This window comes from Variovorax sp. V35 (genome assembly GCF_041154465.1).
Classification (GTDB): domain Bacteria; phylum Pseudomonadota; class Gammaproteobacteria; order Burkholderiales; family Burkholderiaceae_C; genus Variovorax; species Variovorax boronicumulans.
On record NZ_AP028666.1, the window covers coordinates 5,407,712 to 5,462,586 of the forward strand.

General features: G+C 69.4%; 53 protein-coding genes (2 of these 53 running past the window's edge). 12 read left to right on the forward strand and 41 right to left on the reverse strand.

Going from position 1 to position 54,875, the window contains the following annotated elements; translation table 11 throughout:
- The 20 genes from ACAM42_RS24870 to ACAM42_RS24965 form a co-directional block, all read right to left on the reverse strand.
- Positions 1 to 1,434 carry the 5' portion of an ATP-dependent acyl-CoA ligase gene (locus ACAM42_RS24870; protein WP_369629748.1) on the reverse strand. Its footprint begins 156 nt before the window's first position, so the window shows 1,434 of its 1,590 coding nt (coding positions 1–1,434); it begins with the start codon at positions 1,432 to 1,434; the stop codon falls past the left edge of the window.
- A complete protein-coding gene (locus tag ACAM42_RS24875) occupies positions 1,424 to 2,155 on the reverse strand; it encodes an ABC transporter ATP-binding protein (RefSeq protein ID WP_062474979.1) in 732 nt (243 codons plus the stop codon). Before ACAM42_RS24875 ends, ACAM42_RS24870 begins: the two co-directional genes overlap by 11 nt.
- On the reverse strand, positions 2,152 to 3,939 hold the full coding sequence (locus ACAM42_RS24880) for an ATP-binding cassette domain-containing protein (RefSeq protein WP_062474982.1): 1,788 nt from the start codon (positions 3,937 to 3,939) through the stop codon (positions 2,152 to 2,154). The genes ACAM42_RS24875 and ACAM42_RS24880 overlap by 4 nt, the downstream gene beginning before the upstream one ends.
- A complete protein-coding gene (locus ACAM42_RS24885) occupies positions 3,936 to 4,991 on the reverse strand; it encodes a branched-chain amino acid ABC transporter permease (RefSeq protein ID WP_070062349.1) in 1,056 nt (351 codons plus the stop codon). Before ACAM42_RS24885 ends, ACAM42_RS24880 begins: the two co-directional genes overlap by 4 nt.
- A gap of 55 nt (positions 4,992 to 5,046) precedes the next feature.
- Complete coding sequence (locus ACAM42_RS24890; protein ID WP_070062348.1) at positions 5,047 to 6,210, reverse strand: ABC transporter substrate-binding protein; 1,164 nt, start codon at positions 6,208 to 6,210, stop codon at positions 5,047 to 5,049.
- Between the two features lie 39 nt (positions 6,211 to 6,249).
- Positions 6,250 to 6,714, reverse strand: a complete 465-nt coding sequence (locus ACAM42_RS24895) for an aromatic-ring-hydroxylating dioxygenase subunit beta (RefSeq protein ID WP_369629749.1) — start codon at positions 6,712 to 6,714, stop codon at positions 6,250 to 6,252.
- The gene (locus ACAM42_RS24900) at positions 6,711 to 8,030 is read right to left on the reverse strand and encodes an aromatic ring-hydroxylating dioxygenase subunit alpha (protein WP_369629750.1); all 1,320 of its coding nucleotides are present in this window, start codon (positions 8,028 to 8,030) and stop codon (positions 6,711 to 6,713) included. Before ACAM42_RS24900 ends, ACAM42_RS24895 begins: the two co-directional genes overlap by 4 nt.
- A gap of 26 nt (positions 8,031 to 8,056) precedes the next feature.
- Positions 8,057 to 9,199, reverse strand: coding sequence for an ABC transporter substrate-binding protein (locus tag ACAM42_RS24905; protein WP_062474995.1), 1,143 nt, complete (start codon positions 9,197 to 9,199; stop codon positions 8,057 to 8,059).
- Between the two features lie 42 nt (positions 9,200 to 9,241).
- Positions 9,242 to 11,698 (reverse strand): penicillin acylase family protein, encoded by a 2,457-nt coding sequence (locus ACAM42_RS24910; RefSeq protein ID WP_369629751.1) that lies wholly within the window; start codon positions 11,696 to 11,698, stop codon positions 9,242 to 9,244.
- A gap of 37 nt (positions 11,699 to 11,735) precedes the next feature.
- Positions 11,736 to 12,902 (reverse strand): ABC transporter substrate-binding protein, encoded by a 1,167-nt coding sequence (locus ACAM42_RS24915; protein WP_159273267.1) that lies wholly within the window; start codon positions 12,900 to 12,902, stop codon positions 11,736 to 11,738.
- Positions 12,903 to 12,963: 61 nt separating this feature from the next.
- Positions 12,964 to 13,698 (reverse strand): SDR family oxidoreductase, encoded by a 735-nt coding sequence (locus ACAM42_RS24920; RefSeq protein WP_369629752.1) that lies wholly within the window; start codon positions 13,696 to 13,698, stop codon positions 12,964 to 12,966.
- Positions 13,695 to 14,507 (reverse strand): cyclase family protein, encoded by an 813-nt coding sequence (locus tag ACAM42_RS24925; RefSeq protein WP_369629753.1) that lies wholly within the window; start codon positions 14,505 to 14,507, stop codon positions 13,695 to 13,697. The genes ACAM42_RS24920 and ACAM42_RS24925 overlap by 4 nt, the downstream gene beginning before the upstream one ends.
- A 17-nt stretch (positions 14,508 to 14,524) precedes the next feature.
- Positions 14,525 to 15,778, reverse strand: coding sequence for an SDR family NAD(P)-dependent oxidoreductase (locus tag ACAM42_RS24930; protein WP_070062341.1), 1,254 nt, complete (start codon positions 15,776 to 15,778; stop codon positions 14,525 to 14,527).
- A gap of 85 nt (positions 15,779 to 15,863) precedes the next feature.
- Complete coding sequence (locus tag ACAM42_RS24935) at positions 15,864 to 17,036, reverse strand: thiolase family protein (RefSeq protein ID WP_369629754.1); 1,173 nt, start codon at positions 17,034 to 17,036, stop codon at positions 15,864 to 15,866.
- Positions 17,033 to 18,667: an AMP-binding protein gene (locus ACAM42_RS24940; protein WP_369629755.1), complete on the reverse strand. Its 1,635-nt coding sequence runs from the start codon at positions 18,665 to 18,667 to the stop codon at positions 17,033 to 17,035. Before ACAM42_RS24940 ends, ACAM42_RS24935 begins: the two co-directional genes overlap by 4 nt.
- 10 nt (positions 18,668 to 18,677) lie before the next feature.
- Positions 18,678 to 19,166 (reverse strand): aromatic-ring-hydroxylating dioxygenase subunit beta, encoded by a 489-nt coding sequence (locus tag ACAM42_RS24945; protein WP_369629756.1) that lies wholly within the window; start codon positions 19,164 to 19,166, stop codon positions 18,678 to 18,680.
- On the reverse strand, positions 19,166 to 20,479 hold the full coding sequence (locus ACAM42_RS24950) for an aromatic ring-hydroxylating dioxygenase subunit alpha (RefSeq protein ID WP_095746383.1): 1,314 nt from the start codon (positions 20,477 to 20,479) through the stop codon (positions 19,166 to 19,168). Before ACAM42_RS24950 ends, ACAM42_RS24945 begins: the two co-directional genes overlap by 1 nt.
- Before the next feature lie 32 nt (positions 20,480 to 20,511).
- On the reverse strand, positions 20,512 to 21,498 hold the full coding sequence (locus ACAM42_RS24955; RefSeq protein ID WP_307637399.1) for a PDR/VanB family oxidoreductase: 987 nt from the start codon (positions 21,496 to 21,498) through the stop codon (positions 20,512 to 20,514).
- A gap of 13 nt (positions 21,499 to 21,511) precedes the next feature.
- Entirely contained in the window at positions 21,512 to 23,017 is a 1,506-nt protein-coding gene (locus ACAM42_RS24960; RefSeq protein WP_369629757.1) for an indolepyruvate oxidoreductase subunit beta family protein, read from the reverse strand.
- A gap of 4 nt (positions 23,018 to 23,021) precedes the next feature.
- Entirely contained in the window at positions 23,022 to 25,214 is a 2,193-nt protein-coding gene (locus ACAM42_RS24965; RefSeq protein ID WP_369629758.1) for a thiamine pyrophosphate-dependent enzyme, read from the reverse strand.
- A 144-nt stretch (positions 25,215 to 25,358) separates the two neighbouring features.
- On the opposite strand from ACAM42_RS24965, the gene ACAM42_RS24970 reads away from it, so the two are divergent.
- Positions 25,359 to 25,835: a MarR family winged helix-turn-helix transcriptional regulator gene (locus ACAM42_RS24970; protein ID WP_062475035.1), complete on the forward strand. Its 477-nt coding sequence runs from the start codon at positions 25,359 to 25,361 to the stop codon at positions 25,833 to 25,835.
- 14 nt (positions 25,836 to 25,849) lie between these two features.
- On the opposite strand, the gene ACAM42_RS24975 is transcribed toward ACAM42_RS24970, so the two are convergent.
- From ACAM42_RS24975 to orn, 6 genes are all read right to left on the reverse strand, one after another.
- Positions 25,850 to 26,728 (reverse strand): zinc-binding alcohol dehydrogenase family protein, encoded by an 879-nt coding sequence (locus ACAM42_RS24975; protein ID WP_369629759.1) that lies wholly within the window; start codon positions 26,726 to 26,728, stop codon positions 25,850 to 25,852.
- A complete protein-coding gene (locus tag ACAM42_RS24980) occupies positions 26,725 to 27,528 on the reverse strand; it encodes an alpha/beta fold hydrolase (RefSeq protein ID WP_369629760.1) in 804 nt (267 codons plus the stop codon). Before ACAM42_RS24980 ends, ACAM42_RS24975 begins: the two co-directional genes overlap by 4 nt.
- Positions 27,525 to 28,529 (reverse strand): 3-hydroxybutyryl-CoA dehydrogenase, encoded by a 1,005-nt coding sequence (locus tag ACAM42_RS24985; RefSeq protein WP_369629761.1) that lies wholly within the window; start codon positions 28,527 to 28,529, stop codon positions 27,525 to 27,527. The genes ACAM42_RS24980 and ACAM42_RS24985 overlap by 4 nt, the downstream gene beginning before the upstream one ends.
- A complete protein-coding gene (locus ACAM42_RS24990; RefSeq protein WP_369629762.1) occupies positions 28,519 to 29,592 on the reverse strand; it encodes an NAD/NADP octopine/nopaline dehydrogenase family protein in 1,074 nt (357 codons plus the stop codon). Before ACAM42_RS24990 ends, ACAM42_RS24985 begins: the two co-directional genes overlap by 11 nt.
- A 216-nt stretch (positions 29,593 to 29,808) precedes the next feature.
- Positions 29,809 to 31,716, reverse strand: coding sequence for a DEAD/DEAH box helicase (locus ACAM42_RS24995; RefSeq protein ID WP_070062330.1), 1,908 nt, complete (start codon positions 31,714 to 31,716; stop codon positions 29,809 to 29,811).
- Positions 31,717 to 31,964: 248 nt separating this feature from the next.
- Positions 31,965 to 32,561 carry an oligoribonuclease gene (orn, locus tag ACAM42_RS25000; RefSeq protein ID WP_307637407.1) on the reverse strand — a complete coding sequence of 199 codons (597 nt, stop codon included), beginning with the start codon at positions 32,559 to 32,561 and terminating at the stop codon, positions 31,965 to 31,967.
- 62 nt (positions 32,562 to 32,623) lie between these two features.
- On the opposite strand from orn, the gene ACAM42_RS25005 reads away from it, so the two are divergent.
- Genes ACAM42_RS25005 through rsgA form a run of 3 tightly spaced genes read left to right on the forward strand, consistent with a single transcriptional unit; the run spans position 32,624 to position 35,243 of the window.
- Positions 32,624 to 33,889, forward strand: coding sequence for a M48 family metallopeptidase (locus ACAM42_RS25005; protein ID WP_062475108.1), 1,266 nt, complete (start codon positions 32,624 to 32,626; stop codon positions 33,887 to 33,889).
- 31 nt (positions 33,890 to 33,920) lie between these two features.
- Positions 33,921 to 34,271, forward strand: a complete 351-nt coding sequence (locus ACAM42_RS25010) for a 4a-hydroxytetrahydrobiopterin dehydratase (RefSeq protein ID WP_369629763.1) — start codon at positions 33,921 to 33,923, stop codon at positions 34,269 to 34,271.
- Positions 34,272 to 34,283: 12 nt separating this feature from the next.
- Complete coding sequence (gene rsgA / locus ACAM42_RS25015) at positions 34,284 to 35,243, forward strand: ribosome small subunit-dependent GTPase A (RefSeq protein WP_083259283.1); 960 nt, start codon at positions 34,284 to 34,286, stop codon at positions 35,241 to 35,243.
- A gap of 25 nt (positions 35,244 to 35,268) precedes the next feature.
- On the opposite strand, the gene ACAM42_RS25020 is transcribed toward rsgA, so the two are convergent.
- The 8 genes from ACAM42_RS25020 to rpsP form a co-directional block, all read right to left on the reverse strand.
- Positions 35,269 to 36,294 carry a hypothetical protein gene (locus ACAM42_RS25020; RefSeq protein WP_369629764.1) on the reverse strand — a complete coding sequence of 342 codons (1,026 nt, stop codon included), beginning with the start codon at positions 36,292 to 36,294 and terminating at the stop codon, positions 35,269 to 35,271.
- 17 nt (positions 36,295 to 36,311) lie between these two features.
- Positions 36,312 to 37,397, reverse strand: a complete 1,086-nt coding sequence (gene hisC, locus ACAM42_RS25025; RefSeq protein WP_369629765.1) for a histidinol-phosphate transaminase — start codon at positions 37,395 to 37,397, stop codon at positions 36,312 to 36,314.
- Between the two features lie 4 nt (positions 37,398 to 37,401).
- Positions 37,402 to 38,403 (reverse strand): CobD/CbiB family protein, encoded by a 1,002-nt coding sequence (locus ACAM42_RS25030; protein ID WP_062475069.1) that lies wholly within the window; start codon positions 38,401 to 38,403, stop codon positions 37,402 to 37,404.
- Between the two features lie 58 nt (positions 38,404 to 38,461).
- Positions 38,462 to 39,205: a CoA pyrophosphatase gene (locus ACAM42_RS25035; protein WP_369629766.1), complete on the reverse strand. Its 744-nt coding sequence runs from the start codon at positions 39,203 to 39,205 to the stop codon at positions 38,462 to 38,464.
- Between the two features lie 127 nt (positions 39,206 to 39,332).
- Complete coding sequence (gene rplS / locus ACAM42_RS25040; protein WP_369629767.1) at positions 39,333 to 39,716, reverse strand: 50S ribosomal protein L19; 384 nt, start codon at positions 39,714 to 39,716, stop codon at positions 39,333 to 39,335.
- 110 nt (positions 39,717 to 39,826) lie between these two features.
- Positions 39,827 to 40,573, reverse strand: coding sequence for a tRNA (guanosine(37)-N1)-methyltransferase TrmD (gene trmD, locus ACAM42_RS25045; RefSeq protein WP_139701983.1), 747 nt, complete (start codon positions 40,571 to 40,573; stop codon positions 39,827 to 39,829).
- 16 nt (positions 40,574 to 40,589) lie between these two features.
- Positions 40,590 to 41,144: a ribosome maturation factor RimM gene (rimM, locus tag ACAM42_RS25050; RefSeq protein ID WP_369629768.1), complete on the reverse strand. Its 555-nt coding sequence runs from the start codon at positions 41,142 to 41,144 to the stop codon at positions 40,590 to 40,592.
- A 15-nt stretch (positions 41,145 to 41,159) separates the two neighbouring features.
- Entirely contained in the window at positions 41,160 to 41,423 is a 264-nt protein-coding gene (gene rpsP, locus ACAM42_RS25055) for a 30S ribosomal protein S16 (RefSeq protein WP_007831311.1), read from the reverse strand.
- A gap of 179 nt (positions 41,424 to 41,602) precedes the next feature.
- Between rpsP and ACAM42_RS25060 the strand changes: the two genes are divergently transcribed.
- Together ACAM42_RS25060 and ACAM42_RS25065 are read left to right on the forward strand one after the other, a co-directional pair.
- Positions 41,603 to 42,127, forward strand: coding sequence for a GNAT family N-acetyltransferase (locus ACAM42_RS25060; protein WP_139701981.1), 525 nt, complete (start codon positions 41,603 to 41,605; stop codon positions 42,125 to 42,127).
- A gap of 8 nt (positions 42,128 to 42,135) precedes the next feature.
- Positions 42,136 to 42,582 carry a TM2 domain-containing protein gene (locus tag ACAM42_RS25065; protein ID WP_095950592.1) on the forward strand — a complete coding sequence of 149 codons (447 nt, stop codon included), beginning with the start codon at positions 42,136 to 42,138 and terminating at the stop codon, positions 42,580 to 42,582.
- A 53-nt stretch (positions 42,583 to 42,635) separates the two neighbouring features.
- Here the strand turns inward: ACAM42_RS25065 and ACAM42_RS25070 are convergent, their stop codons facing one another.
- The 5 genes from ACAM42_RS25070 to hda all read right to left on the reverse strand — a co-directional run bounded on the left by ACAM42_RS25070 (position 42,636) and on the right by hda (position 47,529).
- Positions 42,636 to 43,646 carry an inorganic phosphate transporter gene (locus ACAM42_RS25070; protein WP_062475084.1) on the reverse strand — a complete coding sequence of 337 codons (1,011 nt, stop codon included), beginning with the start codon at positions 43,644 to 43,646 and terminating at the stop codon, positions 42,636 to 42,638.
- A gap of 14 nt (positions 43,647 to 43,660) precedes the next feature.
- Positions 43,661 to 44,305 (reverse strand): DUF47 domain-containing protein, encoded by a 645-nt coding sequence (locus ACAM42_RS25075; RefSeq protein ID WP_056571891.1) that lies wholly within the window; start codon positions 44,303 to 44,305, stop codon positions 43,661 to 43,663.
- Positions 44,306 to 44,527: 222 nt separating this feature from the next.
- Positions 44,528 to 45,163 carry a 2-amino-4-hydroxy-6-hydroxymethyldihydropteridine diphosphokinase gene (folK, locus tag ACAM42_RS25080; protein ID WP_369629769.1) on the reverse strand — a complete coding sequence of 212 codons (636 nt, stop codon included), beginning with the start codon at positions 45,161 to 45,163 and terminating at the stop codon, positions 44,528 to 44,530.
- Positions 45,160 to 46,797, reverse strand: a complete 1,638-nt coding sequence (pcnB, locus tag ACAM42_RS25085; protein ID WP_369629770.1) for a polynucleotide adenylyltransferase PcnB — start codon at positions 46,795 to 46,797, stop codon at positions 45,160 to 45,162. Before pcnB ends, folK begins: the two co-directional genes overlap by 4 nt.
- A 42-nt stretch (positions 46,798 to 46,839) precedes the next feature.
- Positions 46,840 to 47,529, reverse strand: coding sequence for a DnaA regulatory inactivator Hda (gene hda / locus ACAM42_RS25090; protein ID WP_056571899.1), 690 nt, complete (start codon positions 47,527 to 47,529; stop codon positions 46,840 to 46,842).
- 152 nt (positions 47,530 to 47,681) lie between these two features.
- Between hda and purM the strand changes: the two genes are divergently transcribed.
- From purM to ACAM42_RS25115, 5 genes are all read left to right on the forward strand, one after another.
- On the forward strand, positions 47,682 to 48,722 hold the full coding sequence (purM, locus tag ACAM42_RS25095) for a phosphoribosylformylglycinamidine cyclo-ligase (RefSeq protein ID WP_056571902.1): 1,041 nt from the start codon (positions 47,682 to 47,684) through the stop codon (positions 48,720 to 48,722).
- Between the two features lie 50 nt (positions 48,723 to 48,772).
- Positions 48,773 to 49,843: an AI-2E family transporter gene (locus tag ACAM42_RS25100; protein ID WP_095950558.1), complete on the forward strand. Its 1,071-nt coding sequence runs from the start codon at positions 48,773 to 48,775 to the stop codon at positions 49,841 to 49,843.
- A 112-nt stretch (positions 49,844 to 49,955) separates the two neighbouring features.
- Positions 49,956 to 50,528 carry an isochorismatase family protein gene (locus tag ACAM42_RS25105; protein ID WP_369629771.1) on the forward strand — a complete coding sequence of 191 codons (573 nt, stop codon included), beginning with the start codon at positions 49,956 to 49,958 and terminating at the stop codon, positions 50,526 to 50,528.
- Between the two features lie 61 nt (positions 50,529 to 50,589).
- Positions 50,590 to 51,219: a DJ-1/PfpI family protein gene (locus ACAM42_RS25110; protein ID WP_369629772.1), complete on the forward strand. Its 630-nt coding sequence runs from the start codon at positions 50,590 to 50,592 to the stop codon at positions 51,217 to 51,219.
- A complete protein-coding gene (locus ACAM42_RS25115; RefSeq protein WP_095746422.1) occupies positions 51,189 to 52,184 on the forward strand; it encodes a GlxA family transcriptional regulator in 996 nt (331 codons plus the stop codon). Before ACAM42_RS25110 ends, ACAM42_RS25115 begins: the two co-directional genes overlap by 31 nt.
- Here ACAM42_RS25115 and ACAM42_RS25120 read toward each other — a convergent pair.
- Positions 52,181 to 53,473, reverse strand: a complete 1,293-nt coding sequence (locus tag ACAM42_RS25120) for an RNA polymerase sigma factor (protein WP_369629773.1) — start codon at positions 53,471 to 53,473, stop codon at positions 52,181 to 52,183. The two genes, ACAM42_RS25115 and ACAM42_RS25120, sit on opposite strands and share 4 nt — an antisense overlap.
- Positions 53,474 to 53,616: 143 nt before the next feature.
- On the opposite strand from ACAM42_RS25120, the gene ACAM42_RS25125 reads away from it, so the two are divergent.
- A complete protein-coding gene (locus ACAM42_RS25125) occupies positions 53,617 to 54,510 on the forward strand; it encodes a formylglycine-generating enzyme family protein (RefSeq protein WP_369632802.1) in 894 nt (297 codons plus the stop codon).
- A 6-nt stretch (positions 54,511 to 54,516) separates the two neighbouring features.
- On the opposite strand, the gene ACAM42_RS25130 is transcribed toward ACAM42_RS25125, so the two are convergent.
- A protein-coding gene (locus tag ACAM42_RS25130) for a YciI family protein (RefSeq protein WP_139706498.1) crosses the window boundary here: on the reverse strand, positions 54,517 to 54,875 show its 3' portion. The gene runs 61 nt beyond the window's last position; the window shows 359 of its 420 coding nt (coding positions 62–420); the start codon falls outside the window, past its right edge; the stop codon is at positions 54,517 to 54,519.

Consider the following 54,875-nt stretch of genomic DNA (forward strand, 5'->3'; position numbering starts at 1 on the left):
GAAGCGCGCCAGCTCGGCCGGGTCGATGACGATGCCTTCGCGCGCCACCAGCGCGGCCATCACCTCGTCTTCGGCCAGCTCGGAGCGCACGGGGTACACGGCGCACGAGGCCACGCCCGGGTGGCTCAGCAGCACCTGCTCGACCTCGAACGACGAGATGTTCTCGCCGCGTCGGCGGATCGCGTCCTTGATGCGGTCGACAAAGCGGAACGCGCCGTCGGCATCGCGCACCACACGGTCGCCGGTGTGGAACCACAGGTTGCGCCAGGCCTCGATGGTCTTCTCGGGCATGTGGAAATAGCCGCTGGCAAAGGCATAGGGCTCGTCCGCACGCAGCAGCAGTTCGCCGGCTTCGCCGGGCGGCAGCGGCACGTCGTCTTCGTCGGCCACGCAGGCCTGGAAGCCGGGGCGCAGCCAGCCCATGACGCCGCCGCGCGGCGAATCGGGTGCGGTGGCGATGGCGAAGTTGGTTTCGGTCGAGCCATAGCCTTCGAGCAGCGACACGCCCGTGCGCGCCTTGAAGGCCTGCCCCGCGGCCGCGGGCACGCCGGGCCCGAGGCCGGTGCGCACGCGGTGCTCGCGCTCGCCCTCGCCTTCGGGCTGCGCCAGCAAGATGGGCACCATCGCGCCGAGCAGGTAGACCACGGTCGCGCCGTTGGCGCGCATCGCCGACCAGAAGCCCGAGGCGGAGAAGCGCGACTCGAACACCACCTCGGCCCCGGTAAGCGCAGCCTGCGCAAAGGTGTTGAGCGCGTTGATGTGAAACAGCGGCAGCGTCGTGCACAGCACGTCGTCGCGGCCCACGCCGAGCACCTCGGCGCTGTTCACGCCCCACCAGAAGTACTGCGCCTGCGGGCAGATGACGCCCTTGGCCGGGCCCGTGGTGCCCGAGGTGTAGAGGATGGCGAGCGGGTCGCCCGGCTGCACCGGCGCGGGCGGCAGGGCCTGCGCGCCCGGCGGGTAGGCCGACACGCGCACGCCGGCGGGCGGCGTCCACGGCGCTTCGGGCTCGCCCACCACCCACACCTCGCGCAGCGCCGTGCGAGAGAGGTCGGCCGTGGCCAGCCGATCGAGAAATCCCGCCTCGATCACCAGCAGCTTCGCTTCGCTGTTCGCGAGGAAGTACTCGATCTGCGGCCCCATCGACGCGGTGTTGACCGGCACGACCGAAGCACCGAGCCAGCCCGCGCCGAGGAAGGTGTCGAGGAACTCGATGCGGTTGCCGCACATCACGGCGATGCGGTCGCCGCGCGCCACGCCGTGCTGCGCGAGCGCACCGGCGCGCGTGGCCGCCGCATCGGCCGCGTCGGCGTGCGTCCATTGCCGGCCTGCGATGCGCAGCAGCGGACGGCCGCCGAACAGCGCAGCCTGCCGCTGCAGCATGGCGGGCAGCGTGCGCTGCGCCGGCGGCACCGCGCGCGGGTCACTCGTCATCGTGCGTGCCTCCGCCGAGGTAAGTCGCTTGCACGCGCGGGTCGCTGGCCAGTTCGGCCGAAGCGCCCGAGAGCGCGATCTCGCCCGTCTCCAGCACATAGCCTTCGTCCGAGCTTTCGAGCGCGGCGCGCGCGTTCTGCTCCACCAGCAGGATCGACACGCCGTCGTCGCGCAGCTTGCGCACGATGGTGAGGATGTCGCGCACGATCAGCGGCGCCAGGCCCAGGCTGGGCTCGTCGAGCATCAGCAGGCGCGGTGCCGACATGAGCGCGCGGCCCACGGCCAGCATCTGCCGCTCGCCGCCCGAGAGCGTGTCGGCGCGTTGCGCGCGGCGCTCGGCCAGGCGTGGGAAGCGGTCGTACACCGACTGCAGCTGCCGCTTCATCGCATCGCCGCGCAGCCGCTTGGCGTAGGCGCCGAGCTGCAGGTTGTCGAGCACGGTGAGTTCGCCGAACAGTTCACGCCGCTCGGGCACGAGGCACAGCCCGCGCTCCACGCGCGACTCCACATCGAGCCCCTGCAGGTCTTCGCCTTCGAAGCGCAGCGTGCCCTTGCACGGCAGCAGGCCCATGGCCGCGGCCAACAGCGTGGTCTTGCCCGCGCCGTTCGGGCCGATCACCGAGATGATCTGGCCCCGCTGCACGTCGAGCGACACGCCGCGCACGGCTTCCACTTGCCCATAGGACACGTGCAGATCGCCAATCTCCAGCATCGCGGTCATACAACGCTCCCCAGGTAAGCCGCCTGCACACGCTCGTCCGCGCGCACCGCCGACGGCACGCCCTCCACGAGCTTGGAGCCGAAGTTCATCACCACCAAACGGTCCACCAGTTTCATCACGAAGTCCATGTCGTGTTCGACGATCAGGATGGTCACGCCCTCCTCGCGCAACTTGCGCAGCAGGTCGCCCAAGGCCATCTTTTCCTTGCGGCGCAGGCCGGCCGCAGGCTCGTCGAGCACCAGCAGCACGGGGTCGGCAGCGAGCGCACGCGCGATTTCCAGAATGCGCTGCGTGCCCAGCGGCAGGCTGCCCGCGAGCTCGTGCGCGCGGTCGCCCAGGCCGATGCGGTCGAGCTGACGCTGCGCCTCCTGCAGGATCTGGCTTTCTTCCGTGCGGTCCAGCCGCAGGCCCGCCTTCAGGATGCCCGAGCGCGTGCGCGAGTGGGCACCCAGCGCCACGTTGTCCAGCAGGCTCATGTGCGGGCGCAGCTTCACGTGCTGGAAGGTGCGCGCCAGCCCAAGCCGCGCCACCGCGCGCTGCGGCATGCCGGCGATGTCGTGCTCGAGAAAGCGCACCTGGCCCGCGCTCATCGGCAGCGTGCAGGTCAGCAGGTTGAACATGGTCGACTTGCCCGCGCCGTTGGGCCCGATGAGGCCGATGATCTCGCCCGCCTTGACGTCGAAGCTCACGTCGTTCACCGCCACCAGCCCGCCGAAGCGCTTCACGGCGCCGTTGACCGACAGCACCTGCGTACCGCGTGCCGGCAGCTGCCGGTGCGGCAGCGGCTCGACCGGCGCGCCGGTGTAGCGCGAGGCGCCCTGCGGCGCGGCGCGCCGGCGCGTCCAGCGCCGCAGCAGGCCCATCACGCCGCCGCGCGCAAAGTGCAGCAGCAGGATGAACAGCGCCGCGAAGGCCACGGCCTCCAGCTGGCCGGCGCGCTGCGTGAGCATCGGCAGCACGTCCTGCAGGCCGTTCTTCAGCACCAGCACCAGCGCCGCGCCCACCAGCGCGCCCGCCAGCTGCCCGAGCCCGCCGGCCACGGCCATCAGCAGGTACTCGATGCTGGCGCGCACGTCGAAGGGCGACGGGCTCACGAAGCGGTTCATGTGCGCATAGAGCCAGCCCGCCAGCCCCGCGAACAGCGCCGCCGTGACGAACAGCGACAGCCGCACGCGGTAGGCGTCGGCCCCCACGCTGGCCAGCAGCGTGGCGCCGCCGCGCAGCCCGCGGATGGCGCGGCCGGGGCGCGACTGCAGCAGGTTGTGGCTGAACAGGCAGGCCAGCCCGACCACCACCCAGATCAGGTAGTACATCGCGCGCGGATCGGCCAGCGACCAGCCACCGATCTGCAGCGGCGGGATGTTCGACAGGCCCGTGTGGCGACCGAGCGCATCGACGTTGCCGAACAGCATCGCGATCGACAGCCCCCAGGCGATGGTGCTCAGCGGCAGGAAGTGCCCGCCCAGCCGCAAGGTCAGCATGCCGATGGCCAGCGCCGACAGGCCCGTGAGCAGCAGCGCGAACAGGAGCCCGAGCCACGGCGACAAGCCCTGCGCGGTGGTGAGCCACGCGGTGGCGTAGGCCGCGATGCCCACGAAGGCCGCCTGGCCGAACGAGGTGGCGCCGCCCACGCCGGTGAGCAGCACGAGGCCCAGCGCCACCAGCGCGCCGATGCCGATGTCGTTCAGCAGCGAGACCGTGAAGCTGCCCGCCACGGCCGGCACCAGGGCCAGCACGACGATCACGCCCGCGATCCACGCCATGCGTTTCGTGTTGCCGTTCATTGGTCCACCTCGTCTTCTTCCTCTTCCGAATGGGCCGCCATGAAGGAGCGCAGCATGAGCACCGGGATCAGCAGGCTGAACACGATCACGTCTTTGAGCGCGCCGCTCCAGAACGACGCGAAGCTCTCGACCACGCCGACCGCCAGCGCGCCGATGGCCGTCATCGGGTAGCTCACGAGCCCGCCGATGATCGCGGCCACGAAGGCCTTCAGGCCGATGATGAAACCCGAGTCGTAGTACATGGTGGTCACCGGCGCGATCAGCACGCCGATGAGCCCCGCCAGCAGCGAGGCGCAGCCGTAGGCCAGCAACGCTGTGCGCACCGGCCGGATGCCGACCAGCCGCGCGCCCACGCGGTTCACGGCCGTGGCGCGCAGCGCCTTGCCGGCCACCGTGCGCTCGAACACCAGGAAGAACAACCCGCTCAGCACCACGGCCGCCCCCACCATCAGCACCACCTGGCCGCTGACCGTGAAGCCGTCGCCCAGCGTGAACACCGCGCTCGTGAGCGGCGTGGTGCGCGAGCCTTCAGGCCCGAAGAACAGCAGGCCCAGGCCCGAGAGCAGAAAGTGCAGCGCCAGCGACACGATCAGCAGCACCAGCACCGAGGCATCGGCGATCGGCTGGAACACCACGCGCGCCAGCAGCGGCGCGATGGGCACCACCAGCAGCACCGCCACCGCGATGTGCACGGCCACCGGCACGCCCGGCCGCGCCGCCAGCCAGGCGAGCACGCACGGAATGGCGGGCAGCACGCCCCACATCAGCACCGCCTTCGGTATGCGTGCGGCCTCGCCGCGCCGCAGCAGGCTGCCGATCTCGGTGGCCAGCGCCAGCGCGGCCAGCACCGCGACCATGCCGATGGTCGGCGGCACGCGGCCGGTTTCGAAAGCCGCCAGCGACAGGGCGGCAAAGGCCGCGATGTCGCCGAACGGCACGAACACCACCCGCGTGACCGAGAAGATCAGCACCAGCCCGAGCCCGGCCAGCAGATAGACGGCACCGTTGGCCAGGCCGTCGGTGACGAGGATCAATGCCACGTCCCAGTTCATAGAAAAACCTCTGTCGGAGTCATCGTTGTCGTTGTCGTGAAGAGAAACAGGAGATTCAAGGGGCGAGCTTCCATTGGCCGTTGTCGAGCTTGACGATCACGCGGGCGCGCTCGTCCACGCCGTACAGGCTGCCGGGCTTGAAGGTGTAGACGCCGTGCGTGCCGACCACTTCCTTGGTGCTGAAGATGGCGTCGCGCAGCGCCACGCGGAACTCGGGCGTGCCCGGCTCGGCCTTCTTCATGGCGCGCGAGGCGGCATCGGCGAACACCAGCCAGCCGTCGAACGAGTAGGCCGAGAAGGCGTCGCTGGTGGGTGCGTTGTTGACCTTCTGGAACACGGCGCGGAAGTCGGTCGCGATCTTCTTGGTCGGGTAGTCGGCCGGCAGCTGCTCGGCGACGATCACCGGGCCCGTGGGCATGAGCGCGTTCTGGCCGGCCGCGCCGACCACGCGCACGAAGTCGGGGTTGATCAGGCCGTGCTGGCCGTACACGCCGCCCTTGAAGCCGCGCTCCTGCAGCGCCAGGAACGGCAGCGCGCCCGGCGTGCCGGCGCCGCCGGTCATCACCGCGTCGGGGCGCAGCGCCACGATCTTCAGCACCTGGCCGGTCACCGAGGCGTCGGCGCGTGCGTAGCGCTCGTTGCTCACGACCTTGATGCCGGCGCCCGGCGCGGCCTTCATGAGGGCTTCGTACACCAGGTCGCCCCAGGCGTCGGAAAAGCCGATGTAGCCCACGGTCTTGACGTTGTTGCGCTTCATGCGCTCGACCACGGCGTCGATCATGAGCTGCGTGGGCTGCGCCACCGTCATCACCCACGGGTTCTCGTTGGGGTCGAGCAGGATGGGCGTGAGGCCGATCATGGGCGTCTTCGCCTCCTTGCCCACCTGCGCCATCGCGATGGCCGACGGCACGCCCGAGGTGCCCATGAGCACGTCGACCTTTTCGTCCTCGATGAGCTTGCGCGCGTTGCGCCCGGCCGTGGTCGGGTCGGAGCCGTCGTCCAGCACCACCAGCTGGATCTTGCGGCCGTTGACCTCGCCCTTGTAGGCCAGCGCGGCCTGCATGCCCTTGGCGTACGGCACGCCCAGCGAGGAGTTGGGGCCCGACAGCGACACGCTGAGTCCGACCTTGAGGTCGGCCGCCAGTGCGCTCGCCACACCACAGGCGGTCAGCGCCGCGGCGAGGGCACCGCGCGTCAAGGTCTGCATCAGGTTCTTCATGTCGTAGCTCCAGTGAGGATGGTTAGAAGGACAGGTAACTCAGATGAACAACTGGATCGCGGGCAACGCGCGCGTGGCGTTGAGCAGGTCGATGCGCTTCTCGCGGATGGACCAGCCCGTGGGGGTGCGCACGAGGTGGTGGCGGGCGGTGCCGCTCAGCAGGATCTGGTCGTCGCCGCGCGCCTCGATGTAGAGAAAGGGCGTGCGCAGGCGCACGTCGTCGGCGCCCTCTTCCTCGATGCGCGAGGGCTGCAGCACATGCTGGCTGTGGCTGGCCGGGTGCTGCGAATGCGCGCGCGGGTTCTTCAGGCGCTCCACGCGCAGCTGCAGCAGCAGCCGGTCTTCGTAGGCCAGCGAGTTGTGCGAGAACGGATCGGCCTGCGCCGCGCCGAGCAGCGGCACCCAGTAGTGGCCGTCGTTGGCAAACAGGGCCAGCCAGTCGTCGAAGCGGCGCGCGTCGAGCAGGGCCGCCTCGTGGGCGATGAAGTCGCGCGGATCGTTCATGCCGCCACCTCCGGCGTCATGGCCCGGGCCCAGGCGCGGAACTGGTTGCGCATGAGCAGCTCGTTGGTGCCGTTGGTGGTCACCGTGGCCTGCTGCGTCTCTGCCGGGTCGTGGTTGCGGTGCAGGCTGATCCACTCGTTGCCGCCGGCACGCAGGCCCTTCTGGATGCTCTCGAACAGGTGCACGTCGTCGTGCGCCACCACCGACATGGGCGAGAACACGAGCCGGTTGTAGCTCATGGCGCGCTCGAACAAGAGCGCGGGCGCACCGGCCGCGCGGAAGCTCCAGGCCTCGACGAGCGTGTGGTCGGCCGCCAGCGGGCGGATCACGCGGATGGCCTGCGGCGAGCCCTTGACCGACAGGCTGGGGTACAGCACCGAGTTCTGCGGCGAGCGCTGCAGGATGTCGGCGGCACGCTCCACGCCGTGCGCGGCCTGCATCGCGGCCTCGTACTCGGGCAGCTGCGCGTAGTTGGAGTGGATGCTGAAGTTCACGCCCAGCACGCTGTGGCCGTTGGCGAACACGCGTCCGCCCATCTGGTCGAAGAACTCGTAGCCCGAACCGAAGGGCAATATCTGCTCCATCGCCATCGGCTTGGGGTCGGTAGGCGCATGCCCTTCCCACAGCGCCTCGGCGGCCTTGGTGGCCGACTCGTGCGTCGACATCGGGTGCACCGTGTCGTTGATGTTCTCCAGGTACATCTTCCAGTTGCAATGGACGATGTTGCGCAGCACGCCGCCGCCCACGGTGAGCCTGCCCTCGGGCGAGCGGTCGACCATGTTGTCGAGCGCGCCGAGCACCTCGCCGAAGTAGTCCTCGAACGACGGGCCCGTGTCTGCGAGGCGCACGAACACGAAGTCGCGGTACACCTTCACGTGCTTCACCACCGACAGCCCCTGCCCCGACTCGCAGGCCTTGAGCTGCGTGCCCTCGTAGCCGTTCTTCAGCGGCAGGCCCAGCGGCGCGCCGTCCAGCTTGTAGGTCCAGGCGTGGTACGGGCAGCGAAAGAAGCGGCCGGTGTTGCCGCTCTCGTCGGTCATGAGCTGCGTGCCCTTGTGGGCGCAGCGGTTGTACATGACGTGCACCGCGCCGTCGGGCTGGCGCACCATGAGCAGCGGACGGCCCGCGATCTCCTGCGTGACGAAGTCGCCCGCCGCCGGCACCTGGCTGGCATGGCCCAGGAAGACCCAGGTGCGGGCGAACAGGCGCTCCTGCTCCAGCGCGAACAGCTCGTCGCTGAGGTACAGGTCGCGGTGCACCCGGTCGTCGCGGACCAGCGCCGCGACGAGATCGGGGCGGTTGCGGTAGGCGGTCATGGCGGTGGGCTTCGGCTAGGCCGGGGTCAGGGAACGAGCTTCCACTGGCCCTTGTTCATCTGCACGATGACCACGCCGCGCTGGTCCGAGCCGTAGCGGTCGTCGGGCTTGAAGGTGTAGATGCCGTGCGTGCCCACCAGCTCCTTCGTGCCCACGATGGCATCGCGCAGCGCCGTGCGGTACTGCGGCGTGCCGGGCTCGCCCTTGGTGCGCGAGGCCGCGTCGGCCAGCAGCAGGTAGGCGTCGTAGGTGTACGACGAGAACGCATCGGTGGGCACCGCGCCATTCGCCTTCTGGTACGCAGCGCGAAAGCCCATCGCGACCTTCTTGATGGGGTTGCTCTCGGGCAGCTGGTCGGCCACCAGCACCGGGCCGCTGGGCACCTGCAGGCCGTCGATGGCCGTGCCGCCCACGCGCACGAAGTCGGCGTTGATGAGGCCGTGCGTGCCGTAGATCTTGCCCTTGTAGCCGCGCTCGGCCAGTGCCAGGTAGGGCAGCGCGCCCGGCGTGCCGGAGTTGCCTGCGAACACCGCGTCGGGCCGCGCCGCGACGATCTTCAGGATCTGCCCGGCCACCGACGAATCGCTGCGCGCATAGCGCTCGTTGGCCACCACCTTGATGCCGGCGGTGGCAGCGCTCTTCACGAGCGAGTCGTAGGCCAGGTCGCCCAGCGCGTCGGAGAAGCCGATGAAGGCCACCGTCTTCACGCCCGACTTCTGCATGCGCTCGACCACGCCCGCCACCATGAGCGGGAACGGCTGCGACACGGTGACGGTCCATGCGCCGTCCGCGCCCGGGATGGTCACGGGCGTGGGCGAGATGAGCGGCGTGTTGAGCTCGCGCGCCACCGAGGCGATGGCCATCGCACCCGGCACGCCCGAGGTGCCGATGAGCACATCGACCTTGTCTTCCGTCACCAGCTTGCGCGCGTTGCGCCCGGCGGTGGTCGGGTCGGACGCGTCGTCGAGCACGATGAGCTGCACCTTGCGCCCGCCGATCTCGGGCCGCTCGGCGATGGCCGCGCGGATGCCCTTCTCGTAGGGCACGCCCAGCGCCGCGACCGGCCCCGAGAGCGAGCTGATGAAGCCGATCTTGAGGTCTGCCGCCGCCGCACCGACGGCGGTGAAGGCGGCCAGCAGCGCGAGGCCAAGGCGGGAGATTTTCTTCATGGGAGCTTCCTCTTCGGGGGTTGGAATGGGGACGAGGGACGGTCAGTAGCGCAAGGTGCGGCGCGATTCGAGGTCGGCATCGACCTGCGCGGGCGTGAGCCGCTCCGGCTTGCATTCGAAGCGCTCGAAAAGCGCCAGCTGGTCGGCGTAGTGGCGGTCGCGCACGCCGGCCGGGCTCACGAAGCCGCTCTGCCCCGGCGCCGCGACCGAGCACATGTCGAGCGCACCCGGGCGCAGCACGACGCGGTAGTTGAGCGTGCCGCGGTTCATGTAGGGGCTGACCTCGGGCTCGTCGCCCGCGCCGGCCCACGGCACGCCGATGGCGTTGATGCGCGAGAAGCGATGCCGCACCACGGGCGTGGTCCACGCGGCCATGTCGGGCCCGAGGCGGGTGCGCAGCTCGCCCACCGCATCGGTCAGCGCGGCGCGCACCATCGTGCGCGGGTCCTGCCCGTTGAAGAAGTCGTGGCGCTGCGGCACGCCCGAGGCCGGGCCGCTCAGCGCGTTCCACAGCAGCTTGGCCACGGCCGCGGGCTGGGCGCTGCCCGGCGAGCCGCGCGGCGTGAGCGTGGGGTAGCCGAGGTTGGCGTAGGTGGCGAACACGGCCGGCGGCAGGTCGTCGGCCAGCAGGCGCCGCGACATCGCGCCCAGCCACGCGCGCAGCACGGTGGTGGCGCGGTTGTCGTACACCTCGCCGCCCGGCGCGACGCGGTTCTTCAGGTCCCAGTTGGCGAGCAGGTCGGCCGCGCGGTGGGCAGGGTCGCCGGCCGGCAGGCCCTTGGCCGCGTCGACGATGAGGGGCACGAAGTAGCGCGCGTTCAGGTCGGCCAATGCCGCGCCCTGGCTCACGCGCCAGACCTCGTCGGCGCCCAGCTTGGCCGTGCCCTGCAGCTGCGCGTGGATTTCGGCCACGCGGTCGACGTGCGAGAAGTTCGCGCCGTCCGCGCGCAGGCCTTCGGCGATCTGATTGTTCCAGCTCGCGAGGTAGCCCTGCGCGGGGTTGTAGGCGCGCGGGTTGGCGCTGAACGGCAGGCTGCCCTGCCACTCCATGCTGCCGTCGCCGCGCGCGGGAAAGCGGATGTCCTGCGTGGCCGGGCGGCGCGGCATGCGGCCCAGGCCCACGGCGCCGATGTTGCCCGCCACGTCGGCATAGAACCAGGTGATGGATGCGGCCACGCGCTCGCCCTGCGCGAGAAAGCCCGACCAGTCGCGCGCCCGTGCGGCACGCGCCCAGCCCAGCATGGTCTCGACCTCGCGGCCCTGCCAGGTGCTGCGCGCGGTGTAGGCGCGGGCGTTGTCCACGTCCCAGCTCTGCACGAAGCCGTGCACCGTGGCGTAGATGTCCACGCTCTGCGGTGCAGCGCCCTTCACGCGGATCACGTCGGTGCGCCGGGTCATCGGGCGGTAGGCGCCGTCGTACCTGTATTCGTGGCGGTTGGCCGGGTTCAGTTCTTCCTGGTAGATGTCGTTGGTGTCGAGCGAGCCCACCGTCGATCCCCAGGCGATGGTGCCGTTGGTGCCGAACAGCACGGGCAGCAGGCCGATGGGCGTGAGGCCCGTGAGGTCGTAGCCCGCGCCGTGCAGGCCGATGCCGTGCACGAACGACGGGTTGTTGAAGCCCTGCTGCGGACCGTTGTACAGAACGGCCACACCTTCCTTGGTGCGCGAGGGGCCCAGCACCCACGCATTGCTGGCGGTCGGCATGCCTTCGGTGGCGGCCAGGCCCATGCGGGCGACCTGCGTGGCGCGGAAATCGGCGGCGGCCTGCGCGGAGACCGGCGCGAGCGCGGCATCGCCGGGCTCGGCGCTTGCCAGCCGGTTCGCGTTGCCGCGCGGCACGATGGTCGGCGCGGTCGGGTCTTCGAGCCAGCGCAGCTGCTCGTACAGCTGCAGGCCGGCGACGTCGCCGCGCGCGGCCTTGAGCTGGTTGAGCAGCGAGAGATTGGCCACCTCGGCCGTGCCCGCGAAGAAGCGGTTGAGGATGAGGCCGATCCAGACCATGGCCACGTCGTCGGCGGTCCACGGTGCCGGCTCGAAGCCGTTGTCGATGAACTCGCGCGGCATGAGCTTGCCACGGTCGGCCAGCACGTCGCGGATGCGCGCGTTGACGCCCGCGGCGTAGCCTTCGAACATGGCGCGGTCGTCTGCGTTCAGCGCATCGATCTGGCGGCGGATCGACACCGGATCGATGTTGGAGCGCGTGGCCTTGTCGGTCGCGACGAACTCGGCCCCCAGCACCTCGGCCACGCTGCCGTTGCCCGAGCGCCGCGCCATCTCCAGCTGGTAGAGCCGGTCTTCGGCGACGGCATAGCCGAAGCCGTGGAACAGGCCACGCGTGTCGCTGGCGTAGACGTGCGGCACGCCGTAGCGGTCGCGCTTGATGATGACTTCTCCGCTGCCGCCGGGTGCGGTCGCGGCGCAGCCGGCCAGCAGCGCGGCGGCGAACAGCACGGTGCCGGTCGCGCGCCGGCGACGCAGGGAACGAAGCAGCGGGTGCATGGGGTGGGCGGCGTTCATCGGATCGACGCGAGGGCGTTCAGGGCACCAGCTTCCACTGGCCCTTCTCGAGCTTCACCACGACGCGCGAACGGTCGTCCGAGCCGTAGCGCTCGGTGGGCTTGAAGTTGTAGACCGAGTGCGTGCCCACCAGCTCCTTGGTGCTCACGATGGCGTCGCGCAGCGCCAGGCGGAACTGCGGCGTGCCGGGCTCGGCCTTGGTGGCCAGCGCGCGCTGGGCGGCGTCCAGGTACACCAGCCATGCATCGAAGGTGTAGGCCGAGAAGGCGTCGGTCGGCGGCGCGCCGTTGGCCTTCTGGTAGGCCGCGCGGAAGTCCATCGACACCTTGCGGATCGGGTTGTCGGCGGGCAGCTGTTCGGCCACGATCACCGGGCCGGTGGGGGCCAGCAGCCCTTCGACCGACGCACCGCCCACGCGCACGAAGTCGGGGTTGATGAGCGCGTGCATGCCGTAGATCTGGCCCTTGTAGCCGCGCTCCGAAAGCGCGAGGTACGGCAGCGCGCCCGGCGTGCCCGAGGTGCCGGTGATCACCGCGTCGGGGCGCAGCGCCACGATCTTGAGCACCTGCCCGGTCACCGAGGCGTCGCCGCGCGCATAGCGCTCGTTCGACACGATCTTGATGCCGGCCGGCTCGGCGCTCTTTTGCAGCGCGCCGTACACCAGGTCGCCCCAGGCGTCGGAGAAACCGATGTAGCCCACCGTCTTCACGCCCGACTTCTTCATGCGCTCGACCACCGCGCTCACCATGAGCGGCGCGGGCTGCGGCAGCGTGACCATCCACGCGCCCTCCTCGCCCGGCAGGTTGGCGTTGGCGATGGAGATCAGCGGCGTCTTGGTTTCGCGCGCCACGCCGGCAATGGCCAGCGCACCGGGCGAGCCGGCCGTGCCGATGATGACGTCGACCTTGTCCTCGTCGATCATCTTGCGTGCGTTGCGCGCGGCCGTGGTCGGGTCGGACGCGTCGTCGAGCTGCACCAGCTGGATCTTGCGGCCGCCCAGGTCGGCCTTGTAGGCGAGCGCGGCCTTCATGCCCTTTTCGTACGGAATGCCCAGCGACGACACCGGCCCCGACAGCGAGGTGATGAAGCCGACCTTGAGATCGGCGGCCCACGCGCTGGCGGCGCTCAACGCGCCGAGGCCCGCGGCGACGGCCGCGAGGGTGCGAATTCGGTTCAGGACTTTCATGGCGATGCTCCAGAGGTGATGTTTTTGAACGGAACGGAACGAAACGGACGCTGAAATGAAACTAGAGGGCGAGGCTGCCGACGCTGGTGCCGCCGCACACGTAGAGCACCTGGCCGGTGACGAAGCTGTTCTCGGGCGCGGCGAAGAAACGCACGGCGCGTGCCACGTCGGCCGATTCGCCCAGGCGCTTGACCGGCACCGAGGCCGCGAGTGCGCGCTCCTTCTCGCTGCCGGCCTCGACCACGTCGTAGAACATGTCGGTGCGGATCGGGCCCGGCGCCACCACGTTCACCGTGATGCCGTCGGCCGCGAGCTCCAGCGCCCAGGTGCGCGCCATGCCCAGCATGCCGGCCTTGGTGGCCGAGTAGCTCGTGCGCGTGGCCAGGCCCAGCGCGGCGCGCGACGACAGCAGCACCACGCGGCCGAAGCGCTGCGCACGCATCGCGGGCAGTGCGCCCTGCACGAGCTGGATGGCACAGCCCAGGTGCAGGTCGACCAGCGCATCGAGGTCGTCGAGCTTCACCTCGGGCAGCAATGCGGCGCGGATCACGCCGGCGTTGTGGACGAGCGTGGTCGGTGCGAAGCGCTCGACCAGTTCGCGCACGGCCTGGCCGGTGGCGGCGCGGTCGGCCAGGTCGACCTCGAGGCTGTGCATCTTGGGGTGGTCAATCTCGGCCTTCCGGCGCGCGAGCGAGACCACCTCGTAGCCTTGCGCGAGCAGGTCTTCGCAGATGGCCTTGCCGATGCCGGCGCTGCCGCCGGTGACGGCTGCGACCCTGGGGGCGGCGGCGCTCATGCCGTGGCTCCCACCAGGGCCAGCACGCGCAGCGGGCTGCCGCTGCCCTTCTCGATCTTCAGCGGCGGGCAGATCAGCACCGCGCCCGACGGCGGCAGCAGGTCGAGGTTGCTCAGGCACTGCAGGCCGTAGCGGCCCGCGCCGTGCATGTAGTAGTGGCAGGGGTAGGGCGGGCGCAGGTGGTAACCCTGCCCGGCGTCGGTGCCGATGGCTTCGGAGCCGAAGCCCAGCACGTCGCGCTGTTCGACCAGGAAGCGCACAGCCTCGGTGCTCGGGCCGGGCGTGTGCTGGCCGGTCTCGTCGAAGTTCTGGTACGCCTCGGGGTCGGTGCGCTTGGACCAGTCGGTGCGCATGAGCACCCACGCGCCCTTGGGAATGCGCCCGTGCGCGGCCTCGTAGGCCTCGATGTCTTCGAGCGTCAGCAGGTAGTCGGGGTCGTCCTTCACCTGCGGCGAGCAGTCGATCACGCAGGCCGGCGCCACGAAGTGCTGCACGGGAATGGTGTCGACCGAGTTGTTCGGCAGGTCGCGGCCCGAGATCCAGTGGATCGGCGCGTCGAAGTGCGTGCCCGTGTGCTCGCCGCAGGAGAAGTTGTTCCAGTACCAGCCCGGGCCGCGCTCGTCGTACTTCGACACTTCCTCGATGCGGAAGGGCCAGCACTGGCCCATCTCGGGCGGCAGCGCGATCTGCGGGAACTCGGGCGTGAGCGTCTGCGTGAGGTCGATCACGCGGATGCGGCCGCTGGCCATGGCGGTCACGAGGCTGCCGAGGACTTCGGCGGCGGACATCAGTTCGGTTGTCGTGGTCATTCGTGTGGCTCCTGTTCTCAGCCGCCAGCGGCCAGTTCGCGTTCGAGCACCTTGGGGTTGTCGCGCCAGCGCTCCAGCCACTCCTGCGCCACGTCGCCGGGGTACACGTCTTCCACGCCGTCGCGCAGTGCCTTCACGATGGCGTTGGCCAGCGTGGTGGGTGCCAGCTTGGGCGGCGGCGTGTGCTGGTTCCATTCGTCGTCGATGGGGCCGGGGAACACGTTGATCACGCGGATGCCGGCGGGCCGCATCTCGGCGCGCAGGCACTGCGCCAGCGAATGCGCCGCGGCCTTCGAGGCGCTGAAGGTGCCGTGCGGCGGGAAGTTGCTCAGCGCGTAGATCGACAGCAGGTTGACCCACGCCGTCGCGCCCGTGGCGCCGTCGGCCGAGCGGCCCTTGAGCGCGGGGCCGAACTCCTGCGCCAGGCGCAGCAGGCCGAAGTAGTTGATGTCCATCTCGGCCTTGGCCACGTCGGTGCCGCGGCGCGCACCGATGCCGAAGGTGCGGTGCACCTCGGCGTTGTTGATCACGATGTCGACCTTGCCGCCGATGGAGCCGGCCAGCTCGGTCACCTGGCGGCCGTTGGTGAGGTCCAGCGGCACGAGCGTGACCTGCGGCAGCGCCGAGATGTCGTCCAGCCCGTCGCCCATCTTCTTCCACGGTTCGGCATGGCCGACCCAGACGATGTCGGCACCGGCCTTCACCAGCGCACGCACGAGGGCCTGGCCCGTCTCGGTCTTGCCGTCGGTCACCAGCACCTTGCGGAACTTGGGGTCGCTGGTCATTTCGCGCAGCATCTTGTCGTCGGCCATGTGGGGACTCCCTTCAGTCGGAAAAGCAATGAGGACGGCCTGGCCGGCGCGGTCGAGCCGGGCGCCGACACGCACGCGCGTGGGCGCATCGCCGACCTCGCCGTGCAGGTGGACCATGAGCGTGGGGCCGGCATCCAGGTGCACCAGGCCCAGCCGCCAGGGCAGCCGCTCGCGAAAGAACAGGTCGTTGCTGTGGTGCAGCGTGGTGCTGCCGAGCAGCGCACCCTCGCCGCTCTGCTGGCGCCAGCGCAACGCCGACGACAGGCACTTGTGGCAGACCTCGCGCGGCGGGTACTGCACCGTGCCGCAGTCTTCGCAGGTCTGCAGCTCGAAACGGCCTTCGGCGGCGGCGGCCGTGAGGCCGAGCGCGACGCGGCCGCGCGCGCCGGGCGGCAGGTTCATCTGCCGGGTGCGCAGCACGGGGTTCTTGCGCGGGGGGCGCATCATCGGCATCGTCATAGCGCCTCCGCCGGGCCGCCCCAAGGCAGGCGCGCGGCCCCCTCGGGGGGCAGTGCAGCCGCGAAGCGGCAAACGTGGGGGTACATCATTCCGGTCTCCCGAGGATGACGGCGCCTGTGCACAGGCAGCGGTCGTAGGTCACCATGCCGAAGCCGGCGACGAGTCCCAGCTGGGCGTTGGGCACGGCGCGCGCGCCGGCCTGGTCCGTCAGTTGGCGGATCGCCTCGACCATGCCGAGGAAGCCGCCCGCCGCACCGGCCTGCCCGGCCGAGAGCTGGCCGCCGCTGGTGTTGTTCGGAAAGCTGCCGTCGAAGGTCATGGTGTTGGCCTGCACGAAGGCCGAGCCCTCGCCCTTCTCGCAGAAGCCCAGGTCCTCGAACTGCATCATCACGATGACGGGGTAGTCGTCGTAGGTCTGCACGAAGTCGAGCGCGGCGGGCTGCACGCCGGCCTGTGCGTAGAGGTCATCGCGGTCCTTGCGCCAGCCGCCCTGCACCATCACCGGGTCTTCGGCGTAGGCGTTGTGGCGCTCGATGGCGCCGCGGATCACGACGTGCGCCAGGCCCAGGTCGCGCGCACGCTCCTCGCTCATCACGAGGAAGGCGTCGGCACCGGCGCAGGGCATCACGCAGTCGAACAGGTGAATCGGGTCGGAGATGGGCCGCGCGGCCATGTACTCGTCGAGCGTGAGGCCCTTCTTGAACATGGCGTTGGGGTTGCCCAGCGCGTTGGTGCGCTGGTCGACGCAGATGCGGCCGAAGTCTTCGCGCGTGGCGCCGTAGGTGCGCATGTAGTTGGCGGTGATGAACGCGAAGATCGAGTTCGGGCCGCCCGAGCCATAGGGGTAGCTCGCATCGCGCGCGAAGTTGCTGAAGCTGCCCAGCGTCTGGCGGAAGGAATCGACATGGTTGGTGTCGGCGCCCACGCAGGCGACGATGTCGGCATCGCCTGCCTGCACGGCGCGTGCGGCGCGGCGCAGGCACATCACGCCCGAGGCGCCGCCGGTGGGCATGTGGTCGAGCCAGCGCGGCGACAGGCCCAGGTGCTGCGTCACGCCCACGGCCGTGTCGGGCGCCAGCGAGAAGCTGCTCAGGCACAGGCCGTCGATCTGCTCCTTGGCCACGCCGCTGGCCTGCACCAGCGCGTCGATGGCCTGGCCGACGAACCAGTGCGCGGTGCGCGTGGAGTAGCGCACGTAGGGCACGGTGACGGGCACCGCGACCGCGACGCCTTCGTAAGAGAGCCGTCGCTTGGTCATGCCTGCCCCACTTGTCGTTTCTTCATGGAGCGCGTGTCGATGCAATGGCCCTGGCCCGGCAGCGACTGCGCCATCTCGCGCAGCTGGCCGCGCTGGATCTTCTGCGAGGGCGTGAGCGGCAGCGCCTCGACGAAGGCCACGTAGCCCGGTGCCTTGTAGTACGCCAGCTGCGCGAGCGCGTGCTGGACGATGCTGGCCGCCACCGCTTCGCGCTGCGCCACGTCGGTGGTTTCACGCAGCACGATGCAGGCGAGCACTTCGTCGCCGCGCACCGCATCGGGCGTGGCGGCCACGGCCGAGGTCTTCACCGCCGGGTGCTGGTTGAGCACGCTCTCGACTTCGACGGCCGAGATGTTCTCGCCGCTGCGGCGGATCACGTTCTTCTTGCGATCGACGAAGAAGAAGTTGCCGTCGGCGTCGCGGCGCACGAGGTCGCCGGTGTGAAACCAGCCGTCGGCCCAGGCTTCGCGTGTGGCTTCCTCGTCTTTCAGGTAGCCGGAGAAGAAGTAGCGGCGCGGGTCGGCGCCAGCCGAGCGCACCAGCAGTTCGCCGGGCATGTCGGTGCCCACGTCGCTGCCGTCCTCGCCCATGAGGCGGATCTCGACGAAGTCTTCCTGCCGACCGAAGCAGCTCGTGCCCACCAGGCGCGGCTCGCGGTTGGCCATGATGCATGCGGCCGCGCCGGTCTCGGTCATGGCCCAGGCCTCGACCAGCGGGAAGCCGAAGCGCTCTTCGAAGGGCGCGTGGTTCTTGCGGTCGACACCGGCGCCGAAGCCCCAGCGGATCGCGTGGTCGCGGTCCGCCGCCGACGGGAGGGCCGACAGCAGCATCGCGGGCATCACGCCCAGGTAGTGAACGATGGTCGCGCCGCTTTCCTTCGCGCTGGCCAGCCAGCTCTTCGGATGGAAGCGGTCGAGCTGCACGAGGCAGCCGCCGGCAATGAGCACGACCATGGTCGAGAACGCCATCGCGTTCATGTGGTTGAGCGGCAGCGGCGTGATCACGCGTTCGGCATCGGGGCGGATGCTGCACACGCCGTCCAGCCCGGCATACCACTCGCCGGCGCGCAGGAAGTACGCGTTGCTCAGGATGCAGCCCTTGGGCCGGCCCGTGGTGCCCGAGGTGTAGAGCAGGCCGCATTCGGTGTCGGTGCCCACGGGCTCGCCGGCGCGCGGCGCGGCGGTCTTCGCGGGCGGCACGGCATCGTCGGGGCCCATGGTCTCGAAGGCCACGCCGGCCTGCGCGGCGGCAGCCTGCAGGTCGGCGGCGCGCTCGGGCAGCGTGACGGCCAGGCCGATCTCGCTGTGGCCGATGAGGTAGACCAGCTCGGCCGAGCGCATCTCGGCGTTGATCGGCACCACGCTCGCGCCCAGCGCATTCAGCGCGAGCCAGTGGAAGATGAAGGCGGGCCGGTTCTCCAGCAGCAGGCCGACGCGGTGGCCGTGGCCGTAGCCGGCCTGCGCGTAGGCGCTGCGCAGCCGCTCGATTTCTGCGGCGGCTTCGCCCCAGCGGATGGCGCCGGCGGCGATGCCGTAGGCGGCGGCGGTCACCGATTCGGTGAAGAGGAATTCGGCCTGCGGGGTGCGCGCGGCCGTGGCGGCGAACACCTGGTGGACGGTGGCGTGGGTCATCGCGTCCCTGTCAGATGAAGAGCTGCACGGCCGGAAGCGCCGCGTCGCAGTTGAGCAGGTCGACGCGCTTGAGCGTCATGCGCAGCGCGCCGTCCTGCACCGTGAGGTGGTGGAAGAAGGTGCCGACGTAGAACTGCAGCTCGTCGCCCTGCGACTCGGTGTAGTGGAACTCAGTGCGCACCACGAAGCGTTGGGCCTCGGCGTCGAAGGTCTCGACCACGGGCACCTGCAGCAGGTGGTGACAGCGGCTTTGCGGCTGCTGCGAGAACGCGCGCGGGCTCTTCAGGCGCTCGATGCGCAGCTCGCGCAGCAGCTTGTCCTCGTACAGGTGCGAGGTGTGGTTCAGGCCGTCTTCCTGGTCGGGCACGAGCGGAATCCAGTAGAACGCGTCGTCGGTGAAGAGCGCGTTCCATTCCTCGTAGCGGCGGGTGTCGAGCAGGCGCGCTTCGTTGACGACGAAGTCGATGAGGTCCTGGCGGGTGATATCGGCGGCGGCCATTACATCGTCTCCGTCATGCGCTGCACCCAGCTTCGATATTGGTTGCGCATGGGCAGCTCGTTGGTGCCGCCCGTGGTGATCTCGCCGCCCTTCAACTCCGATTCGTCGTAGTCGCGGTGCAGGCTCACCCACTCGTTGCCGCTGGCGTGCAGGCCGGCCTGCATGCCGCGGTAGGCCTGCAGGTCGTCGTGGCCCACCACCGAGAACGGCGAGTTGATGAGGCGGTTGTACATGGTGGTGCGCTGCAGCAGCTCGGGCGGCGCGCCCTTCAGGCGAAAGGTCCAGCTCTCGATGAGGGTCTTGTCGGCCGAGATGGGCTTGACCACGCGAATGGCCTGGATCGCGCCCTTGATCGTGAGGTTCGGGTAGTACACGGTGTTGTGCCGCGCCATGCCCAGGATCTGCGCCGTCTTCTCTTCGCCGTAGCGCGCCTTCATGGCGTCGTCGTACTCGGGGATCGCCTTGTACTTGCTGTGGATGCTGAAATGCACGCCCGTGAAGCTGTGGCCGTGGTCGTAGGTGCGGATGCCCATGTCCTCGAAGAACTTGTAGTCGGACATGAAGGGCACGAACTGCTCCACGGCCATGGGCTTGGGTTCGTCCTCGGGCTTGTCGGCCCACATGCGCTTGGCGGTGCCGGCCGACGATTCGTGCGCCACCATGGGGTGCATGGTGTCGTTGAGGTTCTCGACGAACATCTTCCAGTTGCACTGGTGCATGAAGCGCAGGCAGCCGCCGGCGATTTCGAGTTCGCCCTCAGGCGAGCGGTCGGCCATGTTGTCGATGGAGCTCAGCGAATCGCCGAAGTACTCGTCGAAGTCGGGGCCCGCGTCGTTGATCTTCACGAAGATGAAGCCGCGGTGGCTGCGCACGTGCTTCACGGGGGTGAGACCCTTGCCCGACTCGCACTCGTGCAGCTGCGTGTGCTCGTAGCCGGTCTTCAGCGGAATGGCCAGTGGCGCGCCGTCGGTCTTGAAGGTCCAGGCGTGGTACGGGCAGCGAAAGAACTTGCCGGTGTTGCCGCAGGGCCCGTTCACCAGGCGCGAGCCCTTGTGGGCGCAGCGGTTCATCATGACGCGCACGCTGCCGTCGCTGTGGCGCACGACGATCAGCGGGCGGCCCGCGATCTCGTTGGTGATCCAGTCGCCCGACTTCGGCAGCTGGCTTTCGTGGCCGACGTAGTTCCAGGTGTTGGCGAAGAAGTGCTCCTGCTCCAGCTCGAAGAGCTCCTGGCTGGTGTACAGGTCGCGGTGCACGCGGTCGTTCTGCACAAGCGCGCGAACGGCATCGGGGTTGTCTCGGTACGAAGGCATGGTTCTCCTGGCTCCTTCCTGGCTGGCTTTTCTCAGAGGTCGAGCACCAGGCGCGCTCCCTTGGCGCGCGAGATGCAGATCTGCATGACGGTGCCTTCCGCCTTCTCGCGGGCGGTTAGCACGTAGTCGCGGTGGTCGATCTCGCCCTCGATCACGGGCACGGCGCACACGCCGCATTCGCCGCGCTTGCAATCGAACATCGGGTCGCAGCCGTGTTCGATGAGGCAGTCGAGGATGCTCTGGCCCACCGGCACGGTGAAGCGCTGGCCCGACTGGGCAAGCTCCACCTCGAAGGGCTGGTCGCCCTCCTCCACGACGGGTTCGGTGAAGAGTTCGAAGTGCACGCGGTCGTGTTCCCAGCCGCGGGCCTGGGTGCGCGCGAGCACGGCGTCGAGCATGACCTTGGGGCCGCACACGTAGAGGCGGTCGCCGGCGGGCACGGCGTCGAGCAGCGCGTCGATGTCCAGCGGCGCACCGGCCTCGGCGTCGGCGTGCACGCGCAGGTCATCGCCCAGCAGCGCCTGCAGCTCGGGCAGGAAGGCCATCAGGTCGCGGCTGCGGCCGGCGTAGTGCATGCGCACGGCGGCGCCTTCGGCGCGGCGGCGCGCGGCCATCGACGCGAGCGGCGTCACGCCGATGCCGCCGGCCACCAGCACCGTGCCGCCCGGGCCGGTATGCAGCGGAAAGTCGTTCTTCGGCGGCTCAATGGTGAGCACGCTCCCCTCGGCCAGCCCTTCGTGCATGAAGCGCGAGCCGCCGCGGCCGTCGGCCTCCTTGCGCACGGCGATCACGTAGTCGGTCGGGGCGTTGGTGGCGTTGCGCTCGGTGGCGAAGTTGATGAGCGAGTAGTGGCGCCAGTCGGTGGTGCCGTCGGCCAGCGTCACCTGCACGCGGATGTGCGCGCCGGCGGCGAAACCGGGCAGCGCGCGGCCGTCTTCGGCGCGCAGGCGCAGCAGGCGGATCAGCGGGTTGAGGGCGCGCGCTTCGGCGACGCGAAGCTGGAGCGTGGGGGCGGTCATGGTTCGAGTCCCTTCAGGCCAAGGCGTGCTGCACCAGCGCGGCCTGCAGCTTGTGGCCGTGTTCGTCGGCGAGCGCCGCGTCGCGCAGTTCGCGCAGAGTGGCGGGTGCCAGCGCGGCACCCGCACGTTCGAACGCGCGCATCACGGTGTCGTAGTTGCGCAGGCCGCGTTCGTGCGTGTCGCTGTAGCCCTTGACCAGGCGCTGGCACTGGGCGAGTTCGACGGCGAGCGCGGGGTTGCGCGGCGCGGTGGCGGCGATGCGTTGCAGCCATTCTTCGATGCGACGGTTTTCGTCGGCGTAGCGCATCGTCGAGCGGCGCCAGCCCTTGCAGGCCGCGACCATGCGCAGCATCAGGTAGCCGCGCAGCGAGCTGGTGCGGATCACGCGGCCGTGCTGCGTGAAGCGCTCGACGATCTTCTTCGGCAGCGTGGAGTGCATGAGCCAGCGGCCGAGGCCGCCGGGCAGCGTCTCGCAGATTTCCTGCAGGCGCGGGTGCATGTACTCGTGGATGGCGAGCAGTTGGCCCGGCTGCACGCCGGCCTCGCCGTGCACGCGCTCGAAGCGGGTGGCACGGGTCTTCAGGGCGGCGACGCGGGCCGTGTCTTCGTAGGACATCCACAGCGCGAGGTGGCGCGCGGTTTCGCGCAGCAGGCGGTGGGCGTCGTCGGGCAATTTCGCAACGGCGGCCATGCGGTCGAGGTACAGGCCGGCGTAGGCCAGGTCCTGGTAGTCGATGAGGCGGCGCACGCCCTCGAGCAGGAAGTCGTGCGCGGGCAGCGGAAAGTCGCGCTGCACGCGCTCGACCAGCGCGCGCACGGCCGGGTGGCGCGGTTGCGGTGCAGGCGTGGCGGCCGGTGCGACCTTGGCGGGTTCGCCGTCGTCGCCGTCCTGCGCGCGATCGAAGGCCGCACCGAAGGCCTTGAGGCTGGGCTTCACGCCCACGCCGCCGCGCTCGATGGTGGCCTCGAACTGCGCGCGGCCGAAGGGCAGCACGCCCGAGCCCGCGAGCGTGCCGAACAGCACGGCGCTGATCACGCTGCCCGAGGCTTCGGCGGCCTGCGCCATGTCGAAGCGGATGAAACGCTTGGCGGCGCGCGCGGTGTGGGCGAGCAGCTGGTCGCTGTCGACGCGGCCGTCGCCCATGGCGCTCTTTTCGGCGATGGAGAAGACGCGGTGCGTCGAGGCGATGAGCGTGGTGCGGTCGCGCGTGACCAGCCCGCGCTGCACCGCGCGGCCGGCTTCCATGAGCTCGGAGGCGAGCACCACGTCGACGTCGCCCGGCAGCGGCATCAGCGCGAGCACAGGGCGTCCGCCGTCGGACTGCGCCTGGGCGTCGGGGTACAGCTCGACGTAGTAGATGGTCGCGCCGGTGCGCTGGGCCACGCCGGGCACGGAGGTGGTCTGGGCGACGTAGCCGTTGGCCTCGCCCATGTCGACGATCCAGTCGGCGAGCACGCCGCCGCCCTCCCCGCCCATGGCGAGGATGGCAATCTTGATGGGTTGAACCTTGTTCGTCATGGCGTCAGAAGGCATAGGCGTCACGGCGGCGCGCGTCGCCGCGCTGCAGCCAGCCGATGACTGCAGTGCGCACGCGCTGGCGGAAGCGGTCCCAGGCGGTCGGGTTGCTCACGACCTGCGCCTTGTAGAACGAGGGGCAGAGCACGGCGGCGTGCGAGACGTCGCCGCAGTTGCCGCAGCCCACGCAGCTGTCGAGCACGGTGGCGACGGGGTCGATGCGCAGCGGATCGGGGTTCGGCTTGATCGAGAGCGACGGGCAGCCCGACAGGCGGATGCACGAGTGGTCGCCGGTGCAGGTGTCGGCATCGACGCCGAACTTGTCGCGCACCATGCGCTTGCCGTCGGCGATGGCCTTGCGCACCAGCGGCTTCTCGCGGCGCTGCTTGTTGAGCATGCACTCCGACTGGGCGATGAGGACCTTGGGGCCCTTCTTCGTGGTGGTGAGTGCGTCTTTGAGCGCGTCGCGCATGCCGGCGACGTCGTAGGTACGGCGCATCGTCTTCACCCACTCGACGCCCACGCCGCGCACGGCGCGTTCGATCTCGTGGCCGGTGCTGCGCGTCTTGTTGACGGCGGTCGACGAGAGGATGTCCTGCCCGCCCGTGGCCGAGGTGTAGTTGTTGTCGACGATGATGGTGAGGTTGTCGCTCTTGTTGAAGACCGCGTTGGCCACGCCGCTCGTCAGGCCGTTGTGCCAGAAGCCGCCGTCGCCCATCATCGAGATCGCGCGCTTGCCCGCCGGTGCGTTGAGTGCCGAAGCGCCCGCGCCGCCGAGGCCGTAACCCATGGTCGTGTTGCCGATGTTGAAGGGCGGCAGGATCGAGAACAGATGGCAGCCGATGTCGGCGCTCACGTGGTGCGCACCGAGTTCGCGCTCAACCAGCTTCATCGCGCTGAAGATCGGGCGCTCCGGGCAGCCGGTGCAAAAGCCCGGCGGACGCGCATGCACCACGTCGCCGAGCGCGCTCGACGGCTGCGCGGGCTCGGGTGCATCGTCGACGCCGATGGCGGCCACTTCCTTCAGCGGAATCACCTTGCGCACCGGTGCGGGCACGGGCAGCGGCGCGAGGCGTTCGTAGCGCTCGCAGAAGGTGCGCGTGCCCTTGAGTAGTTCGAGCGTCGTGTACTCGCCGGCCACGGGCAGCATGTCCTTGCCGTGCAGCGCGGTGGTGGAGCCGGCCTGGCGCAGGATGGTCGCGAGGTTCTGCTCGACGAAGTTGGGCTGGCCTTCTTCCACGATGAGCACCGCGCGCTTGCCTTCGCAGAAGCGGATGACTTCGCTCTCGATGACGGGATAGGCCACGTTCATCACGTACAGCGGCACGCGGGTCTCGCCGTACACGTCGGCCAGGCCCAGGCGTTCGAGCGCACGCAGCAGCGTGTTGTAGCTTCCGCCCTGCACGATGATGCCGATGTCGTCGGCGTCCTCGGAGAAGAACTCGTTGAGCTGGCGCTCCTCGATGAAGCGCACGGCGGCGGGCCAGCGGTCTTTCACTTTCTCTTGCTCGTGCACGAAGCTCGCGGGCGGCAGCACGATGCGGCTGACGTCGCGCTGCGGGTTCTCCAGCGCTTCCTTCAGCGTGAACTTGGCGCGCTTGTTGTCGCCGGCGATGAAGTGACCGTGCACGTGGCAGGCGCGGATGCGCAGCTGCAGCATCACGGGCGTGTTGCTAGCCTCGGAGAGGTCGAAGCCGGTCTTCACTGCATCGACGATGCTCGGCAGGTTGGGGCGCGGATCGAGCAGCCAGATCTGCGACTTCATGGCGAACGCATGGCTGCGCTCCTGCATGATCGACGAGCCTTCGCCGTAGTCTTCGCCCACGATGATGAGCGCACCACCGGTGACGCCGCCCGAGGCCAGGTTGGCCAATGCATCGGACGCCACGTTGGTGCCGACGGTCGCCTTGAAGGTGACGGCGCCGCGCAGCGGGTAGTTGACGGAGGCGGCCAGCGTGGCGGCGGCGGTGGCTTCGCTGGCGCTGTTCTCGAAGCGGATGCCGTGGTCGGCCAGGATGTCTTGTGCGTCGGCCAGCACGTCCATGAGGTGCGAGATGGGCGCGCCCTGGTAGCCCGCCACATACGACACCCCCGACTCCAGCAGGGCCTTGGTGACGGCCAGAATGCCTTCGCCGCGGAACACTTCTCCACCAGTAAGTCTCAGCTTCTTGACTTCTTCGACGAACGAACGCTCAGCCATGGATGTCCTTCTTCTTTCTCGTGGGAGGATGCGGCCCCGGGGTCACATCACGGTTCCTATAATGTTTAGAAATGAATGTATCCACAATCATGAATTACCCTAGCCATGCAATCCGCATGCCTGCGGCAAACAGGAGGCGCCTTCATGTCTGAACCATCCAAGGAAACGCATCGCTTCGTCGATGACTACCTGCCCGCGCTGCTCGCGCAGGCCAGCCAGCTGATCTCTTCGGAGTTCCACGAGGTGGCGCGGCAGCAGGGCTTCTCGGTGTCGGAGTGGCGCGTGATGGCGTCGCTGGCGGGCAGCGACGCGGTCAGCATCGGCCAGCTCGCGCAGGTCACGGTGACCAAGCAGCCGACGGTGACGCGGCTGCTCGACCGCATGGAAGCGCGCGGCCAGGTCGAGCGCCTGCCCCATGAAAGTGATCGCCGCATCACGCTGGTGCGCATCACGCCCGCGGGGCTGAAGGCGGTCGAGCACCTGATGGAGCTGGCGCGCGAGCACGAGCGCCGCGTGCTCGAGCCCTTCGGCCTGCGACGCGCCGAAGAGCTCAAGCAGACGCTGCGGCAGATGATCGACCTGCATGTGCATGTGCCGGTCGAGGTGCCGGACGAAGACTGAAGCGCGTGGCCTGACTAAGGCACGAGCACCGCGCGGCCGCGATGGCCGCGTTGGGCGATCCAGTCGAGTGCGAGGGCTGCATCGGCGAGCGCGAAGGGCTGCACATCGAGGTGCAGTCGGCCGTCGGCCAGCCTCGCAAGCAACTCTGGAGCGGCTGCGCGACCCGCGGCTTCACGCCGGAACATGTTGAGCGGCAGCAGCGCCACGTCGCGCTGCAGGAAGTGCGCGATGTCCAGGTGCAGCGTTGGGCCCGCCGTGTAGCCGACCAGCACGGCGCGCCCGCCGGGGCGCACGGCAGGCAAGGCGGAGGCGAGCACGTCGCCGCCGACGGTGTCGATGAGCAGGTCGGCGCTGGCGACTTCAGGCGGTGCGGCTTTCGGATCGACAGGCGTTGCGATGCAGCCCGCATCGCGTGCCAACTGCATCACCAGCGAACCCACAGCGCCGCTCGCGCCCGTCACCAACACTTGCTCTCCAGACTGCAATCGGGCGACGTCATGCAAGGCGACCCACGCCGATGTGGTGGGCGAGAAGAACGCTGCGCCGAGCGTCATCGACACGGCATCTGGCAACACACCAAGTGCGTCGTCAGGCGCATCGATCAGCTCGCACCATGTGCCGTCGAACAGCGTGCCCAAGCCGCTGCCGCGCAACCACACGCGCTGTCCCTCTGCATACCGCTCGCTCGCAACGACCACGCCCGCGGCTTCCACGCCCGGCGTGTAGGGCAACGGCGGATGCCGCAGGAAGCGGCCTTGCCACACGGTGCGATCGATGTGGCCGACGGTGGCGGCTTGCATGCGCACGAGGGTGCGGCCGGGCCGCGCCACGGGGTCGGCCACGTCCTCGAGCACCGGTGCGGCATCGAAGCCCTGGATGCGAACGGCCTTCATGGCCGCGTCGCCAGAAAGTCGAGCACCGTGCGCGCGAAGGCTTCGGGCATCTGGTCAGGCAAGGGCACCATGCCGCCGTCGATGTCGACGATGCGCGCCTGCGGCAGGTGGTGCTGCAACTCCGCCGCATGCGGCGCAGCGAAAGGGTCGAGCGTGGCGCGCACGATGAGCGTCGGTTGCGTCACGCGGCCAATGCAATCTTCCATGCGGTACGAGGCCACGGCGCGGTGTCCTTCTTCGACACGGTGGCCGACCTTCATCGCATCGCGCACGAAGGCCTCGAGCAGGTCGGGCCGCCCCGGCGGATAGAAAGCCTGCCGCTTCTGCCACAGCGCGGCGAGGTGGCTGCCGTCGTCGCTGGGTGCCACTTCGTCGATGGGCGGACGCTGCGCGCGGGCGCGGCGAAACACCTCGTCGGTGTACGGCGTGGACGAGAGCACGAGGCTGCGCACGCGCTGCGGAAACGCCGCGGCCAGTTCGATCGCGATCACGCCGCCGGTGTGGTGCCCCACCACGTCGGCCTGCGCGATGCCGAGCGCATCGAGCAGTTCGCACGCCACGCGCGCCCACTGCGCAATGCTCGCCGGCACGCCGCCGTCGGCCGAATCGCCGAAGCCCGCCGTGTCCATGGCGATGACGCGGTAGCCCGCGCCGGCGACGAGCGGCAGCACCTCGCGGTACTCGGCCCAGCTGCGCGGCGACTGGTGCAGCAGCAGCACGGCCGGCGCCTGCGCGTCGCCGCACACGGCGTGGTGCACCTGCCCCACCGACAGGTCGGCGAAGGCGCGGCGGATCGTCATGACAGCGTCTCGTCGGCCGGCGCGCGCCACAGGCCCGCGTGCTTGAGCTCGCCGAGCGTGCGCGACAGCACATCGCGCCGATACGCGGCGGTGTCGCGGCCCGCGTAGTCGTAGAAGCCGCTGCCGCTCTTCAGGCCCAGCCGCCCTTCCTCGACCATGCGCCCGACGATGGCCGGCGCGGTGTAGCGCCCCGCGTCGAGCGAGGCCGACATCTCGCGGCTCGCGTGGTGCAGGATGTCGCAGCCGCCGAAGTCGATGAACTCGACCACACCGAGCGCCGCGAAGCGCAGGCCCAGGCCGTAGCGCGTGGCCTTGTCGATTTCTTCCGCTGTGGCAGCGCCTTCTTCGATCATGCGGGCCGCCTCGTTCATCACCAGCGCCTGCAGGCGCGGCACGATGTAGCCGGGCGAGGCGCCGCAGACCACGGGCAGCTTGCCGATGGCCTCCATCAGTGCCTTCGTGCGTGCGAGCACGCCGGCGTCGGTGCCGGGGTGGCAGCTCAGTTCGACCACGGGAATCACGTAGGCCGGGTTGAGCCAGTGCATGTTCAGGAAGCGCTCGGGCCGGCGCACCAGCGCGGCCAGCTGCGTCACGAGGATGCTGCTGGTGGTCGAGGTGAGGATCGCGTCGTCGCGGCAATGGCGGTTGAGGTGCTCGAAGGCCTCGCGCTTGGCCTCCATGGTTTCGGGCACGCCTTCGAACACGAGCTCGGCAGCGGCCAGCGCGCGCGGTGCTTCGGCTGCGTTCACGAAATCCACGCGCGCGGCGATGCGCTCGACCTGCGAGGCGTCGATCACGCCGAGCTGCGCAAGACCGGAAAGGCTGGCGGTGATTTCCGCTTGCGCCTCGTCGCGCAGCCGCTGCCAGGCCTCGGGCGTGCGCGGGCGCAGGTCGATCAGCGCGATGCGGTGGCCCGCATAGGCGAACGCGATGGCGATGCCGCGCCCCATGCGGCCGGCGCCCACAGCGGCAAAGCGCGGCGGCGCGGGCTCATTCGCCATCGTGCAGCCTCTGCTTGAGTTGGCTCGCGCTCAGGCTGGCCAGGCCCAGGCTTTCGAATGTGCGCGGGCCCTGGCGCAGGTCGCGCCCGAGGAAGCCACCGACGATGGCCAGCAGGCCGTGGGCGATGGGCGCATCCACGCCCGCATGGCGCGCGGCCGAGGCCAGGAAGGCCAGGCCGAGTTCGGTGTCTTCGGTGATGTAGCGGTGCGTGTGCAGGTCGATGTTCTCGCGCCAGTCGCCCGACTTGACGAGCTGCTTGTGCGCATCGCCGTACATCCACTGGTCGTTGTTGTAGTGGTCGGCCAGCGGATAGTGCGGCGCGCCCTGCCCGAAAGCCTCGCGCACGGCCATGCGCTCGCGGTCGAGCCGGTCGGTCACGTCTCGCACGGCACGCTGCGTGCCTTCGTTGTGGATGTCCCAGCGTTCGAAGTGCTGCAGCGGCGCGGCGTTCATCACCATCAGCGGCGGGTGGATGACGGGGCCGGCGTTCATCAGCGCGCCCGAGAGCGCGTCGCCGCAGCCGTGCACGGCCGGGTAGGCGCGGCGGATCACCTCGATGGCCTGCGCCTCCTTGCGCGCCGGGTAGACGCCGGTCGGCAGGCGGATCGCGCGGATGGTGACATTGACTTCGCGCTCGCCGTGCTTGCGCGCAAGGTACGGCAAGGTGCCGGTCTCGGCCCAGGCCACGTCGGCGCGGTTGCCGGCGGCCTTCACCACCTGCGCCATCACGTAGCTGCCGAAGGTGCCCGGCGGGAGGAACACGACCTGGCCGTCGACCAGGTGCGGCGCCATGGCCAGCGCGATGTCGTGCTGGGCGATGGCGGGCGTGGGAATGACGATGAGTTCGGCGCCCTTCAGCGCGGCGCCGATGTCGGCGGTGGCCAGCGCGATGGGCACCTCGCGCGCCCCGGCAGCGTCCTTCAGCGTGATCGCGCCGGCCTGCACCACGGGTTCGAGCGCGGCGGCGTCGCGGCGCCACAGGCGCACTTCATGGCCGGTTTCAGACAGGTCCGCGGCAGCCGCATAGGCGCCGTGGCCACCCCCAAGAATCGCAATTTTCATGATCGAAAGTCGAGAACAGGTGTCGATGAACCGGCAGCCGCGAACGGACCGGGGAGAAGCAATGCGCTATTACATTACTTTTCATCGATTCAGGTGTCAACCAACTTCATGGGCGTCGGACTGCTCGGAAACCCGACAACGAAAAAGCCCGCGTTCGTGAGAAGCGCGGGCTTTTGAGGGGGAAGCGGCCCTTTTCAGGGCCGCTTGCGGGGGCGATCAGCGGCTGGGCTTGAACGCGCGCTTTTGCGCGTCGCGGGGCACGAACACCTTGCCCGGGCCACCGTGGCCGGCGCCGTTGCCGCGCGGTGCGAAACCTTCGCGGGGTGCAAAGCCTTCACGGGGTGCGAAACCGCCGTCGCCGCGACCGCCGCCATGGCCGTGGCCGCCGCGCGGGGCGCTGTCGCCCCAACCCGGCTTGCGACCGTAGCCGCCGCCGTTGCCGCCTTCGTCACGGCCGCCGCCGAAGCCGGCGTTCTGGCCGCCCTGGAAGCCGCGCGGGCCTTGGCCCTGGGCCGGGCCGCGCGAATTGCGGTCGTTGAAGCCGCTGGCGCCGGCATAGCCGCCACCGTTGTTGTTGCCGCGGTAGCCACCGCCGCCGCCTGCACCGCCGTTGCCGAACTTGCGATCACGCGAGAAGTTGTCGCCACGGCCACCGCGGTACTCGCCCATCGGGGGACGCGATTGCGGCATGCGCTGTTGCGGCTCGAGGCCGGCAACCACTTCCGCCTTGAACTGCTGGCGGCTGTAGTGCTCGATGTCCATGATCTTGCGGCGATCGCGGAACTCGGCGAACGTGATGGCCAAGCCATCGCGGCCGGCACGGCCGGTGCGGCCGATGCGGTGGGTGTAGTCCTCAGCCTTCATCGGCAGGCCGAAGTTGAAGACGTGGGTGATGGTCGGCACGTCGATGCCGCGGGCGGCAACGTCGGTGGCCACCAGGATCTGCACCTGGCCCTGGCGCAGTGCCATCAGGCGGCGGTTGCGCAGGCCCTGGCTCAGGGCGCCGTGCAGCGCGACGGCGCTGAAGCCTTCTTGCTGCAGGTCGTTGGCGAGGCCGTCGCACTCGACTTGCGTGCTGGCGAACACGATCGCCTGGTTGATGCTGGTGTCGCGCAGCCAGTGGTCGAGCAGCTTGCGCTTGTGCTGGCTGTTGTCGGCCCAGTACAGCGACTGCTTGATGTTGGCGTGCTTCTCTTGCGGGCTGTCGATGGTGATGCGCTGCGGCTCGCGCATGACGCGCTGGGCCAGCTGCTGGATGCGCGGCGCGAAGGTGGCGCTGAACATCATGGTCTGCTGGCGCTCGATGGTGAGCTGGTTGACTTCAGCCAGGTCGTCGGCAAAGCCGAGGTCGAGCATGCGGTCGGCTTCGTCGACGACCAGGAACTTGACCTGGTCGAGCTTGAGCTGCTGCGAGCGCTGCAGGTCGAGCAGGCGGCCCGGCGTGGCAACCACGAGGTCGGCGTTCTGCAGCTTGGCGATCTGCAGCTGGTAAGGCATGCCGCCCACCACGTTGGCGACGCGCAGGCCGCGGCAGTGGCGAACCAGTTCGATGGCGTCGTGCGCAACCTGCTGCGCGAGTTCGCGCGTCGGGCACAGGATCAGGGCGCCGGGGGTGGCGGCCTTGAAATGACGGGCGTTGGTCGGGTCCTTGCGCTTGGGCTTCTTGAGCGGCGCTTCGCCACGGGCAGCGGCTTCAGCGGCCAGGCGCTGGAACTCGGCCTTGGCTTCGGCTTCGGCTTCGGCCTGGCGCTTGATCAGCGTGTGCAGCACGGGCAGCAGGAAGGCGGCGGTCTTGCCCGAACCGGTCTGGCTCGAGACCATCAGGTCGACGAAGCGGGCCGAACCGGCTTCGCCCATGGCGATCGGCACGACCTTTTCCTGCACGGTGGTCGGCTGGGTGAAACCCATGTCGGCCACGGCGGCGATCAGTTCGGGGGCCAGGCCCAGCTTGATGAAACCGTTGGGCGCGGCGGGCGCTTCGGCTTCGGCGGCCTCGGGGGCTGCGGCGTCCAGTGCGTCGAGGATCGGAGCCTCGGACACGGTTTCCGCGACAGCGGTGAATTCGTTATGGGTAGCGGATTGCACAGGCGCGAGTTCGCCCTGCGCTTCAAAAGCGTCGGTCATGAATATCAATCTCAAACGCGAGCGCTGCCGTAGGCGGCGCCCCGTTGGTGGTTAAAAACATCAACCATCCAACGACATTCAACTTCCGGCTTTCGTCGGAGGCTGCGGCCCTTTTTGATCAGCGAATGCGATCGGGCGCGGTGTGCAAGATAGGGAGATGCGAGAGACGCTGATCTGTGTCCAAAGACGCGTTCAAATCAGCGAAGCCTGCGATTATGGCACGGCTTCGGGTTTTTACCTAATTGTTGTCAATCCACCAAGCGCAGGAAGGTTTCCCGGTAGTGCGCCAGTTCTTCGATGGACTCGTGCACGTCGGCCAGCGCGGTGTGCGCCTGCTGCTTCTTGAAGGCGGTGTAGGCCGCGGGCTTCCAACGCTTGGCCAGCTCCTTGAGGGTGCTGACGTCGAGGTTGCGGTAGTGGAAGTACGCCTCGAGCTTGGGCATGAACTTGACCAGGAAGCGCCGGTCCTGCCCGATGGTGTTGCCGCACATCGGCGAGCCGCTCCTGGGGATGTACTTGGCGATGAATTCGAGCAGCTGCTGCTCGGCCGCGGCTTCGTCGAGCGTGGAGGCTTTGACCTTGTCGATCAGGCCGCTGCGGCCGTGGGTGCCCTTGTTCCAGGCGTCCATGGCGTCGAGCACGGCGTCGCTCTGGTGGATGACGAGCACGGGGCCGTCGATGCGGGGCGTGAGGTCGGGGCCGGTGACGACCACGGCGATCTCGAGCAGGCGCTCTTTCTCGGGGTCGAGGCCGCTCATTTCGCAGTCGAGCCAGACCAGGTTCTGGTCGCTTTTCTTCAGGGTGGGGACGGTTGCGGGGGGCGTCGGGTCAAGGGATTCGGGCATCGCAGGATTGTCGTCGAAGGCCTGCGCCCCGATATACCGGGGACTAAACTCGCCGCTTCATGATGTCTTATTCGCTCATCTTCACCCTTGCCTTCGCGGCGGCGCTCGTGGCGGGCCTGCTCGTGAAGTTCTGGCTGGCCACCCGCCAGGTGCGCCACGTGGCGCGCCATCGTGGCGCCGTGCCGGCCGCCTTCGCCAGCACGATCACGCTGGCCGCCCACCAGAAGGCGGCCGACTACACGATCGCCAAGGCGCGCTTCGGGCTCGTCGAGATGGCCTGGGGCGCCGCCCTGCTGCTGGGCTGGACGCTGCTCGGCGGGCTCGACCTGCTGAACAAGCTGCTGCTGGTGTGGCTGGGCGGCGGCATGGTGCAGCAACTGGCGCTGCTGGCGGCCTTTGCCGTCATCGGCGGGCTGCTGGAGCTGCCGTTCACGCTGTGGCAGACCTTCCGGCTCGAGGAGCGCTTCGGCTTCAACAAGATGACCTGGAAGCTCTGGCTCACCGACACCGTCAAGTCGACGCTGCTCGGCGCGCTGATCGGGCTGCCGATCGCGGCGCTCATCCTGTGGCTCATGGGTGCGGCCGGCACGCTCTGGTGGCTCTGGGCCTGGGGCGCTTGGATGGGCTTCAACCTGCTGTTGATGCTGATCTACCCGACCTTCATTGCGCCGCTGTTCAACAAGTTCAAGCCGCTGGACGACCCGACGCTCAAGGCGCGCGTCACCGCACTCATGAAGCGCTGCGGCTTCGCGGCCAAGGGCCTGTTCGTGATGGACGGCAGCACGCGCAGCGCGCACGCCAATGCCTACTTCACCGGCTTCGGCGCCAGCAAGCGCGTGGTGTTCTACGACACGCTGCTGCGCCAGCTCAACGCCGGTGAAGTCGAGGCCGTGCTCGCGCACGAACTCGGCCACTTCAAGCACCGCCACATCGTGAAGCGGCTCATCGCGATGTTCGCGCTGAGCCTGGCCGGTTTCGCGCTCCTGGGCTGGGTCTCGACCCAGGTCTGGTTCTACGCCGGCCTGGGCGTGCAGCCCAACCTGTCGCCGGCCGCGCCCAACAACGCGCTGGCACTGCTGCTGTTCATGCTGGCCGTGCCGGTGTTCAGCTTCTTCGTCGCCCCGCTGCCGGCGCGCCTGTCGCGCAAGCACGAATTCGAGGCCGACGCCTACGCCGTGGCGCAGACCAGCGGCGCCGACCTGTCGGCCGCCCTGCTCAAGCTCTACCAGGACAACGCCTCGACGCTCACGCCCGACCCGGTGTTCGTCAAGTTCTACTACTCCCACCCGCCCGCCTCCGAGCGCCTTGCGCGCATGGCCGCGGCGTGACCCTCGACCCATCTTTTCAGCGAAGCCCCTCATGAGCAGCATGTTCAAACCCAAGGACTGGAAGAACCTTCCGGCCCGCAAGGCCCTGAGCGCCACCGAGATCGTCTCGGGCCTGGCCCAGCTCGACGGCTGGAAGCTCACCGGCGACGGCGCCGATGTCGCGATCGAGAAGACCTTCACCTTCGCGAACTACTTCGAAACCATCGCCTTCGTGAATGCGCTGGCCATGGTGGCCCACACGCAGGACCATCACCCCGACCTGTCGGTGCACTACAACCGCTGCGCGGTGCGCTTCAACACGCACGATGTGAACGGTCTGTCGATCACCGATTTCGATTGCGCTCGGCAGGCCGACGCGCTGGTTGCGAGCCCCACCGCATGAGGACACGCGCCTGTGGCTAAGCCGGGCCGCGCCGCCTTCACCCCCGCTGCGCACAACACGGGGAAGGCGCACCACGACGGCCTCGTCGTCGCCAGCCACGGGCGTCACTGCCTGGTCGAAACGCCCACGGGCGAGCGGCTGATCTGCCATCCGCGCGGCAAGAAGAGCCAGGCTGTGGTCGGCGACCGCGTGCGCTGGCAGGCCACCGAAGACGAAGGCACCATCGAAGAGGTGCTGCCGCGGCGCAACCTCTTCTACCGGCAGGACGAGATCCGCACCAAGTCGTTCGCGGCCAACCTCGACCATGTGCTGATCCTGATCGCGGCCGAGCCGGAGTTTTCCGAACACCAGCTGGCACGCGCGCTGATCGCGGCCGAGGCCGAGCGCATCACGCCCATCATCGCGCTCAACAAGAGCGACCTCGTCGAACCCTTTGCGCGCGCCTGGGCCAAGCTGGCGCCCTACCGCCGCATGCACCACGGCGTGCTGCCGCTGTCGCTCAAGGCCTCGGGCGAGGCGGACTACGCCTCGCTGATGAAGCTGCTGGCGGGCAAGTCGACGCTGGTGCTCGGTCCGTCGGGCTCCGGCAAGAGCACGCTCACCAACCTGCTGGTGCCCGGTGCGAGCGTGCTGACGCAAGAGATTTCGCAGGCCCTCAACTCGGGCAAGCACACGACCACCAGCACCACCTGGTACTGGATCGACGAGGCCCGCACCACCGGTCTCATCGACTCGCCGGGCTTCCAGGAATTCGGCCTGAACCACATCGAGCCGATGCAGCTCGCCGGCCTCATGCCCGACATCGCCGAGCACACGGGCGACTGCAAGTTCTACAACTGCACCCACCTGCACGAACCCGGCTGCGGCGTGATCTCGAACGTTGAAACGGCAACGCAACCCGGCCCGATCAGCGCCTCGCGCTACAAGATCTACGGCGAGCTGTTCGCCGAGCTGAGCCAGACGCGCTACTGACGCCGTACCGAGAGCCCGGCCGCGCTCAGGCCAGCCAGGTGCGGTACGACTTCCAGGTCGGGTCGAAGACCAGGGCCAGCGTCACCGGCAATTCCAGCGCTTCCTGCACCGATTGCGCATGCGCAATGGCCGCCTGCGGATCGGCCACATGGAAGTGCACGGTGCGAACGCCCTCTTCCAGCACGATGTGCGTGCAGCAGCCTTCGCCGTGCGTCTGCAGCAGCGCGGTCAGCCGGTCTTCGTAGACACGGGCCTCGTCCAGTTCTTCGCCCGATTCGACGGGAACGGCGGCCGAGAGCCGATGCCCCAGGTCGGCACGCCCGAGCAGTGCGTTCGCGGTGTCGTTTCGCATCACGACCGCCTCGACCTCACTGCCGTCCTCGGCGGTGCGCGTGGCGGTCAGGCCGGACCAGCCATGCTCGCCTGCGGGAAACACGCCGGTGTGGCCCAGATCCTCGCGCCAGCATGCGTCGAACAGAGGCACGAAGTCATCGAGCGGCACGCCATCGAAATCCGCTTGCGCATCCGCCTCGACGTGATCGACCGGCCCGACCTTCACGGCGAAGTCGTACTCGCCCAGGATGTGGTCGAGCATGATCAGGCTCATGTGGCGCGCGTGATCCTGCATGTCCATCGGAATGGGCTTGGCAAAGCCGATCTCCAGCGCCACCCGCCCCTTGTAGGGCTCGTGCTTCACGAGAACGTCCGAGCAGGCGAGTTCGAAGTCGTTCATGCGCATGCTGAAACCCTCTCGCATGCGCTGCCGGAAAGCCTGCACCTCGACCTGCGGCAACGCGGGCGCGCTGCGCACCAGCGCCATGAGGTCCTCGAAATCGTCTTCGGCGCCGTGCGCCGTCAGCACGAGCGTGAAAGCCGGCGGGTCGCCCAGCACTTCGGCCGCCAGGTTCGGAAAGAAGGGCTGCAACAGCGCGTTCAATTCGCCCACGAGCGCGTGGCCGGACAAGGACTGCAGGCTCTCGAGCTTGTCGCCCAAGGTTTGCCAGAACGATGCGCAGGCAACGGCGCGCGGATCGGCATGAAGGGTCGACATGGACTTGCCTCGGGATGTCAGGCGAGGATGTCCTGCAGGCACTGCACGAGCGCGCTGCACTGATCCCGCGTGCCGATGCTGATGCGCAGGTACTGCGCGATGCGCGGCTGCTTGAAATGCCGCACCAGCACGGCGCGCTCGCGCAGCAAGGCGGCCAGTTCGGCCGCGTCGCGCTGCGGATGGCGCGCGAACACGAAGTTGGCCTGCGACGGCAGCACCTCGAAGCCCAGGTCCTCGAGCTGCAGGCTCAGGCCTTCGCGCGTGTCGACGACCTGGTCGCGTGTCTTGCGAAACCACGCCTCGTCGTCGAGCGAGGCCACGGCACCGGCCGAGGCCAGCCGGTCGATCGGGTACGAATTGAAGCTGTCCTTGACCCGCACCAGCGCGTCGATCAGGTGCGCCTGCCCGCAAGCGAAACCGACGCGCAGGCCGGCCAGCGAGCGCGACTTGGACAGGGTCTGCACCACGAGCAGGTTCGGACAACGGCCAATGAGAGACAGCGCGCTCTCGCCGCCGAAATCGACATAGGCCTCGTCGACCAGCACGACGCGATCCGGGCACGCCGCCAGCAGCTGCTCGATGCGCGCCAGCGGCTGGCCGATGCCGGTCGGCGCGTTCGGGTTGGCGATGACGATGCCGCCGCAGCCCTGGCGGGCGCGCGCCGCGAACCCATCGATGTCGATGCACAGGCCGTCATCGACCGGCAGTTGCTCGCAGGCGATGCCGTAGAGCTGGGCATAGACCTTGTAGAAGCTGTAGCTCACGTCGGGCATCAGCAGCGGCTGCGCCTGCTGGAAGAAGGCGAAGAACGCGTGCGCGAGCACCTCGTCCGAGCCGTTGCCCGCAAACACTTCGCCGACCTGCAGGCCGTGGCGGCGTGCCACGGCTTCGCGCAGCGCGAGCGACGTGGGGTCGGGGTAGCGTTCAAGGCCGTCGGCGGCCGCGCGCTGGATCGCCGCGATGGCGTCCGGCGATGGCGGGTATGGGTTCTCGTTGGTGTTGAGCTTGACGAGGTTGGCGATGCGCGGCTGCTCGCCGGGCACGTAGGGCTCGAGCGCGCCGATGCGCGGGCTCCAGAAGGCCGGTGCGGACGGAGTGGTCATGGGGTCAGCCGAGCAAGCGCGCGAGCGTGAGCAAGGCCAGCAGCACCATCCACATCACGACCGAGCGCCAGACCAGGCCGACCACGCTGCGCAGGTGGCCGGGCTCGGGCTCGCGGCCCGGTGTGCTGCCGCTGTCCAGGCGCCGGCCGACGCTCGGCGACTCGCCGGCCTGCGCGCGCGGCAGCGGATCGGCCACCGGGATCGGGCTCAGCGAGCCGCCGCCCAGGCGCACGTTCACCGCGCCGGACGTGGCCGCGAGGATCACGCCGTCGTTCTCGTTGGGGAAGCGCCGCGCATCGTTGCGCCAGCAATCGATGGCCTCTTCGAAGCTGCCGACCACGGCGAAGCCGAGCGCCGTGATGCGCGCGGGCAGCCAGTCGACGGCGTGCCAGGCACGCTCGGCCGCATCTTGCACCGCCACGCTCGAGGGCTGCACCGGCGCGCCGTTCTTGTGGGCCCAGTAGCGCGCGACGAACTCGCTCATGCGATAGAACACCGCGCCTGCCGGCCCCAGGCCGAGAGCGGCGAGCACCGAGAACCAGGCCAGCACGCCGAAGACATGCCGGTGCGCAGCAATGACCGAATGCTCGATCACGTGGCGCACGATTTCGCTGCGCGGCAGCTCGGCGGCATCGACGCCCTGCCAGTGCGCCAGCAGCGAGCGCGCGAGCGGCTCGTCGCCCTCGTCGAGCGCATCGCGGATGTCGGTGAAGTGATGGCTGAATTGGCGAAAACCCAGCGTCATGTAGAGCACCGCGACGCTCCACAGCACGGCGAACGGCAGGCCCAGCGTGAGCACCAGCAGCCAGTGCACGCCCAGCGACAACAACGTGGGCACGAACACCGCGAGCCCCCAGGCGATCCATCCGTGGTGCGGCTTGCCCGCATCGAAATTGCGGCTGGTCCAGCGCGTCCACGCCAGGACGCCGCCGTACACGGGGTTGTGCGGGCCCAGCGGCCGCACCTGCTCGATCAGCAACGCGCACAGGATGGCAAAGAAGCTCATCCTTCGATGATAGCGAGAGCACCTGAAGGTTTTCGCCCCAGGTGGCGCTCGATCAGGCTCAGGCGGCGAGGAAGCGGTAGAGGTTGCGCAGCATGCCTGCGGTGGCGCCCCAGACGAAGCGCTCGTGGGGACCATCGGCGTACGGCATCGAGTACCACTCGCGTCGGACACCATCGATGGCGCTGACCGCGTGGCGGCGGTGGTTGGCCGGGTCCATCAGCCAGGCCAGCGGCACCTCGAAGGCCTCGGCCACCTCGAATGGATTGATGTCCAGCACGAAATCGGGCTGCACCAGCGCGACCACCGGGGTCACGACGAACGAGGTGACCGTCGTGTAGGTCGGCAAGGTGCCGAGCACCTCGATGAACTGCGCCGACAGGCCCACCTCTTCCCAGGCTTCGCGCAGGGCGGCGGCCTGGATGTTGGCGTCCTCGGGGTCGACGCGCCCGCCGGGAAAGGCCACCTGCCCCGAATGGGTCGACAGGTGCGTGGTGCGCTCGGTGAGCAGCACGGTCGCGCCTTGCGGTCGCTGCACGATCGGTACCAGCACGGCGGCCTGGGCCGGCACCCGGTCGGTCATGCGGGGCTCGCGGCGCAGCTCGGGCGTCCAGACGGGCGGCGAAGCAAAGCGCGCGCGCAGGGCCGTTGCCGTCAGCTGCGCCGGGGCCACCGCCGGCAGACCGTCGCTTCCGTCCACGAAGGGCGCCTGGCGCGGGTCGATCTGCAGCAACGCGGGCGGCACCACGGCATTGACGGGTTCGACGACGGCGGAGGACGTGGGGGCGGAAGTGGAGGAGGTCAAGAGAGGATGCGGCCTGTGGCGGGATGAAAGGAGTAGAGCGTAAAAATGGAAAACTGTCTTGAAGCGCGGCGCCAACGCAAAAAGCCGCCAGAGCGGCGGCTTTTTGAGCAGAAAGAACGGCGGCTGATTAAGCGGCCGACACAGCCTTCTGCGACTTGCCCGGCAGCTTTTCCTTGATGCGTGCCGAACGACCGCTGCGCTCGCGCAGGTAGTACAGCTTGGCACGGCGCACGTCGCCGCGGCGCTTGACTTCGATGCCAGCGATCAGCGGGCTGTAGGTCTGGAACGTACGCTCCACGCCTTCGCCGCTGGAGATCTTGCGCACGGTGAAGCCGCTGTTGAGGCCACGGTTGCGCTTGGCGATCACGACGCCTTCGTAGGCCTGCACGCGCTTGCGGCTGCCTTCGACGACGTTCACGCTGACGATGACCGTGTCACCGGGCATGAAATCGGGGATGGTCTTGCCGAGACGGGAAATTTCTTCCTGCTCGAGGGTCTGGATGAGGTTCATGATTTCCTGGATATCGATCGTTTCGGGCTGCACTAAAGGCGCCGTGGGCTTTGGCGGAAGAACCGCCAGAAAACCGGGCGCGGCCGGACAGAGGATCGGGGAACCGCGGATTATAGCTTTTTTTTCAGCGCGGCCTCATCGGCCTTGTTGAGCTTGCCTGCCGCCCGTGCGGCATCGATCAGCTCGGGGCGCCGCGCGGCCGTGATGGCCAGGCGCTGGTCGCGCCGCCAGCGCTCGATCTGCGCATGGTGGCCCGAGAGCAGCGGCGCCGGAACGCCCTGCCCGTTCCATTGCTCGGGCCGGGTGTAGTGCGGGCAGTCGAGCAGGCCGTCGAGCGCCGGATTGAAGCTGTCCTGCACATGGCTGGCCTCGTCGCCCAGCACGCCGGGCTGCAGGCGGGCCACGGCGTCGAGCAGCGCCATGGCCGCGATCTCGCCACCCGACAGCACGAAGTCGCCGAGGCTGACCTGGTGGGTGACGCGGGCGTCGATGAAGCGCTGATCGATGCCTTCGTAGCGTCCGCAGACCAGCACCGCGCCCTCGCTCGCCGACCAGCGTTCGACGGCCTCGTGGCGCAGCGCCTCGCCGATGGGCGAGAACAGCACCACCGGCGCCGGTGCGCCACGGGCCGCCAGCGCGGCATCGAGGCAGGCAGCCAGGGGCTCGGCCATCATCACCATGCCTGGGCCGCCGCCGAAGGGGCGGTCGTCCACGCGCTTGTAGTTGCCCTGGGCGAAATCGCGCGGATTCCATAGCACGACCTCGACCTGCTTCGATTCGTAGGCACGGCGCGTCACGCCGCTGGCCATGAAGGGCGCAAACAGTTCGGGAAAAAGCGTGAGGACGTCGAAGCGCATGCGCGCGCGGCCCGGGTCAGAAATCGGGTTGCCAGTCGACCGTGATGAGGCGGCCGGGCAGGTCGACCTTGTCGACGAAGACCGAGACGAACGGCACCATGCGCTCGATGGCCTTGCCGCCTTCTTCGGCCGTCAGCACCAGCGTGGTCTGCGGGCCGGTGGCGAGCAGTTCGCGCACCGTGCCGAGCACGACGCCTTCGCGGTTGACGACCGACAGGCCGATCAGGTCGACCCAGTAGTACTCGTCGTCGCCGGCGGTCGGGAAGCTCGAGCGCGGCACGAACACGCGCGCGCCGCGCAACGCCTCGGCCGCATTGCGGTCAGGCACGTCCTCGGACGAGGCGACGATGCAGTCGGAATGTTCTTTGGCTTCGCGGACTGCGAGCCGGAAAGCGGCGGGCGTGGAGGCTCCGGGAGCCTGCAGGAACCAGCGCTTGGAAGAAAAAAGCGCCTCGGGTTGGGCGCTGTGGGGCAGGACCTTGAACCAGCCCTTGATGCCCCAGGCATCGGCGATGCGTCCGACCTCGATCGCATCCGCCGGCAGTTCGGCGGCTTCGAGTGTGGGCAGCATCGCCGTGCGGGCGGCTTAGGCGGCCGCCTTGGGGGCCGCGGCAGCGGCTTGCTTGATCAGGCGCAGCACCGTGGGCGAAGCCTGAGCACCGACGCTCTTCCAGTACGCGAGGCGGTCCTGGGCGATGCGGATGCTTTCTTCGTTTTCCTTGGCGGTCGGGTTGTAGAAACCCAGGCGCTCGATGAAACGGCCATCGCGGCGAACGCGCTTGTCCGACACGACGATGTTGAAGAACGGACGGCCTTTGGAGCCGCCGCGGGAGAGTCGAATGACGACCATGATTTATCCTTGGGTGGTCAGCGAGCCAGTTCAAATAGAAAGAGGCCCGCTCACGATGTTCTTCCAGCGTCGAGACACGCGACATGGCCACCCGGCCAGCGCACGCTGAAAAGCCCACGATTATAGCCCGACCCGGGTTTTTCTCCGAATTCCGGCCCCGCGCCGCCGCCCTCACCCGCATGACCCTCACCCTCCGCCCCAGCCGCGACGAAGACATCGCAGCCATCACGGCCATCTACGCCCACCACGTGCTGCACGGCACCGGCACCTTCGAAACCGAGCCCCCGTCCGAGGCCGACATGGCCGCCCGGCGCGCCGATGTGCTGGGCAAGAACCTGCCCTACCTCGTCGCTGAAGAAAACGGCGAAGTGTTGGGTTTTGCCTACTGCAACTGGTTCAAGCCCCGGCCGGCCTACCGGTTTTCGGCCGAGGACTCGATCTACATGTCCGAAGCCGCGCGCGGCAAGGGCGTGGGCGCGCAGCTGCTGGCGGCGCTCTCGCAGGCGGCCGAAGCGGCCGGCGTGCGCAAGCTGATCGCGGTGATCGGCGATTCGGCCAACGCCGGCTCGGTCGGCGTGCACCGCAGCCAGGGCTTCACGCACGTGGGCGTGCTGAAAGACTGCGGCTGGAAGTTCGACGCCTGGCGCGACGTGGTCCTGATGGAAAAAGTACTCGGCGAAGGCAGCCGCACCAAACCCGAATGATGAAAAAGATGAAAAGCAAAACCGTCGCCGCCTGGCTCTCTTTCCTCGGGGGCCCGCTGGGCCTGCACCGCTTCTACCTGCGCGGCATGGGCGACTGGCTCGGCTGGCTGCTGCCTATTCCCACCGCGCTGGGCATCTACGGCATCGAGCGCCTGCGCATGTACGGCGTGGACGACGGCGTGAGCTGGGCGCTGATCCCGCTGCTCGGCTTCACGATCGCGGGCTGCGCGTTGATGGCGATCATCTACGGCCTGATGACGCCCGAAAAATGGAATGCCCGCTTCAACGCCGGCGCACCGGCCGACGCTGCACCGGGCCAGACCAACTGGCTCACGATCGGCGCCGTGGTGGCGTCTTTGTTCTTCGGCAGTTCGATCCTGATGGCGAGCATCGTGTACAGCTTCCAGCACTACTTCGAACACCAGATCGAAGAAGGCCGAAAAATCTCGCAATAGTCGCTCGGCCAAGCGCGGCGCCTCTGCGAACGAGGCGCCGACGCTTCAGTGCTTCAGAAAATCTGCCAACTGAACCAGTAAGCCATCGCCGCGACGAAGGCCGAGGCGGGAATGGTCAGGACCCAGGCCCAGACGATGTTCCCCGCCACGCCCCAGCGCACCGCGCTGGCGCGCTGCGTGGCACCGACGCCGACGATGGCGCCCGTGATGGTGTGCGTGGTCGAGACCGGAATGCCCAACGCGGTGGCCAGGAACAGGGTCAGCGCCCCACCGGTCTCGGCGCAAAAGCCGCCCACGGGCTTGAGCTTGGTGATCTTCTGGCCCATGGTCTTCACGATGCGCCAGCCGCCGAACATGGTGCCCAGCGCAATGGCGGCGTAGCAGCTCACGATGACCCAGGTCGGTGGCACCGCGTCGCTGGCCGAGGCGTAGCCGGTGGCGATCAGCAGCATCCAGATGATGCCGATGGTCTTCTGCGCGTCGTTGCCGCCGTGGCCCAGGCTGTAGGCGCCGGCCGAGACCAGCTGCAATCGCCGGAACCACCGGTCCACGCGCGACGGCGTGGCACGCCGGAAGCCCCATGCCACCACGATCATCATCAGCGAGCCCAGCAGGAAACCCAGCAGCGGCGACACGAAGATGAAGGCCACGGTCTTCCAGATGCCGGAAGCCACGAGGCCGCTGGTGCCGGTCTTGGCGATCACGGCGCCCACGATGCCGCCGATCAGCGCGTGCGACGAGCTGCTCGGGATGCCGTAGTACCAGGTGACGAGGTTCCAGCTGATGGCGCCGATGAGCGCCCCGAACACCACGTGCACGTCGACCACGCCGGGCTGGGCGATGCCCTTGCCCACGGTCGCGGCCACGCTCAGGTGGAAGACGAAGATCGCGATCAGGTTGAAGAAAGCCGCGAACACCACGGCCTGCCCCGGCTTCAGCACGCCGGTGGACACCACCGTCGCGATCGAATTGGCGGCATCGTGGAAGCCGTTCATGAAGTCGAACAGGATCGCGAGCGCGACCAGCACCACCACCACCCAGAGGGCGACCTGCACCGTTGTCATCGGCTGCTACCCGCTCAGGAATTCTCGAGGACGATGCCCTCGATCACGTTGGCCACGTCCTCGCACTTGTCGGTGATCGTCTCGAGCAGCTCGTAGATCGCCTTGAGCTTGATGACCTCGCGCACGTCCGGCTCTTCGCGAAACAGCTTGCTCATGGCGCTGCGCATCACGCGGTCGGCATCGGATTCGAGGCGGTCGATTTCCTCGCAGGTCTTGAGCGTGGCCTCGGCCACGGCCGGGTCGGCGATCTTGCCGAGGTACTTCACGGCGTCCTTGAGGCGGTCGCAGCACTTCACGCTCAGGGCCGTGAGGCGCACGATCTCGTCGGTCATGTGGCGCACGTCGTACAGCGCCATGGTCTCGGCCGAGTCCTGGATCAGGTCGGCCACGTCGTCCATCGTGTTGATGAGCTTGTGGATCTGCTCGCGGTCGATGGGCGTGATGAAGGTCTTGTGGATCAGGCGGTTGACGTCGTGCGTCACGCGGTCCGCGGCGCGCTCGGCGTTGTCGACGTCGCGGTTGTACTGTTCGCGCAGATGCACGTCCGCATAGTGGGTGACGAGCTGCTCGAACGCACGCGCCGCCTCCACGATGCGCTCGGCATGCTGGTTGAACATTTCAAAAAAATTGCCCTCTCGGGGCAGCAGCTTGCCGAACATGGAAAAAACTCCTGGGACGCGCCAATCACAATTTCATGACGCCTTCGTGAAAACTTCCCGAGTTTAACGGGCACGACCGGAACGACCGGTCGGGCCGACCTTCGGGCCCTGGCGCGACAGGCCCGCTCAGGCCGGCAGCCGCAGTGCCACGACCAGCCGCACGCACGCGGCAACGCCGGCGAGATCGGGCAGTTGCGGCCGCATGCCGGCGGCCCCCAAGGGTCAGCGGATTTTCTGGATGACCTGGCCAGTCACGCGCGCCAGCGCGGCGCGCGGCACCTTGTCGGGCGCGATCTCGGCCAGCGGCTTGAGCACGAAGGCGCGCTCGCGCATGCGCGGGTGCGGCAGGGTCAGCGTGGGGCTTTCGATCACCGAGTTGCCGTGCATCAGCAGGTCGAGATCGAGCGTGCGCGGCGCATTGGGAAAGGGCCGCTCGCGGCCGGCCAGCGTTTCCAGGCGCTGCAGCGCGATGAGCAGCTGCTCCGCGTCCAGCCCGGTGCGCACGGCCACCACGGCGTTGATGAAGTCGGGGCCTTCGGCATCGACCGGCGCGCTGCGGTAGAGCGACGAGCGGGCCGTGACCTGGGTGCGTTGCAACGCGCCGATGGCGGCCATGGCCTCCTTCACGGTCGCCTCGGCATCGCCCAGGTTGGCGCCGATGGCGACGAAGGCCTGCACGGTGGGGTAGTCCTCGCGCGGACCGCGTGGACGCGAAGGCGCGCGGCGCGCGGGCGGGCCGCTCTTGCTGCCGGCCGATGGCGGCTTGCTTCCGGCGCGCGGCGCGGGCTTGCCCCCCTTAGCTGCCTTGGCTGCCGGGGCGCTCTTCTTGCCGTCCTTCGGCCGGTCGGGCGTGCTCATTCGCCTGCGGCGCTCCCGCCGCCCTCGCTGCCACCACCACCGCTACCGCCGCCCACGGGGCGCGGCTTGCGCCGGCGCTTGCGCTTGCGCGGCGCGGCGGCTTCGCCATCCGGCGGCACGGCGTCGGCCTCGATGTCGGGTCCGTCGCCGTCGTCCGATTCGGTCGCGGCCTGTTTCTGGCGCGCCAGCTGCTCGCTGCGCGGCTTGGGCGCAGCGGCCGGGTCGCGCAGACGCACGCGCTGGCGCACCTTCTGTTCTTCGCGGACCTGTTCGAGCAGGTCCTGGCGGCGCAGGTCGTCGGCGGTGCTGAACTCTTGCCACCACTCGGCGATGGCCTCGCCGACTTCGCCCACGTCGGCACGCAGGCGCATGAAGTCGAAGGCGGCGCGGAAGCGCGCCTGCTCGACCAGGCTGTAGGGCGTCGAGCCGGTGCGCTTGTCGAAACGCGGCTGCATCATCCAGATCTCGCGCATGTCGGCGGCCAGCTTGCCGCGGCCCGACACATCGCCGATGCGCGAATTGAACACGTCGTCGATGGCGTCCTGCAGCGCCGGGAACGGCGGCTGCGGGCGCTGGCCGTGACGGCCTTCCTGGCGCTGGGCCCAGCCGTCGCGCACGTCGGCCCACAGCACGCAGGCCAAGAGGAAGCTGGGCGCCACGGGCTTGCCTTCGCCGACGCGACGGTCGGTGTCCTGCAGGGCGGCCTTCACGAAGGGCTGGTCGGCGCGTTCCACCACCACGTCGAGCAACGGGTAGATGCCGGTGGCGAGCCCCAGCTTGCGCAGCTGCTCGACCGTGGCGATGGCGTGGCCGGTCTGCAACAGCTTGAGCATCTCGTCGAACATGCGGCTTTGCGGCACGTCGGCCAGCAGCTTGCTCGATTCGATGAGCGGCGCGGCGGTCTTGGCTTCCATCTTGAAACCGAGCGCGGCCAGCTTGGCCGAGAAGCGGATGGCGCGAATGATGCGCACCGGGTCTTCGCGGTAGCGCGTGACCGGGTCGCCGATCATGCGCAGCGTGAGCTTCTGGGCGTCCTTGATGCCGTTGTGATAGTCGACCACCACCTGGTTGGCCGGGTCGTAGTACATGGCGTTGACGGTGAAGTCGCGGCGCGCCGCGTCTTCTTCCTGCGGGCCCCAGACGTTGTCGCGCAGCACGCGGCCGCTGGCGTCCACGGCGTGCTTCATGCTCGCCAGTTCGCCCTTGCTGGTGCGCTCGTTGCCGGCCACCTGCTCGGCGGCGGCGCTGTCCATGTAGGCGCGGAAGGTCGAGACCTCGATCACTTCATGTTCGCGGCCGCGGCCGTACACCACGTGCACGATGCGAAAGCGCCGACCGATGATGAAGGCACGGCGGAACAGCGACTTGACCTGCTCGGGCGTGGCATTGGTGGCCACGTCGAAGTCCTTGGGGCGCAGGCCCAGCAGCAGGTCGCGCACCGCGCCGCCCACCACGTAGGCCTCGTAGCCGGCCTGCTGCAGCGTGGTGACCACGTTCTTCGCGCGTTCGTCGACCAGGGCAGGATCGATCTTGTGAACCTCTGCCGGCACCTCCTGGCGCTTGCCGAAGCGGCTCTTGCCCTGTGCGCTGCCGGCGGACTTGCCGAGCAGCTTGTCGATGAATTTCTTGATCATTGGTTGTTTTTCGAGGAGGAGCAGGCGCTTCTTCTTATCTGTCTATTCGTTTTCGAGCATGGAGCGGATCAGCGGAATGGTGATCGCGCGTTGGGTCTGCAGGGCGTAGCCGTCCAGCTGCGACAGCAGCTCCATCAGGCTGCCCAGGTCGCGGCTGAAGCGGTGCAGCATGAAGTCGAGCACGTCGTCGGACAGCATCACGCCGCGCGCGTCGGCCGCCTGGCGCAGCACCGCGCGGCGTTCGCTTTCACTCAGCACCTGCAGATGGAAGACATGGCCCCAGCCGAGGCGGGTGCGCAGGTCTTCGCGCAGCGGCAGGTCGGCCGGCGGCAAGGCGCCGGCGGCGACCACGCCGCGCTGCAGGGTCTGGGCGTTGACAAACCAGTTGAAGGCCGCGTGCTGCTGCACCGCGGTGTAGAGGTGGACGTCGTCGAGCAGGACGGCGCCCCAGCGCTCGTCGAACTCGGGCGGCTCCAGCAGGCCGGCGTGCAGCCAGCCCACGCTGGCGCCCTGCTCGGCCAGTGCGACACGCACGGATTCGAGCAGGTGGGTCTTGCCACTGCCGCTGTCGCCCCAGAGGTAGGTCGGCACCGGCGAGTGCAGCGCGGGGCTGCCATCGGCGCCGCCGACCCACACTTGCAGGTGTCGCAGCGCCGCCTCGTTGGGGCCGGCAAAAAAGGCGTCGAAGCTGGGGCCCGTCGCAATGCCGATATCGAGCGCGAGCTGTTTCATCCCGGGAAGGTTCATGGAGGGGGCCCGGAGGGCCCTTAAAATCGTGAGGAATTCTATCGGCCCGGCCGCCTCGGTCGCCGGCGCCTCCCCTGCCCGCCCTTCCTCGCTGCTTCGCGAACCTTTTCGCTCCTTCTTCTCGACACCGCCCGCCCATGACCTCCTCCACGCCCACCCCGCTCAGCTACAAGGACGCCGGTGTCGATATCGACGCAGGCGACGCCCTGGTCGACCGCATCAAGCCGCTGGCGAAGAAAACCATGCGCGAAGGCGTGCTGGCCGGCATCGGCGGCTTCGGCGCCCTGTTCGAAGTGCCCAAGCGCTACAAGGAACCGGTGCTGGTGAGCGGCACCGACGGCGTGGGCACCAAGCTCAAGCTGGCCTTCGAATGGAACATGCACGACACGGTCGGCATCGACCTCGTGGCCATGAGCGTCAACGACGTGCTGGTGCAAGGCGCCGAGCCCCTGTTCTTCCTGGATTACTTCGCCTGCGGCAAGCTCGACGTGGACACGGCCGCGGCCGTGGTCGGCGGCATCGCCCGCGGCTGCGAACTCTCCGGTTGCGCCCTCATCGGCGGCGAAACCGCCGAAATGCCCGGCATGTACCCGGCCGGCGAGTACGACCTGGCCGGCTTTGCGGTCGGCGCGGTCGAAAAGTCGAAGATCCTCACGGGCCAGAACGTCAAGCCCGGCGACGTGGTCCTGGGCCTGGCCTCGGCCGGCGTGCATTCCAACGGTTTCAGCCTCGTGCGCAAGGTGATCGAACGTGCCGGCGCCGATTTGCCCGCCACCCTCGACGGCAAGCCCTTCCGCGAAGCCGTGATGGAGCCCACCCACCTGTACGTGAAGCCCGTGCTCGAGGCGCTGGGCAAGCACCCGATCAAGGCGCTGGCCCACATCACCGGTGGCGGCCTGCTCGAGAACATCCCGCGCGTGCTGCCCGAAGGCACCGCCGCCCACCTGAAGAAGGGCAGCTGGCCCCAGACCGAGCTCTTCGCCTGGCTGCAGAAGGTGGCCGGCATCGACGACATCGAGATGAACCGCACCTTCAACAACGGCATCGGCATGGTCGTCGTGATCGACGCGGCCGAAGCCGCCGCCTGCGCCGCCACGCTGCGCGCCGCCGGTGAATCGGTGCACGAGATCGGCGTGATCGCCGAGCGCGGCGACGGCGCGGCCGTGGTCGTCGCCTGATCGCGCGCCCGTTCTTTTTTCTTTTTCTCACCGCACGCCCCGCTCCCCGGATGGCCACGCCGCTGCCCGACGCCACCCTCGCCGCCCCGCCCCCGGCCGCCGCCTCCCGCCACGTGGTACTGGCCAGCTACCTGCTGATGCTCGCGGGGCTGATGCTCGTGATGTGGCAGCACCTGCTGCCGGGGCTGCTGTGCGTGTGCATCGGCTTCCTGGTCGCACGCTGGTTCGCCCGGCTGCTGGGCGGCTGGCTGTCGCGCCTGAAGCCCCTGCGTTCCGCCGCCGGCAGCCTGGCCCGGGTGGTGGCGGTCACGCTGGTGCTGCTGGGCCCGATCGGCCTGGTCACGCTGGGGTTCTCGCAGGCGCGCGAGTACGTACTCGATGCGCCCGACCAGTACCGCGAACTGCTCGACTACACGGCCCGCACGGTGCTCGAGCTGCGCTCCAAGCTGCCGCCCGACATCGCCGTCTACCTGCCCGAGGGCGCGGCCGAGGTGCAGCGCATCGTCGCCAACTACCTGCGCACGCAGGCCGGCTCGCTCGCCATGGCCGGGCGCGCCTGGCTGGGCGGGCTGCTGTTCGCCTACGTGGGCCTGATCATCGGCGCGCTGGCCGCCGTGGCGCCGGCGCCGGCCCAGCGCCGGCCGCTGGCGCAGCAGATGTTCCTGCGCATCACCACCTTCGGCGAGGCCTTCGGCCAGATCGTCGCGGCACAGTTCTGGATCGCCGCCTTCAACACGCTGCTGACCGCGATCTTCCTGCTGTTCCTGATGCCGCTGTGGGGCCTCGAGCTGCCCTACACGCCCGCGCTCATCACCCTAACCTTCGTGGCCGGGCTGGTGCCGATCGTGGGCAACCTGGTCTGCAACTCGGTGATCACGCTGGTGGCGCTGTCGGTGTCGCCAGTCACGGCCGCGGCCTGCCTGGCCTTCCTGATCCTGATCCACAAGGCCGAGTACGTGATCAACGCCAAGGTGGTCGGCGCGCGCACGCAGATGCGCGTGTGGGAGCTGCTGTCGGTGATGTTCGTGGCCGAGGCGGTGTTCGGCCCGGCCGGGCTGGTGGCGGCGCCGCTGTACTACGCGTACCTGAAAAAAGAACTGCACGCGGGCGGCCTGGTCTAGCGGCCGGGCGATGTCCTGATCTGATCGGTTCCGGTCCGCATCGGCGCGGACGAGGCGCTGGCGGCGTCCAAGAATAGGCGGCATCATCCACTTTGCCTTGCCCGCCACCGCCATGACCACCTGTCTGATTGTGATCGACGCCCAGGAATCGTTCCGCCACCGCCCCTACTGGAACGCCGCCCTGCTCGCGCCCTACCTCGAGGCCCAGAACGCGCTGATCGCCGGTGCCGTGGCGGCCGGACTGCCGGTCGTGCGCGTCTTCCACGTCGATGCGCCGCCATCCCCCGCCAACCCCTTCGCGCTCGAATCGGGCCATGTGCGCCCGATCGAGGGTCTCGCGCCTTTCGAGGCGGCCGCCACCTTCACCAAGCACCGCCACAGCGCGCTGGTCAACAGCGGCCTGGACGTGTGGCTCACGCAGCACGGCATCCGCCGCCTGATCGTGAGCGGCATCCGCACCGAGCAGTGCTGCGAAACCACCACGCGCCACGCCTCGGACCTGGGCTGGGAGGTCGACTACGTGACCGACGCCACCCTCACCTTCGACATGGTGCAGCCCGACGGCCGCCCCTTGTCGGCCGCCGACATCAAGGCGCGCACCGCGACCGTGCTGGACGGGCGCTTCGCCACGGTCTGCAGCGTGGCGCAGGCGTTGGCGCGTGCCACGGAAGGCGCGACCGCATGAGCGCCGCGCCGGGCCGCCCCAAGCAAGCTCGCACCGAAGTGCGAAGCACGGAGGTATTTCAATGACCCCGCTGCGCGTGCGCATCCTGGCCTACGACGGCGTCGAGGCGCTCGATTTCGCCGGCCCCTTCGAGGTCTTCACCACCGCCGCCCGCGTCCACCAGCGCCTGCAGCCGGGTGCGCCCGCGCCATTCGAGGTCGCCTCGGTCGCCCACACCCGCACCGGGGAACCGGTGCAGGCGCGCGCCGGCCTGCGGCTGCTCGCCGACCACACACTGGCCGATGCCGCCGCCACCGCCGACGTGCTGGTCGTCCCCGGCGGCGTGGTCGATGCGCCCATGGCGAGCCCCGACACCCTGCGCTGGATCGCCCGGTGCGCGGCCAGCGCGCAGCTCGTCGCCTCGGTCTGCACCGGCGTCTTCCTGCTGGCGCAAAGCGGCGTCGTGACGCGCGAGGCGGTCACCACGCACTGGGAAGACCTCGCCGACCTGCGCGCCCAGTTCCCGCAGCTCGACGTGCGCGACGGCGTGCGCTGGGTCGACACCGGCCGCATCGTCAGCTCGGCCGGCATCAGCGCGGGCATCGACATGAGCCTGCACCTGGTCGAACGCCTGGCCGGACGCGACCTGGCCGAGCGCACGGCGCGCCAGATGGACTACGCATGGACCCGCAACGAGCCCCTGTCCGCGTAGTTTTCGTGCTCCTGCCCGACAGCCTGGTGCTCGACTGGGCCGGGCCGGCCGAGGCGTTGCGCATCGCCAACCAGCGGCTGCGCGCGGCGGGCCAGCCCGAGCGTTTTGTCATCGAATTCGCGGGGCCGCGACCCAGCATGAGGGGCTCGGTCGGCGTCGCGCTGTCGGGGCTGTCGCCATTGCCGACGCAGTGGGACGGCCCGGGCTGGGTGGTACTGGTCGGCCTGCCGGGCGACACCATCGCGACCGACACGCCCGAGGCGCAGGACCTGCTGCACTGGCTGCGCGGCCAGCGCTTCACGCGCGGCGGCGTCGAGCTGGTCACGGTCTGCGCGGGCGCGCTGCTCGCGGCGCACGCGGGCGCGCTCACGGGGCGGCGCGTCACCACGCACCACCATCACCTGGACGAGCTGCGCACCGTGGAGCCGCGCTGCGAGGTGGTGAGCAACCGCGTGTTCGTGATCGACCCGCCGGTCTACAGCAGCGCGGGCGTCACGACGGGCATCGACCTGATGCTGCACCGCATCGCCGACACCTGCGGCGAGGCGCTGGCGGCCCAGGTGGCGCAGGCGATGGTGGTGGCGCTGCGGCGCGGCCCGCACGACCCGGAGCTGTCGCCCTTTCTCGCCTACCGCAACCACCTGCACGCGGCACTGCACCGGGTGCAGGACGCGGTCAGCGAACAACCGCAGGCCGACTGGAGCGTGCCGCGCATGGCCGAGGTCGCCCACACCTCGGCGCGGCACCTGACGCGGCTGTTCGTCGAGCACGCGGGCGTGGCGCCGCTGGCCTACCTGCGCCGGCTGCGGCTGGCGGCCGCGCAACTGGCGCTGGCCTCGGGCGCCAGCGTGACGCGGGCGGCCGAGCTGTCGGGCTTCGGCTCGGACACGCAGCTGCGCCGCGCGTGGCACCAGTTCGGGCTGCCGGGCTCGCCTTCCGCGGGCACGTCGGCGCCCGTCCGCTAAGGCTTGTCGCCGCAGGCCTCGGCGCGCGCCCGCAGCAGCGCCTGCTCGCGCGTGTTGCGCGTGAGCGAGGCGGCACGCTGGAACTCCCGCCGCGCCTCGTCGCGGCGGCCCAGCTTGAAGAGCAGGTCGCCGCGCACGGTCGGCAGCAGGTGGTAGCCCTTCAGCGCGGGCTCTTCCTGCAGCGCATCGACCACCTCCAGCCCGGCCGCCGGCCCGAAGGCCATCGACAGCGCGACCGCGCGGTTCAGCTCGACGATGGGCGACGGCGACAGCGCGGCCAGCGCGTCGTACAGCGCCGCGATGCGGGCCCAGTCGGTCTCGCCCGCGGTGCGCGCGCGGCCGTGGCAGGCGGCGATGGCGGCCTGCAGCGCGTAAGGGCCGAGCGCGCCGCCCAGCGCTTCGGCGCGCGCCAGCGCCGCCAGGCCGCGGCGGATCAGCATCGGGTCCCAGCGCGCGCGGTTCTGGTCGAGCAGCAGCACCGGCTCGCCCGAGGCGCCCACGCGCGCAGCGGTGCGCGAGGCCTGGATTTCCATCAGCGCGACCAGCCCGTGCACCTCGGCCTCGCCGGGCACCAGCTCGGCCACGATGCGGCCCAGGCGCAGCGCCTCGTCGCACAGCGCGGGGCGCATCCAGTCGTCGCCGGCGGTGGCCGAGTAGCCTTCGTTGAAGATCAGGTAGAGCACCTCGAGCACCGAGGCCAGCCGGGCCTCGAGCTCGTGGCGGCGCGGCACCTCGAAGGGCACGCGCGCCTCGGCCAGCGTGCGCTTGGCACGCACGATGCGCTGCGCCACGGTGGCCTCGGGCACGAGAAAGGCGCGCGCGATCTCGTCGGTCGTGAGGCCGCCCATCAGCCTCAGTGTGAGCGCCACGCGCGCCTCGGTCGAGAGCACGGGATGGCAGGCGGTGAACACCAGGCGCAGCAGGTCGTCGCCAATGTCGTCGTCGAGCGCCGCATCGACCGCCTGCGCGAAATCGGCCTCGGCCATGGCGTGCAGCGCGTCGAGCTCGCGGCCGATCTCGGGCGCCTTGCGCTCGGCCAGTTGCACGTGGCGCAGGCGGTCGAGGGCGCGGTGCTTGGCCACCTGCGTGAGCCAGGCGGCGGGGTTGTCGGGCACGCCGTCGACGGGCCACTGCTCGAGCGCGGCCACCAGCGCGTCCTGCGCCAGCTCTTCGGCCAGGCCCACGTCGCGCACCTTGCGCGCGAGCGCGGCGATGATCTTCGCGGACTCGATGCGCCAGACCGCCTCGATGGCGCGGTGGATGGCGGCGGCGTCTGGTCCGCTGCTCATGCGGCCTCGCTCCGGCCCGGCAGGCCGGATAGCATGCGGCCATGACACCACGCCTCGTCTTGTGGAGCCTGGGTTTCGCGTTCGGCCTCGCCTGCGGGGGCGTCCGGGCGGACGACCTCGCCGTGGAACGCAACAGCCTGGGCATGGCCTTCGTGCGATTGCCGGCCGGCGAATTCCTCATGGGCAGCGACGAGCCGCCCGAGACGCTGGCACGCGACTACCCGCAGCTGCCCAAGGAGCGCTTCACCCAGCTGGCCGACGAAGGGCCGGTGCACAAGGTGCGCATCACGCGGGCGTTCTGGATGGGCCGGCACGAGGTGACGGTGGGCCAGTTCCGGCGCTTCCTCGATGCCTCGGGCCACGTGCCCGAATCGGTGGCCGACGGCACCGGCGGCTACGGCTGGCGCGCCGACTACGACCCCGCCACCACGCGGCGCGGCGATGCCTTCGAAGGCCGCGACCCGCGCTACTCGTGGCGCAACCCGGGCTTCGCGCAGGGCGACGACCACCCGGTCGTCAACGTGAGCTGGAACGACGCGCAGGCGCTGGCCGCCTGGCTGAGCCAGACGGAGGGCCGGCGCTACCGCCTGCCGACCGAGGCCGAGTGGGAGTACGCCTGCCGCGCCGGCACGCGCACGCGCTACAGCACGGGGGACGATCCGGCCACGCTGCTGCGCGGCGCCAATGTGTTCGACACGCGCAGCGCCGCGCATTGGCCGCGCTGGCGCGCGATGGCGCTCGCGGGCGACGACGGTTTTGCCTTCACCGCCCCGGTCGGCAGCTTCGCGCCGAACGCCTGGGGCCTCTACGACATGCACGGCAATGCGTGGGAGTGGGTGGCCGACTGGCATGGCGACGAATACTACGCGCGCTCACCGGTCGACGACCCCCAGGGCCCGGCCACGGGCACCGTGCGCGTGCGCCGTGGCGGCTCCTGGCACACCTGGGCTTTCTATGCCCGCTCGTCGTACCGCAACTGGAATGCGCCGGACACGCGCTACACGCTGGTGGGCATCCGGCTGGTGCGGGACGACTAGGTCGGCTTACTTCTTCAGGGTCTGCTGCATCGACGTGAACTCGCTCGCCACGTCCTGCACCTCGGGCGAGAAGTCCTCCATCTCCTGTACCTGGCGGATCTCGATGACCTCGTTCTCGCTGCCCGGGCAGCGGCTCGCCCATTCGATAGCCTCGGCGCGCGAGGCGACATCGATCAGCCAGTAGCCGCCCAGCACCTCCTTGGCCTCGGCGAAGGGGCCGTCGACCACCTTCGGCTTGCCGCCCGGAAAGCTCACGCGCGCGCCCATCGACGGCGGATGCAGGCCCTCGCAGCCGATCAGCACGCCGGCCTTCTGCAAGGACTCGTTGAAGGCCATCATCGACCCCACGCGTTCGACGTCGTCGG

Bases quoted from the DNA above. Each gene is read 5' to 3' on its own strand.
- ACAM42_RS24875 (WP_062474979.1), bottom strand. From the start codon at position 2,155: ATGACCGCGATGCTGGAGATTGGCGATCTGCACGTGTCCTATGGGCAA.
- ACAM42_RS24880 (WP_062474982.1), bottom strand. From the start codon at position 3,939: ATGAACGGCAACACGAAACGCATGGCGTGGATCGCGGGCGTGATCGTC.
- ACAM42_RS24885 (WP_070062349.1), bottom strand. From the start codon at position 4,991: ATGAACTGGGACGTGGCATTGATCCTCGTCACCGACGGCCTGGCCAAC.
- ACAM42_RS24890 (WP_070062348.1), bottom strand. From the start codon at position 6,210: ATGAAGAACCTGATGCAGACCTTGACGCGCGGTGCCCTCGCCGCGGCG.
- ACAM42_RS24895 (WP_369629749.1), bottom strand. From the start codon at position 6,714: ATGAACGATCCGCGCGACTTCATCGCCCACGAGGCGGCCCTGCTCGAC.
- ACAM42_RS24900 (WP_369629750.1), bottom strand. From the start codon at position 8,030: ATGACCGCCTACCGCAACCGCCCCGATCTCGTCGCGGCGCTGGTCCGC.
- ACAM42_RS24905 (WP_062474995.1), bottom strand. From the start codon at position 9,199: ATGAAGAAAATCTCCCGCCTTGGCCTCGCGCTGCTGGCCGCCTTCACC.
- ACAM42_RS24910 (WP_369629751.1), bottom strand. From the start codon at position 11,698: ATGCACCCGCTGCTTCGTTCCCTGCGTCGCCGGCGCGCGACCGGCACC.
- ACAM42_RS24915 (WP_159273267.1), bottom strand. From the start codon at position 12,902: ATGAAAGTCCTGAACCGAATTCGCACCCTCGCGGCCGTCGCCGCGGGC.
- ACAM42_RS24920 (WP_369629752.1), bottom strand. From the start codon at position 13,698: ATGAGCGCCGCCGCCCCCAGGGTCGCAGCCGTCACCGGCGGCAGCGCC.
- ACAM42_RS24925 (WP_369629753.1), bottom strand. From the start codon at position 14,507: ATGACCACGACAACCGAACTGATGTCCGCCGCCGAAGTCCTCGGCAGC.
- ACAM42_RS24930 (WP_070062341.1), bottom strand. From the start codon at position 15,778: ATGACGATGCCGATGATGCGCCCCCCGCGCAAGAACCCCGTGCTGCGC.
- ACAM42_RS24935 (WP_369629754.1), bottom strand. From the start codon at position 17,036: ATGACCAAGCGACGGCTCTCTTACGAAGGCGTCGCGGTCGCGGTGCCC.
- ACAM42_RS24940 (WP_369629755.1), bottom strand. From the start codon at position 18,667: ATGACCCACGCCACCGTCCACCAGGTGTTCGCCGCCACGGCCGCGCGC.
- ACAM42_RS24945 (WP_369629756.1), bottom strand. From the start codon at position 19,166: ATGGCCGCCGCCGATATCACCCGCCAGGACCTCATCGACTTCGTCGTC.
- ACAM42_RS24950 (WP_095746383.1), bottom strand. From the start codon at position 20,479: ATGCCTTCGTACCGAGACAACCCCGATGCCGTTCGCGCGCTTGTGCAG.
- ACAM42_RS24955 (WP_307637399.1), bottom strand. From the start codon at position 21,498: ATGACCGCCCCCACGCTCCAGCTTCGCGTCGCCGAAGCGCGCGCCCTC.
- ACAM42_RS24960 (WP_369629757.1), bottom strand. From the start codon at position 23,017: ATGACGAACAAGGTTCAACCCATCAAGATTGCCATCCTCGCCATGGGC.
- ACAM42_RS24965 (WP_369629758.1), bottom strand. From the start codon at position 25,214: ATGGCTGAGCGTTCGTTCGTCGAAGAAGTCAAGAAGCTGAGACTTACT.
- ACAM42_RS24970 (WP_062475035.1), top strand. From the start codon at position 25,359: ATGTCTGAACCATCCAAGGAAACGCATCGCTTCGTCGATGACTACCTG.
- ACAM42_RS24975 (WP_369629759.1), bottom strand. From the start codon at position 26,728: ATGAAGGCCGTTCGCATCCAGGGCTTCGATGCCGCACCGGTGCTCGAG.
- ACAM42_RS24980 (WP_369629760.1), bottom strand. From the start codon at position 27,528: ATGACGATCCGCCGCGCCTTCGCCGACCTGTCGGTGGGGCAGGTGCAC.
- ACAM42_RS24985 (WP_369629761.1), bottom strand. From the start codon at position 28,529: ATGGCGAATGAGCCCGCGCCGCCGCGCTTTGCCGCTGTGGGCGCCGGC.
- ACAM42_RS24990 (WP_369629762.1), bottom strand. From the start codon at position 29,592: ATGAAAATTGCGATTCTTGGGGGTGGCCACGGCGCCTATGCGGCTGCC.
- ACAM42_RS24995 (WP_070062330.1), bottom strand. From the start codon at position 31,716: ATGACCGACGCTTTTGAAGCGCAGGGCGAACTCGCGCCTGTGCAATCC.
- orn (WP_307637407.1), bottom strand. From the start codon at position 32,561: ATGCCCGAATCCCTTGACCCGACGCCCCCCGCAACCGTCCCCACCCTG.
- ACAM42_RS25005 (WP_062475108.1), top strand. From the start codon at position 32,624: ATGTCTTATTCGCTCATCTTCACCCTTGCCTTCGCGGCGGCGCTCGTG.
- ACAM42_RS25010 (WP_369629763.1), top strand. From the start codon at position 33,921: ATGAGCAGCATGTTCAAACCCAAGGACTGGAAGAACCTTCCGGCCCGC.
- ACAM42_RS25020 (WP_369629764.1), bottom strand. From the start codon at position 36,294: ATGTCGACCCTTCATGCCGATCCGCGCGCCGTTGCCTGCGCATCGTTC.
- hisC (WP_369629765.1), bottom strand. From the start codon at position 37,397: ATGACCACTCCGTCCGCACCGGCCTTCTGGAGCCCGCGCATCGGCGCG.
- ACAM42_RS25030 (WP_062475069.1), bottom strand. From the start codon at position 38,403: ATGAGCTTCTTTGCCATCCTGTGCGCGTTGCTGATCGAGCAGGTGCGG.
- rplS (WP_369629767.1), bottom strand. From the start codon at position 39,716: ATGAACCTCATCCAGACCCTCGAGCAGGAAGAAATTTCCCGTCTCGGC.
- trmD (WP_139701983.1), bottom strand. From the start codon at position 40,573: ATGCGCTTCGACGTCCTCACGCTTTTTCCCGAACTGTTTGCGCCCTTC.
- rimM (WP_369629768.1), bottom strand. From the start codon at position 41,144: ATGCTGCCCACACTCGAAGCCGCCGAACTGCCGGCGGATGCGATCGAG.
- rpsP (WP_007831311.1), bottom strand. From the start codon at position 41,423: ATGGTCGTCATTCGACTCTCCCGCGGCGGCTCCAAAGGCCGTCCGTTC.
- ACAM42_RS25060 (WP_139701981.1), top strand. From the start codon at position 41,603: ATGACCCTCACCCTCCGCCCCAGCCGCGACGAAGACATCGCAGCCATC.
- ACAM42_RS25065 (WP_095950592.1), top strand. From the start codon at position 42,136: ATGAAAAGCAAAACCGTCGCCGCCTGGCTCTCTTTCCTCGGGGGCCCG.
- ACAM42_RS25070 (WP_062475084.1), bottom strand. From the start codon at position 43,646: ATGACAACGGTGCAGGTCGCCCTCTGGGTGGTGGTGGTGCTGGTCGCG.
- ACAM42_RS25075 (WP_056571891.1), bottom strand. From the start codon at position 44,305: ATGTTCGGCAAGCTGCTGCCCCGAGAGGGCAATTTTTTTGAAATGTTC.
- folK (WP_369629769.1), bottom strand. From the start codon at position 45,163: ATGAGCACGCCCGACCGGCCGAAGGACGGCAAGAAGAGCGCCCCGGCA.
- pcnB (WP_369629770.1), bottom strand. From the start codon at position 46,797: ATGATCAAGAAATTCATCGACAAGCTGCTCGGCAAGTCCGCCGGCAGC.
- hda (WP_056571899.1), bottom strand. From the start codon at position 47,529: ATGAAACAGCTCGCGCTCGATATCGGCATTGCGACGGGCCCCAGCTTC.
- purM (WP_056571902.1), top strand. From the start codon at position 47,682: ATGACCTCCTCCACGCCCACCCCGCTCAGCTACAAGGACGCCGGTGTC.
- ACAM42_RS25100 (WP_095950558.1), top strand. From the start codon at position 48,773: ATGGCCACGCCGCTGCCCGACGCCACCCTCGCCGCCCCGCCCCCGGCC.
- ACAM42_RS25105 (WP_369629771.1), top strand. From the start codon at position 49,956: ATGACCACCTGTCTGATTGTGATCGACGCCCAGGAATCGTTCCGCCAC.
- ACAM42_RS25110 (WP_369629772.1), top strand. From the start codon at position 50,590: ATGACCCCGCTGCGCGTGCGCATCCTGGCCTACGACGGCGTCGAGGCG.
- ACAM42_RS25115 (WP_095746422.1), top strand. From the start codon at position 51,189: ATGGACCCGCAACGAGCCCCTGTCCGCGTAGTTTTCGTGCTCCTGCCC.
- ACAM42_RS25120 (WP_369629773.1), bottom strand. From the start codon at position 53,473: ATGAGCAGCGGACCAGACGCCGCCGCCATCCACCGCGCCATCGAGGCG.
- ACAM42_RS25125 (WP_369632802.1), top strand. From the start codon at position 53,617: ATGGCCTTCGTGCGATTGCCGGCCGGCGAATTCCTCATGGGCAGCGAC.